Consider the following 57,671-nt stretch of genomic DNA (forward strand, 5'->3'; position numbering starts at 1 on the left):
CGTCAAATAGCAGCAATAGATCAAAACTGTCGATCGCGGTCAAGATGGTGCCGTGGTTTTTATGAAAAACTGATCGCCAGATCACGCTATTTAAATTCTGGAATTAGCTGCGGAATGACGGTTATATATCAATAAATTATTAATATATTAAATGTGGCACATTTGCTGCCTTTACATATTCGTCTCCAGACTAAGTTGTTCAAATACAGATTAATGTGAATAACTAATTAACTAATAAAAGATGAAATAATGAGGCGAATATGACACATATTAAAAACGCAACAGATATCTCTAGACGTCATTTCCTTAAATTTTCTGGCGCGGCGACAGCAACGTCCGGATTACTATTGGCAGGACTGAGTACTGAAGCAGCTGCACAGAATGTCAGTGTGCCAAAACACTGGGACGAAACCTTTGACGTAGTAGTTATTGGCAGTGGCTTTGCAGGTCTGTCTGCCGCCATCGAAGCCAGAAAGGCTGGTGCTAACGTTATCGTCCTGGAAAAAATGCCTGTTCCGGGGGGAAATTCCACCATCAATGGCGGTGGTATGGCCGCAGTGGGCAGTGACGTACAAAAGGCTCATGGCGTTAAAGATTCTGTAGATCTGATGGTCGCCGATATGTACAAAGCGGGTCTGGGGCTTAACTATCCGCAACAGGCGCGGATGGTGGCGGAGAAAAGTAATGAAGCATTTGAATGGTGCCGCGATTATCTGGGTGTGAAATTCAAAGATACGCTGGCACATTTTGGGGGACATGCGGTTCCCCGCACACATACCACGACTATTCAATCCGGTTCCGGCATCGTGCAGCCAATGCTCCAAAAATGCGATGAACTGGGCGTACAACTGCAGAAAAAAGTCTATGTAAAACGGCTGATTGTGGACGGCGAACGGGTCGTTGGCTTGGAAGTGATCCCTAACTACCGTCAGGGAAAAGAAGATGCCAGTAACACCAAGTTCATCAAAGCCAACAAAGGGGTGGTGATGGCCGCCGGTGGTTTTGCTGCGGACGTGCTTTATCGCACCACGCAGGATCCACGTCTGACCGCCGAACTGGATACGACTAACCATAAGGGCGCCACTGCCGAATGTCTTAAGGAATTGATCCGTGTTGGTGGTAATCCTGTTCAGCTTTCCTGGATCCAATTAGGCCCGTGGGCATCACCAGATGAAAAGGGCTTTGGTCTGGCACCTATTTTTGCAGGTTACGCGGCCTACCCCAATGGCATCATGGTGGATCCACAAACCGGCAAGCGTTTTGTTAACGAACTTGCAGATCGTAAGATCCGCGCCGATGCCATCATTAAGACCGGGCATCCGGCCATTGGTATTTGCGATGAAGTGGGGATGCAGCCTGCCAAGCATGTAATGGACAAGTTGCTGGAGCGTGGGGTAGTACATAAATTCGATACCCTTAACGAGCTGGCGGCATTCTACAAGATCCCCGAAGCCGAACTGTTAGCTCAGGCGGAGCGCTACAACCGCTTTGTGGCACAGGGCAAAGACAGTGAATTCTCCAAACCATTCGATATGGGACAAAAGACGCTGGGCCAAGCACCTTTCTACGGTGTGCGTTTCTGGCCTAAAGCGCATCACACCATGGGCGGTATTGAGATCGATACCCAGGCGCGTGTGGTCAACATTGAAACCCGCAAACCTATTCCTGGCCTTTACGCCGCTGGCGAAATCACCGGAGGCACTCATGGGGCCTGTCGTTTAGGCACGGTTGCAATACCGGATTGCATTGTTTTTGGTCGTATCGCCGGACAGCAGGTTGTCAAGGCGTAAGGCATTTTGCCCGGTGCTCGCGCCGGGCACTCTTCTGGATTTGGGGAATTTACAAATGAAAACAACTATCGCTAATTTACGTGTAAAGACTGTTGCCGCCGCCATCAGCGCGACTATGTTACTTGCCTGTAGCAGCGCCAGTGCTGTGGATTTTGATGTCAATGGCACTAAGCTCACCTTTGGTGGCTATGCCAAAATGATGGTGATTTATGATACTGACGGTACAGTAAGTGCGCCTTATAACGGTGATCTTTACAGCGTTTACTCAACACCGATTGATGGTACCGCTAATGCGGACAAGACCGATCTGGACATGACCGCCAGAGAAAGCCGACTGTTTGTAAAAACGGCAACAGAAACGGAATACGGTACTCTGACTTCACATATCGAGGGCGATTTCTTTGCGGATATCGACGCCGATGGTCCTACCTGGTCTAACAGCAATGGTTTCCGTATTCGTCATGCCTATATGAAGCTACAAAACGGTAAACAGTCCATTTTAGCTGGGCAGACTTGGTCCAACTTTATGGATTTTGCCGGCATTATGCCATCGATGGACTTTTCATCAGACGCAGGTAACCCCTTTGTCCGTCAGCCACAGGTGCGTTACCAATACGATTTTGCGCCAGGAAACTACGCGTCCGTCAGTTTGGAAAACCCATCATTAGGTTTCTGTAACGCCGGACCGGCAGTGTTTGTTAATAGTGGATCTTCGGAAGATAAACTGCCAGACATGGTTGTGAAATACTTTTACGGCAATAAGACCTTTACCGTGTCGCCTCGAGCCGTGTTAAGACGATTCGAGATAGATGGTCAATCTGCATTTGGCTATGGTTTGGCCTTGAATACCAGCGTGAAATTCGGCGCTGGCCACAAAGCGGTACTTGGCATGATGTATGGCGATGGTATCGGCCGTTATGCGGGACTGGGTTTTAATGCTGGGGCTGGATTAACCACCGCAAATGATATTGAAACCTTGAAATTCAAAAGCATCATGGGTGGGGTGATCCTGGCGCTGAGCGACGACGTCAGTTGGACCGTTGGTGCGGGTTATTCAAAACAGGATGAAGAAGGATATGACATCGGTGCGTTGACCGCTATCGCCAATAAGACCGCGTTTTCCTGGCACAGCAATCTTTATTGGGATATTACCAAACAGCTGCAATACGCTGTTGGGGTGATGTCCGGTAAAGTGGAAAACATGGCTGGGGATGAAGGCGATATGACGCGCTTCCAGACCTATATCAAGTATTCATTTTAATACCATCGCTGCTTTAGACGGGTAATTAACCATGTGTAAATTGATCTTGAAAGCGGCGTTGGTCATGACTGCGATTGTGGGAATCCAGGCATTTGCAGCCAATACCATGAAACCGCATCATCAAGCCGCTGGGTTGAAATGTAATAGTTGTCATGCGACGACACCATTTCAAGCAGTATCGACGGATCAGTGTGTGCAATGCCATCAGTTGCCCCAGAAAAAGACGGATTATCATGGGGCACCCGATAAGCACGATTCGCCACACTATGGCCCAACGTTGGATTGCGATAACTGCCACCACGAACACGAGGCGTCGGAAAACTATTGCAACAACTGTCATGACTTTGATTTTAAAGTGCCATAACCCCTGAACAGGGTGTCGTCAATATTCCCGCCTGTTGCTCCCGGGCGGGAATATTTTTAACACAGTATTAATTGAAGACAGTCACGGCGTTTTTTGGGCGGCTGACATATATTGGCAATACACCATCCGTATGTGGAAATAAGCATGAATACCTCAGAACTTGATCTAAGGGAGTTGTTGTCTTTTAAACCCAGGGGTGGTGCCATCAGTTTTCTTGGGCAGCGCATGTATCTGACGGATCTGTTTTCCCATGGTTTGCAGCAGATGGAGCTATGTCGCACGCTGGGACCGGAAATCACGCAATCAATCATCGTTCGTGCTGGTTTTTCTAAAGGATGGTTGGTTGCCGAACGCATAAAACGGCAGATGCCCGACGCATGGGCGGAAGCCCGTAAAGGCAAACTCGGGCCATTGCTCTGCTCTATGTATGGTTTTGGTGAAGTGTTGAGCAGTCAGCGCCGAGATGGTATTCAAGCTACCCCGTTGGTGGAAACCTATTTTATCAGCCTATACGAAGCAGAACAGCACTTACGCATGCATGGTTTGAGCAACGTCCCTGTATGTTGGGAGCAGATAGGATTTGCCAGTGGTTATGTTTCCAATCTTGAAGGCCGAACGGTGTACTTTATTGAGGATGAATGTCAGGCCAAAGGCGACAGTTATTGTCATCTACGGGGAAATTATCTGGAACAGTGGGGGGAGGAAATTACGCCCTATCTGCCAGTATACAGTGGTATCTGTAATGAAACCGTGGCGACCCAACTAGCCGACGTGTTGCGATCGGATGAGGCATTGCCGCGCAATATGCAAGACAAGATCAACCTGTCATTAAAACTGACATCTATTGAGGACGGTTATCCGGTTTCCAACAGCTATGCCATGCGTAGCTTACTGGAGATGGCGATAAATGTTGCCAAAGTGCCCACTTCTGTTCTTATCACCGGTGAAAGCGGCGTGGGCAAAGAGAAGCTGGTGCAATATATCCACAAAAATTCACCGAGAAGTGATAAGCCTTTAGTGGCAATAAACTGTGGAGCGCTGAATGAAACACTGCTTGAAAATGAGTTGTTTGGCCATGTGCGCGGCGCATTTACCGGGGCCGATTGCAGTAAGAGTGGTTTGATAGAAGCCGCTGACGGCGGTACTTTATTTCTGGACGAAGTGGCTGAGCTGTCTCCCGCCACTCAAGTGAAATTACTGCGGGTGCTGCAGGAAAAAGAAGTACGCAGACTCGGAGATACCGAGACTAACCATGTCGATGTGCGGATCATCTCCGCTACTAATAAAAGTTTGGAAGCGGCAGTAGAAGCCGGCGAGTTCCGACAGGATCTATACTATCGTCTGAAGGTGATCGAGCTCAATATTCCGCCGTTACGTGAGCGAACGGAAGATATTTTACCTCTGAGCCGCTACTTCCTGATGAAATTCAATCAAGAGCTAGGTAAGAGCCATACTGGATTTCATTATAAGACCGCTGACTTATTGCTGAGCCATAACTGGCCGGGAAATGTTCGAGAACTGGTGAATGCTATCGAGCGCGCCGTGGTTCTCAGTGCCGGGCCACAGATAATGCCGGAAGACCTGCCTCACGAAATTCGTGACACTTTATGCCTGCCGTCAGTTGCTGGTGATATCCGGGCGCTACATGAAGTGGAGAAAGATTACATCTTGGCGGTGCTGGAAAAACTCGATAACAACAAGACGCAAGCCGCTGAAAAACTGGGAATGAGCCTGGCAACGCTGTATCGCAAACTTAAAGAATACGGGGCGCTGCAAATCGCGATCTGTTCGTGGCTTTACTCCATCGCCGCCATTTTACCGGGAGTTTAATCAGCTAAATGGGCTGAACAGTGTTGTTAATAAGACTTCCGTTCAGTCATCAACGTGAGCGTCAACGCAGCTCGCAACACGTGAATTGCAAGTCCATCTGATCATAGGATTTGGAGTAGCCACGGCCGTTGCTCAGTGCTTTAATCTGCTGTGGTTGACGCAGATCATCCATTCAGCGGCGCGTTGTGCTAGCCTGCGCATCATGGCTGTTTCCGGCCAGCAGAGAACATCCTCTTTCCCTAAGGTAAAAATAACATGTCTAATCATAAGCCTTCGCTGATAGGCAGGCTCTGGAGCCGTTGGCAACGTCTGCCGTTATGGCTGCAGATCCTGGCAGGGATGTCGCTGGGTATTGTTGTCGGTCAGTTATTGGGTGAACGCGCTGACTACCTCAAACCTATCGGCACCCTGTTTGTAAACACCATTAAAATGCTGATTGTGCCCTTGGTATTCTGCTCGCTGATCGTCGGAGTCACCTCGATGCAAGATACCAGCAAGATGGGGCGTATTGGCTTTAAATCGTTTGCGTTTTATCTGGCGACAACCTCCATAGCTATCTCATTAGGCTTATTGGTGGGGGCCTTAATGGCTCCCGGCGAAGGTCTGCCATTAGCTGCACATGCAGTCGCGGCTGACAGTAAACCCGTTCCTTCGATTATGGAAACCCTGATCAATATCGTACCAACCAACCCGGTGGCGGCACTGGCCGATGGGCAAATACTGCAAGTGATTGTTTTTGCGGTGGCATTGGGCGTGGCGTTAGTACTGATTGGTGAGCATGGTAAACCCGCCATTCGGGTGTTTGAGAGCCTAGCCGAAGCCATGTACAAACTGACGGATATGGTGATGAAACTGGCTCCCTACGGTGTGTTTGGCTTGATGGCGTGGGTTTCTGGGAAATATGGTATGCAGATGTTGCTGCCATTGCTGAAAGTGATCGTTGCAGTATATCTGGGTTGCATCTTGCACGTATTGGGTTTTTACAGCATCGTGCTGAGTGTCTTTGCCCGTCTCAACCCGTTACAGTTTTTCAAAGGTGTCAGCAATGCGCTGGCAGTGGCTTTTACCACATCCAGTTCTGCCGGTACTTTGCCCGTCAGCATGAAGTGCGCCAGCGAATATCTTGGGGTGAATAAAAAGATCTCCAGTTTTGTATTACCACTGGGGGCAACCATTAACATGGATGGAACTGCCTTGTACCAAGGGGTGACGGCGCTGTTTGTCGCACAGGCATTTGGCGTGGATCTAACCTGGGTTGACTATGCCACCATTGTATTGACCGCAACCTTAGCGTCTATTGGCACCGCAGGTGTTCCTGGTGCCGGTCTGGTGATGTTGACGCTGGTACTTAATTCGGTGGGGTTACCGCTGGAAGGGGTGGCGTTGATTGCGGGTATTGACCGAATTCTTGATATGGCACGGACGGTCGTGAATGTGGCTGGCGATCTAGTGGCAACGACGGTGATTGCCAAATCTGAAGATGAACTGGATCTGGCACATTACAATGCGGATTTACAGCAAAGTGCGCGCATTGCAGAACAGAATGCCGCATCGGAGCAGCAGACAGACTAATACATAAATCAGCGGCGAGTTAGTTGCGCTTTAAGGTCAGTAGTGAGTTGTCATGACTATCCACAAGCAACAGTTTGCCGTTTTTAATGACGGCTTTAGTAACCAGGGGTAGCAGTTGCATGACTTGCTGCTCTTGTTGCATCAGTTCATCGACACAGGCTTTCATGGTGCTGGTAGCCGGGCTGATGTGCAGCTGTTGCCCATTGAGCTGATAACTGCCAGAGAAATAGTTACAGCTGTTATTGCCACTAAGCTGATTTTTGGCGTTAAAGGTGAGCTGCGCTGGGCTAAAATCGACCACTGGCCGCTCTTGCAGCCGTTCTATGTGCCAGCGGCCCAATAGGGATGCGCTAGTGACTGGTATCGCTGTCATTGACTGACATGCACTAAGCGACAGCAGCCCCAGTGCTAACAAGGTGGGTTTTCGCATTCAACGGTTCCATCAGAGTATTGACACGGAAGTGTGACAATTTTTGCGGGAGAAATGAAGTTCAGCCTGCTGTTAACCGTATATAGGTTACGGGATATCGGGCGATGTTAGCTTGGCGTGAACATCGCCCACAAAAATGTTAATCGTCGTGATGGGGCTGGGATGAGCGTAATCCGGACTTGGCTTCGTCTACCATGGCTACCAGCTTGGCTGTTGAATCTGGGGTGAAAAAGCGATAGCTGTAATCCAGTGACATAGGTAGCGGCGATTGGTTGAAGATTCGCTCCACCCGTCGCACGATATGTTCCAAATCCCGTTCTAGATCCACAAATACCAGCAACACAAATTTAGTGTCATCATAATGTGCGGCAATATCCGCCGCTCTCAGGGTGGAAAGCAGCAAATTGGCTAACTCCTGATGGCTGCGTTTTAACACTTCATCATTGATATCACCTGTTGGTTCCAGCTCAAAGAAAATCACCCCACAGTGAGCGCCAAAGCGACGGCCGAGATTGAGTTGCCGTGGGGCCATCATAATAAAACCGTAATGATTGAGCATGCCGGTATTGGCATCTCGCATCGACAGCGCTTCAATGCGGTGATTTTGACAGAATAACGCCAGATCCTGCTGCAGTAGGATCTGAAAGGGTTCTAACATCAGTGGGCTGACATGCTGGTTCTCGTTGGCACGAGCATTCAGCACGCATAAACATCCAAAGACTGAACCATCCGGCCAATGTACTGGGCGAGACAGGATACACAGGATACTGCGAAACTCATCTGGATATTCATCCGCAGTGCCTTGTGTCAGATCCAGATTCAGGCCGTCGGGGCTACTGTAGGCCATGCGCTGCAATAGCGAAGTATCGGCATCAAAGATTTTGCCTGGCGCCAACTGCATGCTGTTGTCAGCGGCGCTGACAATCACTTCATAACCCGCATCTATTTTTTGCAGTACAAACACTTTGTCAGCCTGATAATAGTGTTTCATCAGCTCACACTGGTGCATCCAACGCACCAGATTCAGGCCATGATTGTCATTTTCCAGCAAACTAATTCCCGGTTTAACCGATTCAGGCAGCATGGCCTTATCCTTTGTGAGGGCGATAGGCATTAAGTGTGGAGTTGTTATAGTTATTTTGCAACTTTGAGTAGGTGATGTTCCACTTATTGTCAATGTCAGTGCAACAACCGTAGCTATCAAAGGGAATATTTGTACTCTGAATCTATGTAAAATGTGGATTATCAGTCGTAGTGCGATGATTGTTAAAGTTAATATACAAATATCTCCTGGTGCTGTTGATGTACCTTGTTGGAAAATTTCTGGTTGTAGCAACGGACTTATATGCGGATGACACAGGATTTGCTAGCCTTAAAGCATCATCAACTGTGTGAGTAAGAACACGATGGAAACTCAGAAATTACATACACAGGAGTCGTTACTGAGGCTCAGCAAAACCTTGAGATTATCTTCTTTTGATATGGCCCGTTGGCTGGTGTCATTGCTGACATTACAGCAGCAGAAATGCCGGGTAGTTGAGGCGAGTGTTCAGGGTAAGGAAGGGCAGCGCTTTCTGGTGTTTGCGCTAGACAGCATTTTTGATTGTGGTCGCAGCAATAATTACCACAGCCAACTGACGCTGGTGACCGAAGAATCACAGGTGAAAGCGGCAGAAACGGTAACTGTGACGCCATTACCTCCGCAGCAATTAGCGTTTATGTGTATGGAAAGTGCTCATTTCGATCATTGTTACTAAGACGCAGATGTAAAAAAACCGCCAACTGGCGGTTTTTTTAGAGCCAACGACTTATAACCCGGCGTCGTCGCGCAGCGCGTCAGCCTTGTTGGTCTGTTCCCAAGGGAATTCATTACGACCAAAGTGACCATAAGCTGCTGTTGCCTGGTAGATCGGACGGGCCAGATCCAACATTTCGGTTAACCCATATGGGCGCAGGTCAAAGTGACGACGCACCAGCGCGATCAGCTTGTCTTCCGGTAATCTGCCAGTACCAAAGGTTTCCACACTGATAGAAGTCGGCTCTGCTACCCCAATGGCATAAGAAACCTGGATCTCACAACGATCTGCTAACCCGGCAGCGACAATGTTCTTGGCGACATAACGAGCCGCGTAAGCAGCGCTACGATCTACTTTGGATGGATCTTTACCGGAGAATGCACCACCACCGTGACGCGCCATACCACCGTATGTGTCGACGATAATTTTGCGGCCAGTGAGACCACAGTCACCCATAGGACCACCAATCACAAAACGACCGGTTGGGTTGATAAAGAATTTGGTGTCTTTGGTCAGCCACTGCTGAGGTAATACTGGCTTGATGATGGTTTCCATCACGCCTTCTTGCAATTCTTTCAGGCTGATTGCATCGCTATGCTGAGTTGACAGCACCACAGCATCAATACCCACGATCTGATCATTATCGTAAACAAAAGTCACTTGCGATTTCGCATCGGGACGCAGCCAAGGCAACAGTCCCTGCTTACGTACTTGTGACTGGCGTTTCACCAAAGCATGTGCGTAAGTGATGGGGGCAGGCATCAGCACGTCGGTTTCGTTACTGGCGTATCCGAACATCAACCCTTGATCACCGGCGCCCTGTTCTTTGGGATCCTTACGGTCAACCCCTTGATTGATATCGGGTGACTGCTTACCAATGGCGCTGAGTACCGCGCAGGAGTTAGCATCAAAGCCCATATCGGAACTGGTATAACCGATTTCACGTACGGTGTTACGGGTCAGTTCTTCAATATCCACCCAAGCAGAAGTGGTAATCTCACCACCTACCATCACCATGCCGGTTTTGACATAGGTTTCACAGGCAACACGGGCCTTAGGGTCTTGGGTGAGAATGGCGTCGAGCACCGCATCAGAAATCTGATCGGCGATTTTATCAGGATGTCCTTCTGACACAGATTCAGAAGTAAAGAGGTGTCTTGCCATAGTCTGGAAAATCTCGTGATTAATAGAAAAACCTTTAGCTGCAACTATATCCGTATAGAAGCATCTACATCTAGACGTCTATTTTAATTTAATTTGGGTATTATAAAACCCCTTTTGCTGATATTTGTGCAGTACGCCCCATCGCTGTTGCCAATGTCCAGTAATTTCTTTATTGATATCAGCAGCTTTTAACCATCTGATAGTAAGTACTCGTTAGCTTTTTGTCTTGTCAGCTTTACACCTCGGTTTGATGAGTCTGTAACACATGAAGGTTTTTATACTAAGTTATGGCCATTCGTGCTGACTTTGCTCGTCGGATCTAAATAGCTGTTCCTAATTGCGTTTCACTCGAGGAATAGTGGCTATTCCGATAAGTCGACCCTCCGTGTCAGGGATGACGCGGTGGAGTCCCATGGATGGGGTTATGTGTGTCGACGTTGGGAATGGCCTCTGTGATCTGGTATTAAGAACACTTATCTAGGTCGCAAAGCCGGAAATATATTTGCGTCAACTGCCCCTCTGCGGGAAAATAACCGCCAATTTCCGCCCGACAAATCTCAAGACCCACTACGCAGGAGAAAGCATGTCTTCCCGTAAAGAACTCGCTAACGCTATTCGTGTGTTAAGTATGGATGCTGTGCAAAAAGCTAAATCCGGCCATCCAGGTGCCCCAATGGGCATGGCAGATATTGCAGAAGTCCTTTGGCGCGGGCATCTGCGGCATAATCCACTTAATCCACAATGGGCTAACCGCGACCGTTTCGTGCTATCCAACGGCCATGGTTCTATGCTGCTTTATTCGCTGCTGCATCTGTCTGGCTATGATCTGAGCATTGATGATCTGAAGCAATTTCGCCAGTTGCACTCGCGTACTCCCGGTCATCCAGAATACGGCTATGCGCCAGGGGTAGAAACTACTACCGGGCCGTTGGGGCAGGGCATCACCAATGCCGTGGGGATGGCGATTGCTGAAAAAGTATTAGCGGCACAATTCAATCGTGCAGGACATGAGATTGTGGATCACCACACTTATGTATTCATGGGTGATGGCTGCATGATGGAAGGTATCTCGCACGAAGCTTGTTCACTGGCGGGGACGCTGGGCTTAGGCAAGCTGATTGCTTTCTGGGATGACAACGGTATTTCAATTGACGGTCATGTAGACGGCTGGTTCAGTGACGACACTGCAAAACGCTTTGAAGCTTATGGCTGGCAGGTGATCCCGGCGGTGGATGGTCATAATGCTGAAGCGATTAACGCGGCTATCGAGCAAGCTAAAGCCGATCCACGACCATCACTGATCTGCTGTAAAACCATCATTGGTTATGGCTCACCTAACAAATCCGGCTCCCATGATTGTCACGGCTCACCACTGGGTGATGCTGAAGTGGCAGCTTCTCGCGAATTTTTGGGCTGGCCGTATGCACCGTTTGAAATTCCAGCCGAGATTTATAGCGCGTGGGACGCAAAGGCCGCAGGTAGTGCCGCGGAAGCGGACTGGGAAACTCAGTTGGCTGCATACGCCGCTGCTTATCCCGAATTGGCAGCTGAATTGAAACGCCGTGTCAGCGGCCAGTTGCCAGCGGATTTTGCGGCAGGCGCGCAGGCGTATATCGAACAGTTGCAGGCTAATCCTGCCAATATCGCCTCACGCAAGGCATCGCAAAATGCATTGGAAGCCTTCGGTAAATTACTGCCAGAATTTCTCGGTGGCAGTGCTGACTTAGCGCCTTCTAATCTGACCATGTATTCCGCTTCCAAGTCCATTAGCCGCGATGATGCATCCGGTAACTATCTGCACTACGGGGTGCGTGAGTTCGGTATGTCGGCGATGATGAACGGTATCGCACTGCATGGTGGCTTTGTGCCTTACGGCGCGACCTTCCTGATGTTTATGGAATATGCGCGTAATGCACTGCGTATGGCCGCGCTGATGAAACAGCGGGTAATTTTTGTATATACCCACGACTCTATTGGTCTGGGTGAAGACGGCCCAACTCATCAACCAGTGGAGCAAACGGCTACGTTGCGTTTGATGCCTAATATGAGTACTTGGCGCCCATGCGATCAGGTGGAATCCGCTATCGCCTGGAAATATGCCATTGAACGCCAGGATGGGCCAACCTCGTTAATTTTCTCCCGCCAGAATCTAACACAGATGCCACGTACTGCGGTGCAGTTGGCCGATGTGGCAAAAGGCGGTTACGTGCTGGTGGATTGTGACGGTACACCTGAACTGATCTTTATCGCCACGGGTTCTGAAGTGGAACTGGCAGTAAAAGCCCAAGCTGAATTGACCGCTGCTGGTCATAAGGTGCGGGTAGTTTCTATGCCAGCCACTGACGTGTTCGACAAGCAGGATGCCGCTTATAAAGAAGCGGTATTACCCGCCGCGGTCAGCAAACGTGTGGCGGTGGAAGCGGGCATTGCCGATTATTGGTACAAGTACGTCGGTCTTAACGGCAAGATTGTTGGTATGACAACTTTTGGTGAGTCAGCGCCAGCGGGTGAGCTGTTTGCAGAGTTCGGCTTTACCGTCGATAACGTAGTGGCAACGGCGAAGTCATTGCTGGCATGAACCGTAACTGAACGAAAGGCCTGACAGGGCTTTGCTTTGCTCGCCATTCATAACGGCCTGTCTTATGATAGGCCGTTGTTTTATCGCCCTGAAATAGAGGGATATGAATTACCGATGATCAGAGTTGCTATCAATGGTTATGGCCGCATTGGCCGCTCCGTATTACGGGCATTGTATGAATCCGGCAAGCGCCAGCAGTTGCAAATTGTCGCGATTAACGAGTTGGCAAAACCTGAAGCCATGGTACATCTGACAAACTATGACACCACGCACGGCCGCTTCTCGCTCCGTGCCAGTCTGGAACAGGAGCTGATGCAGGTGGGTAATGACGCTATCACCCTGCTGCACCAAGCAGATGCCAGTAAGTTACCTTGGCAGCAACTGGATGTAGATCTGGTGTTGGAATGCACAGGGGCACTGCATGACCGCGCCGCCTGTGCCACGCATCTGCTGGCGGGTGCGCGCAAGGTATTGATAAGCCACCCGGCGTCGGCGGATGTCGATGCTACCATTGTGTATGGCGTTAACGATGAACTGTTGACCCCTGAACATACCGTGGTGTCTAACGCTTCATGCACCACCAACTGTGTGATCCCGGTGATTTCCGAACTGGATCGTCATTTTGGTATTCGCAGCGGCGCGATTACCACGATTCACGCCTCAATGAATGATCAGCAGGTGATCGATGCCTATCACGATGATTTGCGTCGTACCCGTGCGGCCAGTCAGTCGATTATTCCGGTCGATACCAAGTTGGCGCGTGGTATTGAGCGAATTTTGCCGCAGATGAAAGACAAGTTTGAAGCTATCTCGGTGCGAGTGCCAACCGTCAATGTCACCGCTATTGACGTGTCGCTGACCGTGGATAAACGGGTGAATATTGCCACTGTTAACCAAGTATTGCTTGAGGCCACCCGTGGCCGTCTTGATGGCATTCTGGGCTTTACCGATGAGCCTTTGGTATCATGCGACTTTAATCATGATCCGCGCTCCAGTGTGGTGGATGGTACCCAGACCCGTGTCAGTGACGGTCATCTGATCAAACTGTTACTGTGGTGTGATAACGAATGGGGTTTTGCCAATCGGATGTTGGACACGGCGCTGGCGATGTTTCCGCCAGAGGCATAACTTTTTGGGGTAGTGCTTGACCGCTACCAAGACAAGCGCAAATTTATAGTTACTACAGGAAGCATGAACATGGCGATTATCAAAATGTCAGATCTGGATCTGCAGGGAAAGCGCGTGCTTATCCGTGAAGATCTCAACGTGCCAGTTGCCGATGGGGTGGTGACCAGTGATGCACGTTTGCGTGCCTCTTTGCCCACTATCAAGCTGGCACTGGAAAAAGGTGCCGCGGTGATGGTGATGTCTCACTTAGGGCGGCCAACAGAAGGGGAATATAATGCAGAATTTTCGCTGCAGCCGGTAGTGGATTATCTTGCTAAAGCGCTGGATTGCCCGGTGCGCCTTGAGACCGATTACCTGGACGGTGTTGACGTTGCCGTGGGCGAAGTGGTGGTGTTTGAAAACGTCCGTTTTAACAAAGGTGAAAAGAAAAATGATGACGCGTTGTCGAAAAAAATGGCAGCGCTTTGTGATGTTTATGTGATGGATGCTTTTGGTACCGCCCATCGCGCGCAAGCATCTACCCACGGCGTGGGGATGTTTGCTCCTGTGGCCTGTGCTGGCCCACTGCTTGCGGCCGAACTGGAAGCGCTGGCTAAGGCGATGGATAACCCGAAACGGCCATTGGTCGCCATTGTCGGTGGCTCCAAAGTGTCTACCAAGCTGACGGTGCTGGAAAGCTTGTCCAAAATCGTTGATCAGTTAGTGGTGGGCGGCGGTATTGCCAACACCTTTATCGCCGCTGCCGGTCACAATGTCGGTAAATCGCTGTACGAAGCCGACTTACTTGATGAGGCCAAACGGCTGGTGGCCAATGCTCAGAGTCGTGGTGGCGATATTCCAGTGCCAACCGATGTGGTTGTGGGCAAAGAATTCAGCGCTGATGCGGTTGCCACGTTAAAAGACGTAACCGATGTCGCCGATGATGACATGATTTTCGATATTGGCCCCGACAGCGCTGAAGTGCTGTCTGACATTATTATGAATGCCGGTACTATCGTGTGGAATGGTCCGGTGGGCGTATTCGAATTTGATCAGTTTGGCGCTGGCACAAAGTGTATTGCCGAAGCAATTGCCGCATCTCCAGCATTTTCTATTGCCGGTGGTGGTGACACTCTGGCAGCGGTGGATAAATACGGCATTGCTGATCAGGTTTCTTACATTTCAACCGGTGGTGGTGCGTTCCTGGAGTTTTTGGAAGGGAAAGAGCTACCAGCGGTGGCGATGTTGCAGGCTCGTGGCAACTGACATAAAAAATTTATCATAAGCTGTCGGCCATGACCGGCAGCGCTATTTACAGCTTATAGACAATTGGACCCGGGCAATCACCATTGCCCATGAAAGGAGATAACAGATTATGGCCTTAATTTCCCTGCGTCAGTTGCTGGACCACGCTGCCGAACACGGTTATGGCGTGCCAGCGTTTAACGTGAATAACTTGGAACAGATGCGCGCTATTATGCAGGCGGCTGAAGCGACTGACAGTCCTGTCATCGTGCAAGCCTCTGCCGGTGCTCGTAAATATGCTCGCCCACAATTTCTGAAATATCTGATGACCGCCGCGCTGGAACAGTACCCCGATATCCCCGTGTGTATCCATCAGGACCACGGTACTCACCCAGACGTATGTCAGCGCTCTATCCAACTGGGTATGTCATCAGTGATGATGGATGGCTCACTGATGTCAGACGGCAAAACTCCGGCCACTTATGATTACAACGTGCATGTCACTCGCACAACTGTAGCCTTTGCCCACGCTTGTGGGGTGTCTGTAGAAGGTGAAATCGGCTGCCTTGGCAGTCTGGAAACCGGAACTGCGGGTGAAGAAGATGGCATTGGTGCTGAAGGTACCCTGAGCCATGATCAGATGTTGACCAGCCCAGATGAAGCCGCTCGTTTTGTGGCTGATACCCATGTGGATGCGTTGGCCATTGCTATTGGCACTAGCCACGGTGCTTACAAGTTCAGCCGTAAACCTACTGGTGATGTCCTGCGTATCGACCGCATCAAAGAGATCCACGCCCGTATTCCTAACACCCATCTGGTGATGCACGGTTCTTCATCGGTACCGCAAAAATGGTTGCAGATCATCAATCAGTACGGTGGTGATATGCCAGAAACTTATGGTGTTCCAGTCGAAGAGATTGTCGAAGGCATCAAACACGGCGTGCGCAAAGTGAATATTGATACCGACCTGCGTCTAGCATCAACTGGCGCGGTGCGTAAATTCCTGGCGGAAAATCCGCGGGAGTTTGACCCTCGCAAATTCCTTAAAGCTTCCATGGACGCTATGGCCGAAATCTGTGTGGAACGCTATGAAGCGTTCGGTTGCGCTGGCATGGGCTCCAAGATCAAGCCGCTGTCGCTGCAGGCTATGTATAAGCGTTATCAGACTGGGGAATTGGATCCTCAAGTTAACCGTTGATAACTCGGTAATGATCAAAGAAGCCCGCTAATGCGGGCTTCTTTTTATGGCACAGGCTAACGGTTTTAATCACTGCGCGGGCGCCACATAATGACAACAATGGAGACCAGCGCCAATACCATGCAATACCAAACATCGGAAACGGCCTGCAGTGGTGATATTTTGAAGTGAGAGGCGATTAACAAGGCTTGTGCGCCGTATGGAATTAGCCCTTGAATAATACAGGCAAAAATATCTAACAAGCTAGCGGCACGTTTGGCACTGACGGCATTCTGCCGCGCTAAATCCCGGGCAATATCACCATTGATCACGATGGACACGGTATTGTTGGCAACACAGGTGTTGGTGAGTGCTACCATTCCAGCCATCCCCAGTTCAGCGGCTCTGCTGGAGTTATCACCACGACTGTGAGAGAAGCGACGGATTAAGGCTTCGATGTGCCGACTGATATATGCCAGCCCGCCTTGTTGCTGCATCAATGCTGCCAGCCCGCCCACTAACATCGACAGTATAAAGATCTCCTGCATATTGCCAAAACCTTGGTAGATGTCGTTGCTAAAGGCGACCAGGCCATAATCACCGCTGTAGAGGCCCACGCCACCCGCAAATAAAATGCCTAATACCAGCACCACGAATACGTTCACGCCTGCCACCGCAAGCAGCAAAATACTGACGTAAGGTAGCACTTTCACCACGTCTATTGGTTGCGCGGGAATGCTGGCACTGCCAGTCGATGCTAGAACAAATAACACCAACGTGATGATGGCGGATGGAATGGCGAAAATCAGGTTTTCACGGAATTTGTCGCGCATATAGCACCCCTGAGTGCGGGTCGCGGCAATGGTGGTATCGGAAATAATCGACAGGTTGTCACCAAAGAGTGCGCCAGACATTACGGCCCCTGCCATGAGTGTTAGATCAATATTGGCTTCTTCGGCAATGCCTAGCGCTATCGGCGCTACAGCAGCGATGGTGCCCATAGAGGTGCCCATGGCGGTAGCAATAAAGGCGGCAATCACAAAAAAGCCGGGTAACAGCAATTGGGACGGTATAAACTGCAACCCCAGTGCCACGGTGGCATCCACACCACCGGTTGCTTTGGCAACCGAAGCAAAAGCACCTGCCAGCAGGTAGATCAAACACATCGCAATAATATTGCTGTGGCCAATCCCGGCCATAAAGGTATCCAGCGTTTGATTTAATTGCTGCTTGGACAGCAGCACGGCCAGCACAATTGCTGGCAAAATAGCGACTGGACTGGGCAATTGGTAAAACGCCATCGCTACGCCATTGGCTTGAAAATACAGTCCGGCGCCGATAAACAGCAGCAAAAACAATAATAGGGGTAACAGTGCTATTGCCGATGGTGCGACAGTGGCTTGGGTATTTGTTGTCAAAATCTTCTTCTCAGTATGTTCTGTCCGCGGTGCAAACGGCAGTTTGCTGACGGTGTAGCTGTGTGGCGACGACTGCACTTACTATTGCAGTTATTGGCGCAGCATAGGGGATCAGTCGGAAGCTGTCAATTTAGCCATCTAGATGTTTTTACTTCTATATATGGCGTTTTGTTTATGGTTCCACTTATCAACACCGCAGTTACACTGACATTCCCATCAGCAATGGGTAGAATAAGCGCCAGTTGTCACGCGCAGGAATGGCTTTATGCATATACATATTTTAGGGATTTGCGGCACCTTTATGGGGGGATTGGCCATACTGGCGCGCGCCATGGGCCACAAAGTGACGGGGGCCGACGCTAATGTATACCCGCCGATGAGTACCCAATTGGAGCAACAAGGCATCACCTTGATCCAGGGATTTGAAGCATCACAGCTGCAACCCGCACCGGATTTAGTGGTGATCGGCAATGCCATGAGCCGTGGTAATCCTTGCGTGGAGGCCGTGCTGGAGCAGGGGCTGAAATACACCTCAGGCCCACAGTTTTTGCACGATTACATTCTGCCAGGGCGCTGGGTGCTGGCGGTTTCCGGTACCCATGGCAAAACGTCTACCTCCAGCATGTTGGCGTGGATCTTAGAGTCTTGTGGTTACCAACCCGGTTTTCTCATCGGTGGCATACCGCGCAATTTTGGCGTATCGGCGCGTTTGGGGGATTCCCCTTTTTTTGTCGTAGAAGCCGATGAATATGACAGTGCTTTTTTTGATAAGCGTTCGAAGTTTGTGCATTACCAGCCGCGGACCTTGGTGATCAATAATCTGGAATATGATCATGCGGATATTTTTGAAGACTTGCATGCCATCCAGAAACAGTTTCATCATCTACTGCGCATTGTGCCGGGCAATGGGCGGGTGATCTGGCCGCAAGACAGTGATGCGGTGGCCGCAGTGTTAGCCCAAGGGTGTTGGAGCGAGCAGGAAACCATCAGTCACAGTGCTGGCAAGGGCGATTGGCAAGTGCAGCCCTTGGCCGAAGATGGACACCGTTTTGAGCTGCATCTTGCCGGGGAATCGCAAGGCGTGCTGGAATGGTCGTTACTCGGTAAACATAATATGGAAAATGCCTTGATGGCCGTGGCGGCGGCGCGGCATGTTGGCGTAAAACCTGCCGATGCCATTGCCGCACTAGCGGATTTTATTCCGCCTAAACGGCGACTGGAGCTGATAGGTAATATTCACGGGGTACAGGTTTTTGATGATTTTGCACATCATCCGACCGCCATTGCCACGACTCTGCAAGGCCTGCGCGCCAAAGTGGGCAAGGGGCATATCACAGTGGTGCTAGAGCCCCGTTCCAACACCATGAAGAGTGGCGTGCACAAAGCTACGCTGGCGGAGTCTATGCGTGATGCCGACAACGCTGTGCTGTATCAGGCCGATAACATCCATTGGGATATTGCGGCCGCGATGGGCAATGCCAGTATTCCAATCACTGTGATGTACAGTATTCATGATGTAGTGCTGAAAGTAGCGGCGGAAGCTAAACCCGGCGACACCATAGTGATCATGAGTAATGGCGGTTTTGGTGGCATTCATGGCAAGTTGCTGACGGCACTCGATGCCAAATTTAACGCGGAGGCCCAGCGATGAAAAGCATCAGCCTAGCGTGGACCGGAGCTTCTGGCGCACCTTATGGACTGAAGCTGCTGCAGTGTTTGCTGCAGGCGGAGTATCAGGTGTTTCTGATGATCTCCAGTGCTGCTAGAGTGGTGTTGGCTCAAGAATTGGACATTAAACTCAGCGCCGCGCCAGACAAAGCCACTGAGCAACTGCGAGCTATTATGCCAGCAACTGGTGTGTTGCGCGTACTGGGTAAGGATGAGTGGTTCTCGCCTCCAGCGTCAGGCTCGGCGGCACCGAAACAGATGGTGATCTGTCCTTGCTCCACTGGCACCTTGGCGGCAGTGGCAACTGGGATGAGCAACAATCTGTTGGAACGTGCGGCCGATGTGGTATTGAAAGAACATGGTCAGCTACTGCTGGTGCCCAGAGAAACGCCGTTCAACGCGATTCACTTGCAACATATGCTGAGTTTGACCCAGTTGGGCGCCGTTATTCTGCCTGCGGCTCCAGGGTTTTATCACCATCCCCAAACGGTTCAGGATCTGATAGACTTCGTCGTCGCCCGGATCCTCGACCATCTGGGTATTGCACATTCATTAACGCACCGCTGGGGTTATGACACACCAGATGGCGGTAGTATCGAAGACTGAGACGAGTATGAAACACACCATCGAAATGATGATCTCTGCTGAGGAGATAAATAGCAAACTGGATGAACTGGCTGCGCGCATTAACGCCCATTACCAGGATACCGATAAGCTGCTGATGGTGGGCTTGCTTAAAGGTTCTGTGGTGTTTATGGCGGACTTATGCCGTCGTATCAAGGGCCATGTGGAGATCGACTTTATGTCGGTGTCTAGCTATGGCAATACCATGACCAGTTCCCGCGATGTAAAAATTCTCAAAGATGTGCAGTCCGATATTGCCGGGCGCCATGTGTTGATTGTGGAAGACCTTATTGATTCGGGCAACACTCTCAATAAAGTGCGCGAAATGCTGCGGTTACGCGATCCTAAGAGCTTGGCACTGTGTACTTTGCTGGATAAGCCTGACCGTCGTGAAGTGGATGTGCCGGTTGATTTTGTCGGCTTTACCATTCCCGACGAATTTGTGGTAGGTTATGGCATCGACTATGCGGAGCAATACCGCAATCTCCCTTATATCGCCCGGGTTATCCCTCAGGAATAAAACTGCATTGAGCGGTTTTAGCAGGCGATCTGACTCCCGCAATAGCGGGAGTTTTGTTTTATCCAACAGAGGACTCAACAGATGACAGCAGGTGTGGCGCTGGCGCTGGAAAACCTTAGAAAAACCTACAAGGGCGGCGTCGAGGCCGTCAAAGGTATCAATCTCAAGGTAAAGCAAGGAGATTTCTTCGCCTTGCTGGGCCCCAACGGGGCAGGCAAATCTACCACCATCGGTATTATCAGTTCGTTGGTACATAAAACCAGTGGCAAGGTTGAGGTGTTTGGCCACGATCTGGATAAAGAACTGGAATTGGCCAAGCTGTGTATCGGTTTGGTGCCGCAGGAGTTTAATTTCAACCAGTTTGAAACCGTACTGCAGATTGTGGTGAATCAGGCGGGTTACTATGGTGTGCCGCGGGCAGAAGCTCATATTCGGGCAAAGAAGTATCTGACTCAACTGGATTTGTGGCAAAAACGCGATGCCAAAGCTCGGGAACTTTCAGGCGGCATGAAACGGCGACTCATGATTGCCAGAGCGCTGATGCATGAACCGCAACTGTTGATCCTTGATGAACCGACTGCAGGGGTGGATATTGAATTGCGGCGCTCCATGTGGGAGTTCCTGCAACGCATTAATCAGGAAGGTGTCACTATTATTCTGACCACTCATTATCTGGAAGAAGCTGAAATGCTTTGCCGCAACATCGGCATTATCGATAACGGGGTGCTGGTGGAATGCACCAGCATGAAAGCCTTGCTGGCGAAACTGGATATGGAAACCTTCGTGTTGGATCTTAAGCAGTCGCAGGCACAGCTACCTGCACTCACAGGTATTCAGGCACGGCTTATCGACCCTAATACGCTGGAGGTGGATGTCGCCAAGTCCAATAGCCTCAATAGCGTGTTTGCTGCACTAACCGCACAGGGCATTGATGTGTTGTCAATGCGTAACAAGACCAATCGGTTAGAGGAACTGTTTGTGGAATTGGTGGAACGGGACAAAGGAGCCAGCGCATGAGAGGCCTGTATTTTATCGCCTTCAAAAGCATTGTCATTAAAGAGATCACTCGCTTTAGCCGGATTTGGATCCAAACACTGCTGCCCCCAGCTATCACTATGACACTGTATTTTCTGATTTTTGGCAGCTTGGTCGGCAGCCGGATTGGCGAGATGGGTGGCGTATCCTATATGGAATTTATCGCCCCAGGGCTGATCATGATGTCAGTAATCACTAACTCCTATTCCAATGTGGCTTCGTCCTTTTTCAGTGCCAAGTTTCAGCGCAATCTGGAAGAACTGCTGGTAGCACCGGTGCCACATTATGTCATGATTGGCGGCTATGTGGCCGGTGGTGTAGCTCGCGGTTTGCTGGTGGGGCTGATTGTCACCTTAGTGGCCATGTTCTTTGTGGATCTGCATCTGCAGCATCCATTGCTGGTGGTGGTCACGGTGTTCCTAACCTCTGTGCTGTTTGCTCTAGGCGGTCTGATTAACGCAGTATTTGCCCGTAATTTTGATGACATCAGTATTATTCCCACCTTTGTACTGACACCGTTGACCTATTTAGGCGGCGTGTTTTATTCGCTGTCTTTGTTACCAGATTTTTGGCGTGGGGTGTCGGCGTTAAATCCGATAGTCTATATGATCAACGTATTCCGCTACGGCTTTCTTGGCTTTGCCGATATCAGTGTCGGGTTATCCATGCTAGTAATCGTCGGTTTCTGTGTTGGTCTATGGTTACTGGCATACTATCTGGTGTCGCGAGGCATTGGTTTGCGCACCTGATATACCTAGCTCAGGGATGAGCCTTATTCTGCCAACTGTAATTTGTATTCTTGTAACCGTGTTAGCTGTTGCTGGTTGCTTTGCTGCAAGCCATCGTAATGTTGGTTTATTTTACGCTGTTTCTGCAAAAACGCTGGTGCGGAGGCGGCAATATGTTCCCAGTAGCGTTCTCGATCTAACTTTTGTAACTCGCCTGTCCGCAACATTTCTAGGTAACTGTGTTCTTGCTGCAGCCGATAAATTTCTGTTTCTAGCCAACGTCGTAACTGCGCCTCAGTGAGATTTTTCTGCGCTAGGAGCCTTAACAGTGGGTCATCTGCTGGATTTTGCGTGGCAGTCTCGGTGGCAAGGCCATAATGGTATTCGAGCTGATGTTGAGTGTAGTCAGATGGACACGGTTGCTGGCTGAAAATTACCTGATCCTGAGCCGTGCATTTATAGATGAGCTTGCTGTCCTCGGCCGAGGCACTCGTGCCAGCGAGCAGTAATATCCCCAACAAACAGCATCGATTAGTTGATAACATTGCACTGTCAGCCAGATTTACAATGTTAATTATCATGGCCCAATTTGTTACGTGAGGCCAGTTTTTTGGCTGAGACAGTAATTTGGCAACGACTGCTTGAGAGGTGCCACCAGTTGCGGTTTTAATATGGCAACTGGTGGCTGGGCGTTAACGACTAAACACCAGATTGTCGATCAGACGGGCTTTACCGAGATATGCTGCAGCAAGCAGCACTAACTCTTTATCTTTATCTGTCGCTGGTGCCAGCGTCTGTGCCTGGCGAAGCTCAATATAATCTGGCGTTAATCCGGCCGCCTGCAATGCGGCTTTGGCGCTGTTGATGGCACTATCAACGGCGTTACCCGCTTTGATTGCCTCCGCCAGATCATCCAGCGTTCTTTTCAGCGCTGGCGCCTTGGCGCGTTCTTCTGCGGTGAGATAACCGTTACGGCTACTCAGTGCCAGCCCCGAAGATTCTCGCACGGTATCAACGCCCATCACTTCTACTGGCAGTGACAAGTCTTCAACCATGGTGCGGATAATCTGCAACTGCTGATAATCTTTACGGCCAAATAGGGCAATATCAGGCTGTACGATGTTGAACAGTTTGCAGACGATGGTGGCGGCACCGCGGAAATGACCGGGACGGGTGGCACCGCACAGCTGTTCTGAGATCCCAGGAACTTCAACAAACGTTTGTGCTGCCAGACCTCGGGGATAGATAATCTCTGGCGTTGGTAAAAACAGCAGTTCGCAGCCTGCTTCCACTAGTTTCTGCTGATCAGCTTCCAGTGTCCTTGGATAGCCAGCGAGATCTTCATTCGGCCCGAATTGCATCGGGTTGACGAAGATTGAGGCGACGACATGATCGGCGCGGCGTCTGCCTTCGGTGATCAGGCTGATATGGCCCGCGTGCAGATTACCCATTGTGGGAACAAAGGCAACACTTTCTCCCTTGTTTTTCCAGGTTTTAATCCGGGCGCGGATTTCCTCTATCTTAGCGGTTGTCAACATTTACGTAATGATCCAAAAGGTGTTCAGTTGAATGTATGCTCATCAGCGGGGAACAGTCCCTGCTGTACTTCCTCAATATAAGCGCTAATTGCTGCGCGGATATCACCGGTTTGCTTGAGGTAATTTTTGGAGAATTTAGGAATATAGCCGGAAGAGATGCCCAGCACATCGTGCATCACCAGAATTTGTCCATCGGTGTCTTTGCCAGCACCGATACCAATCACCGGAATGCGCACGGCTTCAGTGACTGCTTTAGCCAGCGCAGCAGGAATACATTCGAGTACCAGTAATTGTGCCCCAGCAGCTTCAAAGCCCTTTGCTTCATCGAGGATGCGTTTAGCGTTGTCTTCATCTCGTCCCTGAATCTTAAAGCCACCAAACACATGTACGGACTGCGGTGTCAGACCAATGTGAGCACATACTGGGATACCGCGTTCAGTGAGCATTTTGACGGTGGGCATTAGCCAGTGACCACCTTCCAGTTTTACCATAGCGGCACCTGACTGCATCACCTTGGCACAGTTGCTGAGGGCCTGTTCCGGCGTGGCGTATGCCATAAATGGCAGATCGGCAACCAGTAATGCCCGGCTGATACCGCGGCGAACACAACGGGTGTGGTAACACATGTCATCAAGGGTAACGGGCAGTGTATCGTCTTGCCCTTGCAGCACCATCCCCAGAGAGTCACCGACGAGCACGACATCAATACCTTGTTCATCGAAGGCTTTGGCAAAGCTGGCATCATAGGCGGTGAGCGAGGCGAATTTCTTGCCTTCCTGCTTGTATTTGAGCAGTGTGGCGATTGTGACTTTGGACATAAGCTTGTCTTCCAAACACGTGGGTGAACTGAGTTATATGCCATCCGCCAGCATCTGGCAATGGCTATCGACGTTGGCTCATGTAGAGGGTAACGGCTGTACAGCGCGTTGCATGTCAGCGTCGATCAAATCGCTGATTAATGTACCACAGGGTAGCCGTAAATGGGGCGAAAGTTCCGCTAACGGCACCAGTACGAATGCCCGTTGTTTCATGCCGTAGTGTGGTACCTTTAGTCGTGGCATATCGATGATCTGTGAGCCATACAGCAGCAGATCTAGGTCCAATGTGCGCGGTCCCCAACGCACTTCGCGGGTTCGTCCTTGTGCGGCTTCTATGGCTTGTAGTGCATCCAGCAGTGCCAGTGGTTCAAGGTCGGTGTCGAAACAGGCAACGGCATTGAGGTATTCCGGTTGTGGTACATCGCCCATAGGGGCACTGCGATAATAGGATGACAAACGCAGGCTGTTATTGCCTGCTAATTGCTTCAGTGCGGCTTTTGCCTGTTCCAGCTGCTGTTTGGGCTCAGCCAGATTGGCGCCTAGTGCCACATAAACCTGTGGCATCTTATTCGGCGGCCTCTGGCGTGTTTTCAGTTTTGCCACGGCGAGGTCGACGGCGACGCTGACTGGCGTTACGGTTGCGTTGATTGCCTTTGTTGCTGTCGCTTGCCAGTTCGCGGCGCTGCTCTTCATCAGCATCCACAAACTGCTGCCACCAGGCAGCCAGTTTTGCTAGATTGCCACCTTCAGCATTGGCGCGCATCAACAGTAAGTCATAGGCAGCACGGAATTTGGGGTGTTCCAGCAGCTTGAATGCTCTACCACCTTTAGACCGTTCAAAACGTAACTGCAATTGCCAAATATCGCGTGCGGGTGTGCTAAAGCGTCGCGGAATACTGATGGTCTGGCACTGTTGTTCCAGTACGTCGCCCATGGCGGCATAAAAGGCATCGTAATGACTCAGACCGCTTTCGGAGGCGATATCCTGCGCACGAGCTTGCAAGGGATACCATAACAGCGCAGCGAAGAAATAAGCCGGGGTGACCGGTTTGTCCTCGTTAATGCGCACATCAGTACTGTGCATCACTTCCGTTAGCATGCGCATGGCTGGCCCCTTGGGGTCATCGTGCAACTGTGCTTCCACTAACGGGAATAATGGCTCAAATAAATGATACTCACGCATTAGTCGCAGGTTCTGCCCGGCTTTACCGGCAAAAAACAGCTTCAATATCTCTTCATACATGCGTGCGGCCGGAATATCTTTCAGCAACCCTGCCAGCGCCTTAATGGGCGCGGCAGTATGCGCCTCAATCTGCATACCTAATTTGCCCGCAAAGCGCACGGCTCTAAGCATGCGCACCGGATCTTCACGGTAACGGGTTTCTGGATCGCCAATCAGTCTTAGCGTACGATTTTGCAGATCTTGCAAGCCGCCGCCATAGCTGCGGATACTGTAGTCTTCAATGCTGTAATACAGGGCGTTGACGGTGAAGTCTCGCCGCTCTGCGTCCTGATCGATATCGCCGTAAACATTGTCTCGCAGTAGTCGCCCTGCCGCATTGACCTTAGAAATCGTCTCGCTGTTTTCGCCATGATGACCGCGGAACGTTGCCACTTCGATTACATCTCGTCCAAATACAATATGTGCTAGGCGGAAACGACGTCCCACTAATCGGCAATTGCGAAACAGCTTTTTGATGTCTTCCGGGGTGGCATTGGTGACCACGTCAAAATCTTTCGGCTCCAATCCCAGCAGCAAGTCACGCACACCGCCGCCTACCAGATAGGCCTGATAGCCAGATTTATGCAGGCGATATAACACTTTCAGCGCGTTATCGCTGATCTGCTTGCGGGAGATACTATGACCATCGCGGGGAATGATCTCTAGACTGAGTGCTGTGTCTGTATAGGCTTCTTCGGGAAGTTTGGCAGCTGGGCCATCGTCAAACAACTGCTTACAGAACTGTGTGATACGGCGAAAAATAGGGCACCTCTAAGTGTGATCACAAAGTTTGGGAACAAAACTGGCGGCTATCATATACCAATTAGCGAGGGATGAGTATATTCAGCTGCCGATGAGGATCTCGGTTTGTTTGGGGATCCGCTGCAGATCAAACTGTGCGACCGCTTGCGCCAGCATGCGCTCGGGCATATCAACAGTGACGGGAGGTTGTCCGAGAAAGGCTAATGCCTGTTGTAGCGCAATATGGGGCCGTTTTTTATCCAGCGCTTCAGCATGGTTCTGCTTGGAAAGTTTAAAACCGGGTTTGAGCACTGCCAGCGGCAGATGTAAAAATTGTGGTAACGGCAAGCCGAGTTGCCGATATAAGCTCAACTGGCGGCAGCTGGCTTCTAGTAAATCGGCTCCGCGCACTATCTCTGTCACCTCCTGGTAAGCATCATCCAGCACTACTGCCAGTTGGTACGCATACAAGCCATCGCTGCGCTGAATGATAAAATCTTCACTGGCAAAGTCACTGGTGACCTGGATTTTGCCAAGTAACAGATCATCAAAACTGGCGACCTGTTGCTGGTTATATATTCGCACTGCGCCTTCTGGCAGTGCCAACTGACGACAGTGACCGTTGTAGAGTCCGTGCATCTGTTCCTGAATGGTCTTGCGACTGCATTGACAGAAGTAAGCCTCTCCCTGCGCCAATAATTGATCGATACACGCTTGATAAGCGTTGAAGCGCTGGCTCTGATACAACACTTTGTCGTCCCAATGCAATCCATAGAGCTCCAGCGTGCGGCGAATATCGTCTGCTGCCCCTTCTATTTCTCTTGGTGGGTCAATATCTTCAATACGTAGCAGCCACTTGCCGCCACAGGATCGGGCACGCAAAAAGCTACCGAGAGCGGCAATAAGCGAACCAAAATGCAGGGAACCGGATGGAGATGGCGCAAAGCGTCCGACGTAGGCCGGGCTGGTGGTGATATTCATATCCTGAGCAACGGCAACATCAACGCGGGGTAGTGTGCCCCGCGGTTGTTGGGGCAGGAATTAACCTGCCATCTGTTTTTCTTTGATCTCAGCGAGCGTCTTGCAGTCGATACACAGATCTGCCGTAGGACGAGCTTCCAAACGACGGATACCTATTTCAACCCCACAAGATTCGCAAAAGCCGAAATCATCGTCTTCAATCTTTTTCAGTGTTTTCTCAATTTTCTTGATCAGCTTACGCTCACGGTCACGAGCCCGCAGTTCGAGACTGAACTCTTCTTCCTGCGCAGCTCTATCTACTGGATCAGGAAAGTTAGCCGCTTCGTCCTGCATGTGCGTTACGGTACGATCAACTTCGTGACGCAGCTGTTTACGCCAGGCTTCCAGAATGGCTCTGAAGTGAGCCAACTGTTGAGGGTTCATGTATTCCTCACCAGGTTGTTCCTGATAAGGACTCAGACCAGCGATAGCGAGTACACCAAGTGTTTTAGTGCCTTCAGGCATAACGCATCTCCTGTTTCAATTTGCGTCATAGGGCGTTTTTGCGAACGGCCGCTATCTATAGCAGAATCTATTTACCTAGGCAAACATTTCCAAAAATCGGTGATCATATCTTTGAATATGTCTGCTAATTTCCTTTTGAGCAAATTTTTACGTTATTATTCCCGGTTTCCTTCCAGGAAGGGTAAGCGCTTTTCCACCTGAAAAGCTTCAGGGCTCAGGGACGTGGCGTAAACCAGTACCTCAACACCGTGCGCTACCGCCTGTACAAGTAAATCCGCATAATCTGGGTCAATATGCCGAGCTGCAGCCACCTTTTTTATGCCTGTGTGCTGGACGAGGAACATTAACACTCCCCGTTGACCTTTTTCCACTACTGCCATCAATTCTCGCAGATGTTTTTGCCCGCGAGTGGTGACTGCGTCTGGAAAATAACCACAATCGCCTTCCAGCAAGGTGGTGTTCTTGACTTCCACGTAACAGTCAGGGCGAACACCATTGCTCAAAAATATGTCAATACGACTATTTTCTTCGCCATATTGCACTTCCCGGCGCAAGGATTGATAACCTTGTAACTCAGCAATGATGCCGTTGCTGATAGCTTCCGCCACCAATTCGTTAGCCCGGCCAGTATTAACGCCTATCAATTGTCCTTGTGGATTTTGCATCAGCTCCCAGGTGCCTGGATATTTACGCTTAGTATTGTCCGACACTGAGTACCACACGGGTTGCCCAGGAAACTGACAATTCTTCATGGAACCGGTGTTCGGGCAATGCAGCGTTGTTTCACTGCCATCTGGCAACTGAACATCGGCTAAAAACCGCTTATAGCGCTTCAACAATACTGCCTGTTGCAATGGCGAAGTGAATTTCATGCCGCTAAATCTCTATTTTTACCACAAGCCTAAATATAGAAACGCCACAGCCTAGCAGGGTTTACGCTTTCTCACAAATATCACGCTCTGGATAACTTTAGCAGCTCGGTGCAATGCTATACACTTGCTGCCAAAGGGTATCTGCAGTGGTACCCACAGTGAGAAGGATAAATCATGGATCAAGTAATGAAGGTAGTGCTGACCGATCAGGCTGCAGCCGCCGTATGGGGTAAGACCGAACTGAGTTTCACCGGTGATGGCGCGTTGATCCACCTGCCGGAAGAAATGCCGTTACGGAGTGTGCAGAAAGCCGCCCGTAAACTGCGCACTCAGGGGGTGAGCCAGGTTAAACTGGAAGGGCAATTGTGGGATATCGATAGCCAATGGGCCTTTCATCAGGGGTTTGTCACCGCCAAAGGCGGCCACGTTATACACTGGAGTGGCAGCGACAAAGCACAGCAGGAACTGCAACTTCGTGCGGCTTGCAGTCAGTTTGCACGGCAGTTGATTAACGAAACGCCAGAAAATTTGTCTCCAGTAAAACTGGCGCTAGCGGCGGCGGCTTGGTTGCAACAATTGGGTGGTGCCCGTATCAGCTATCGCATTATAGAAGGTGAAGAGCTACTGGCACAGCAGTGGGCGGGAATTTATGCCGTAGGGCGTGGCAGTGAGCGCGCTCCGGCAATGCTGGAGCTGGATTACAATCCAGCTGGCGTGGATGCGCCGGTAGCGGTTGCGTTGGTCGGTAAGGGGATCACGTTTGATTCTGGTGGCTATAGTCTTAAAAGCTCTCAAGGAATGCTGGGCATGAAGGCCGACATGGGCGGTGCCGCGACTGTTGCCGCAGCGTTGGGGCTGGCCATTCAGCGTGGTCTCAACAAACGGGTAAAACTTTACCTGTGCTGTGCTGAAAATCTGGTGAGTGGTCGTGCCTATAAGCTCGGCGACATTATCACCTATAAAAATGGGACAACCGTTGAAGTCGTCAACACTGACGCTGAAGGTCGACTGGTGCTGGCAGATGGTCTACAGGCGGCTACTGAAGCCCAAGCCGGACTGATTATTGATGCCGCCACATTAACCGGTGCGGCGGTGATGGCGGTCAGCAGCAATTACAATGCGATTTTTTCACCACAGAAAGCCATGTTGCAGTTTGCTGAAGAGAAAGCGCAAAGCGTTGCGGAACATGTCTGGCCTTTGCCGTTAGAACCTTGGCATAAAGAGATGTGTCCTTCGGCCTATGCTGACACCGCCAACAGTCGGCCGGTAAAAGGCGGTGGGGCCGGTGGTGCTTCCAACGCTGCCGCATTTCTGTGGCGTTTTGTGGGTAAGGATATCCCGTGGCTGCACATCGATCTGGCCGCAGCATTTGAAGATGATGCAGGCTCAATGTGGGCTGCCGGTGCGACCACTCACGGTATGCTGACTATCGCTGAAATACTGATGGATTGAGTTCGTAGCGGTAACATAGGCCGCCACGATGGCGGCCTTTTTTTATCACGTTAATGACAAAAGGAGATAGCAGATGCTGATCCGAGCCGCTACTGCGCATGATGCTGAATCTCTGTGGGAATTGCGGCATCAAGCGATTGTCACCGGTTGTCGGGGCCATTATTCACCGGCCGTGTTATCACGCTGGACGGAAGACCCAATGCCGGTTGGTTTTGAAGATCTGGTGTCCGCCGGTTTTTATGTGCTGGAACTACAACATGAGATCTTGGCATGTGGCCAACTGGATCAACCCAACTGCAAACTTGAGGCCTTATTTGTCCAGCCCAAGGTTATGGGCAAAGGGTATGGGCGCTTGATGCTGCAATATTTGGAACGGCAGGCGAAGGCTTGTAATATCCACCACTTGTCGCTGGAATCCTCGCTGAATGCGGCGCCTTTTTACCAGCATTGTGGTTGGCAGTCGCTCGGCCATAGTCGCTATCACTCGCCTAAAGGGATGGCTTTGGACTGCATATTGATGGAGAAAAACTTGTAGTGGTGGTTGTCATAGCAACGGCCAACGATGGAGAACCCGATACTCTACCCCTGATGTGCTGCTGAGCGAGTGATAAAGATTTAAGGTCGTCGGTGCTAATTGCAGCGCTGTAGGCGGCAGAGATGAGGGCTGATGCTTGGCTTTTCTCAACAAAGTGATATGTGGCCGGTAACTGTACTCTTTGGGGGCCAAACCGAGTTGTTCAGATAAATTGGCCGCCGCATTTGCCAGCGTTAGCAGCGGTTCATCTGCCTCACCTGTCAGACATAAAATCTGAGGTTTAGGCCACAGCACTATTTGGTCCAGCGTGACTGTAAAGCGCCGTAGCGGTAATTGTGGCACCTGCTGCAATAACTGCTGCTTGGTTGCCGCGGGTGTCTGACCAAGAAATACCAGTGTCATATGCAGATTTTTGGCTGCCACCATCCGTGCGCCGGGACAGGCCGCAACACAGCGTTGCTGCAGCGCATTGACCTCTTGTTGTTGTGTTTCAAGCGCAAATCCGAGAAATAAACGCTGGGTATTTTCCTCCAAGATGGCTCCTTTGTGCTATGGATAAGGCTCATCATAACCTCCAGTTCGCAGGTTATGGGCTGCGGTTAGCCAGTCGCGCTGAAAATCGGTACACTGTCGCCAGTTTTTTTGTGGTCAGACAGGTCAATTTGAACGCGTTACCCATCACCCAGTTGTTGCCGGCGTTGCAGCAGGCACTGACAACCGCTAATCAGTTGATTCTACAAGCACCGACCGGTGCTGGTAAGTCTACGGCATTGCCGTTGGCACTGCTCGACTGGCCGGAAATTAACGGTCGCATATTGATGCTGGAACCGCGGCGCGTCGCTGCCCGCAGTATTGCCGCCTATCTGGCACGTTGTCGGCAGCAACCTCTAGGCCAGACAATAGGCTATCGGGTTCGCGGTGAAACACAAGTGAGCCGCAATACTAGGTTGGAAATCATCACCGAAGGTATTTTGACGCGGATGATCCAGCAAGATCCCACGCTTGACGGTGTGGCAATGGTGATTTTTGATGAGATCCATGAACGCCATCTCACCACCGATTTGGGGCTGGCTTTGGCGCTTGAAGTGCAAACATCCGTCAGAGATGATCTTAAAATCTTGGCGATGTCGGCCACCCTGCAGGGGCTGCCGCTGGTGCAACTGATGCCGGATGCCATCACATTAAGCAGCGAGGGTCGCAGTTTCCCGGTCAGCATTGCTTATCGCGCAGTGCCTGCTAACGTGCAAGCGCGCAGTGCGCTACCTTCTTGGCTTAGCCATATGGGCAAATCTATTGTCGCTATGTTCGCTGGCTCCGATGATCTACCTGAATTGACGACTATGCAGCGCCAGGGCGCTATGTTGGCTTTTCTGCCGGGACGGGCGGAAATTATCAAATTGCAGGAGTATCTCACAGGCCGGTTACCCGATGATGTGCAGATTTACCTTATGTATGGCGATTTACCCGCCGAATTGCAGGATGCGGCAATCGCGCCCCCCATAACAGGAAAGCGCAAGCTGGTGCTGTCTACTAATGTTGCCGAATCCAGTCTCACCATTGAAGGTATTACTATGGTGGTAGATTGCGGTTATCGGCGCCAAGCAAGTTTTAATCCACGCACTGGGGTGACTCGATTGGGGTTGAAGCGGATCAGTCAGGCATCAGCGCAGCAGCGTGCTGGGCGTGCCGGACGTTTAGCCGCAGGTTTTTGTCTGCGATTGTGGTCGCAGGAAGAACAAGGCCGCTTAGCCGCTGCTGATGAACCGGAAATTCAGTGCGGTGAGTTGTTGCCCGTCGTATTGGAAGCCGCAAACTGGGGTGTGAAATCATTATCCCATCTGCCGTTATTGACCCCAGCAAACGCTGCGAACGAGGCTGTCGCTTGGGAACTGTTGCAGACATTGGAATTGGTGGATAGGCAGCACAAATTGACCGCACATGGCCGTGCGGCCTATCAGTTCGGCGCCGCTTCACCACGGCTAGCACATATGTTGGTCAAAGCACAGACGCGGGTCGCTGAGAGTAGTGACAAGCAGTTATTAGGGCTGGCCTGTTTACTAGCGGCGTTGCTAGAAGCCCGCAGCCGAGGTGCCGGATGTGATGTGCTGGATAAACTGCCACAGTTATTGCGCGGGCCTGAAGCTAAACAGGCAAAATTATGGTTACGCCGATGCCAGTTACCCGAAGAGCCTGCGCGTTATCTGCATTCCGCCAATAATCAGGACGTGGCATGGTTGCTGGCGCTGGCATTTCCAGACCGGATAGCTAGAGCCCGAGGTGCGGCAGGTTTTGTGCTAGCAAATGGCACCGGCGTGGTTTTGGAGCACGATGATGCCCTGGCTAGTGCCGAGTGGCTGGTCATCGCCGATTTTCAGGGGCAGGAAGGCCGCAGCAGTGGTCGGGCTTACCTAGCGGCAATGCTACCTGCTGGGCTGCTGGATAATGAACTGGCATTTCTCACGGAGTGGCGTGAAGACGCTGCTTGGGATGACAATAAAGGGCGTTTTTTGGCAGAGCGACAACTTTGCTTAGGTAAACTGGTGCTGAAACGTGAGCCGTTGCCTCAACCCGACAATGCACTTAAACGCAAAGCGCTGCTGACACTGATAAGGCAACGAGGTCTTAGCCTGTTGAACATGGACGATAGTGTTAGACAGTTACAGTTCAGGTTACGACTCGCACAATCTGTAGATCCCATACAGTTTCCAGATGTCAGTGACGCTGCGCTGCTAGCATCATTGGAGCAGTGGCTAGCGCCTTATTTGGATGATGTATCGCAACTCAAGCAATTGGCAACCTTGGACATTTACTCACTGCTACTCAACCGTTTGCCTTGGCAGGCTCGGCAACAACTTGATGAATGGTTACCAACACATTGGCCTATGGTCACCGGCACTCGGGCACCCATTCGTTATGATGAGAATGGTCGCGCGTTATTAAGTGTGCGACTACAAGAGGCGTTGGGCATGTCTGACAGTCCGCGGTTGCTGCAAGGTAAACTGGTGATCACCATGGAACTGTTGTCGCCGGCGCACAGACCTTTGGCATTGACGGCGGATCTTGGCAGTTTCTGGCAAGGGCCGTACACCGACGTTAAAAAAGAGATGCGTGGTCGTTATCCCAAACATCTGTGGCCGGATGATCCAGCCAATACCCTGCCAACGAAATACACCAAGAAGAAAACTGAGGCAAAGCTGTCCTGACGTGGAATTATCATGGTAACTGCGAAGAATAACCGGAAAAATAGCGCTAAAAGTAGTAAAACCACCTCGAAATCAACGGGTGGTTTATGGCGTCAGTTGTGGTCCTTTGGCTGGAAATTGACGCTGGTTATCGTGGCGGTGCTGGCGATCTACTGTATTTATTTAGATCAGATCATCGCTCGTAAATTTGAAGGTCAAAAGTGGTATCTGCCAGCACAGATCTTCAGCCGTTCGATGCCTCTTTATCCCAGCGCCCCGGTGAGTCACTCGCAGTTTATTGATGAACTCAAGCTGCTGGGGTATCGCAAAGTGGCTAACCCTCGCCAAATTGGCGAGTTTTCTGCGTCATCTACCCGGGTAGAGCTGTGGCGCAGACCTTTTTTACATCCAGAAGGTCCGCAGCCTGCACAACAGGTGATGGTGAGTTTTGACAGCAATGGCGTGGCTTCGGTTGAGCGTTTAAGCGATCACCGGCAACTGGCCGTGTTTCATCTGGAACCTGTGTTACTGGATCGCATTGTTACCGGCGATGGAGAAGATCGATTGTTTGTGCCAACCACGGAGATCCCCAAATCTGTGGTCGATGGTTTATTGCTCACGGAAGATCGCAGCTTTTATGAACATTACGGGATTAATCCGCTGGCGATCGTGCGGGCGGCTATGGTCAATCTCAGTGCCGGGCGCACAGTACAGGGCGGCTCCACCCTGACCCAACAGTTAGCCAAGAATTTCTTTCTTACCAGTGAGCGTTCTCTCATCCGTAAGATCCGCGAAGCGCTGATGGCAATCATTATTGATGCGCGCTACAGCAAAGAGGAGATCCTCGAAGCGTACCTGAATGAAGTGTATATGGGGCAGGATCATAATCGGGCGATCCACGGTATGGGGCTAGCCTCACAGTTTTATTTTGGTCGCCCCATTGGCGAACTGACGTTGGCGCAGCAGGCACTGCTGGTGGCGGAGATCAAAGGCCCATCCTATTACAATCCTTGGCGTTATCCGCAGCGGGCGCAGGAACGACGTGATCTGGTTCTGCGGCTGATGATGGAAGGTAACAAAATCAGCGTTGAACAGTATAAAGTGGCAGCAGCCTCCCCGTTGGGATTACGTAATGCTGCCCGCCCTGTACACCAGAAATTGCCAGCGTTTTTCGCACGGGTGAAGCAGGAACTGCGCGACCGTTACGGTGATGCTCTGCTCAAGCAATCCGGTATTAAGGTGTATACCACCCTGGATCCGCTGGCGCAGGAGGCGGCAGAGAAAGCCGTCAGCGCCACTATTTCCGCCCTGGACAGTAAAAATAGCGGATTACAGGCTGGCATGGTGGTCACTGAACGTTATACCTATGGCATTGCGGCGATGGTTGGTGATCGTAATCCAGGATATGACGGTTACGATCGTGCTGAAGAGATCCGTCGGCCTATCGGTTCGCTGGTGAAACCCTTTGTCTATGCTACTGCCTTAGCACAGGGTAACAACTACAATCTGTTGACGCCCTTGAAAGATCAACCGATCACTCTGAAAAACGAACAGGGGCAGACTTGGTCACCAAAAAATGATGATCGGCAGTTTAGTGGTCAGGTTTCCTTGCTGGCGGCACTGACAAACTCCATGAATGTGCCTACGGTGAATCTGGGGATGGCCGTTGGCCTAGAGGCCGTCGCGACGACCTTGCAGCAAGCCGGTTGGAATGAGCCTGTTGCTGCCTATCCGTCAATGTTATTGGGGGCTGTCAACGGTTCACCGCTGATGGTGGCGCAGGTATACCAGACGCTGGCAAACAACGGCCGTTATCGGCAATTGTATGCAGTAACGGCTGTGCTGGATAAAGACAATCAGCCACTGCCTGTCAGCCATTTGCCACAAACGGAAGCCATCGATCCTGCCGTAAATTATCTGGTGCAGTATGCGTTGACTCAGGTGGTGCAAACCGGTACTGCTGCCAGGCTCGGGGCCGCGTTCCCCGGTGTTAAGCTGGCAGGTAAAACCGGTACCAGTAACGATCAACGCGACTCCTGGTTTGCTGGATTTGATGAACGTAATGTGGCCGCAATCTGGGTTGGCAGGGACGATAACGGTAAAACCGGTTTGTATGGTAGCAGTGGCGCTATGGCAATTTACCGTAGCTTCCTGAATAGTCGTGCCCCGCTGTCATTGCGTTTACCACCGGTGAATGGTGTGGTTCAGGGCTATTTTGATCGTGATACCGGGGTGGCAAAACAACCCGATTGCAGTGATGTCGTGGCGGCACCGGCCTTGGCAGACAGTTATCATCCTGCGGCTAATTGTGGCGAGTCGCGACCTTGGTGGCAGCGGATGTTTGGTGGGTAACCAAACATCGACGTCTGAATGTAGAAAAGGGCCATGGCGGCCCTTTTCTTTATGTCTGTCTTACAGAAATCACGCAATGCGACGACGTGTCAGTGCTGCCAAGCCGCACAGGGCAATAAATAACCAGCCGATGCTGCCGCCTGATTTTTTCGCATCCTTTTCGGTCGCCAGATAGTTAATAATATCTACTAGGTCTTTGACACTATGCATTTCTGAAAGATTAATCATGTACTTATCATTAACGATAAAGGTCGGTACGCTGTCGATACGGAAATCATTTTGTTGTTTGCGCCATAGCTTGATGGTGTCGTTGACGGCACTGCTGTCTGCAACTTCATCATACTTCGCTGCAGCAACGCCTGCTTTGGCAAAAATGGCTTTAATGTCGTCTCGGCTGTTGATGGTCGACTGATGCTGGTGACCTGCCTGGCTATGATCTGCATCGCCTTGAATTGCCGCGAACATCTCATGAGCCAGCTGTTTTTCTAGCCCGAGTTGCTCCATGACCGCGAGAGACTTCATGACTTCGGTTCCCAAGTCACTGTTCATAAAGTCCACGTGTTTGCTTTCAAACGCCACTCCTGGTTTCAGGTTGGCTTTGATGAAAGGCAAATACTTTTGTGACATCTGGTAACAGTGTGGGCAATAGAACGAGAAAAATTCGCTTACGTTGGGAGTCGCACTGCCTTTATCGGCAATCTGGGTATAGTGTTTACCTTCAATAAAATCCGCTGCCTGAGCGGAGAGAGATGCAACGGAAATGACCACTGCGACCAGAATGGGCTTGAGCAAAATAGACTCCTTATTCGCTGTTGAATATCGTCAGAACTGCAGGTGCCGAGCTTAGGTTGGCACGCTTAATTATCACTTAATTTACTGATGCAGCGTGTAAACTGACCGCTAAGATGTGAGATAACTCATGCTAAACTGCCACGTAACACCTGCCATGCTTCACATACTTCACGAAACCTTGCCGCATCACCATTGGGCCGATCTGGATGCCAGCGCAACGCCAGTTTTCGCCATTGGCGGCGGATGTCGCGCTCACTAGCATCGCCTTCCAGCTCCATGACCTGTAACGCTTCCAGATAAGCGAGCCGTTCCGGTACCGCACCAATATACTGCTGATACGAGTGCCAGAATGACGCTAGCATCTCTTTGACGACATTGGCACACGTGTCGTAATTGCGCCAGTCCAGATAATAATCCCGCAATGCCTGATCCTGGCGTTGCAACATGCGTGGGTTGGCGGGGGCGATTCGGTACAGTTTAATATCCATCGATTGCACTTGCAGCCATTGCTGCGGCAACAGCATTTCCTGCAATTCATAGAGCGCATTCATCAATAGAAAGTTACGTTTAAACAGGTCTTTTTCGGGATTGTCATCAAGTTGGCTCATTAGCCCTCGCTGCTGCAATTCGGCAGCAAGGTGATGCACTTTCCAGCTGTGTACCGAGGCTTTTAACAGCGTCATTAGCGGCCATATTAACGGATTGTCCTCATGATGGCGGCAGATATCCGAAGCCTCATTGGCAGAGTGGGGGATAGCGGTTCTGGCAAGCAGCATAGCGTCATTCTTCCTGAACTGGCGATAAAACCTACTATGCCACAGCTCGCTAGCGGAGCAAGTTAAAAGTGCCCAGAAATAGCAGGGAACAGCCGTATGCTGTTCCCTTAACTTACTTAAATTTCGTTGATGATCTCATGCTGTGGTAAGCGAGACTTAGGCAGCTTGGCATTAAAATCCGTGGCATCACTGTAACCGAGTGCCACAATAACACTGGCGTTAAGTCCTTGCTCACGCAGTCCCAGTACTGCATTGAGGGTTGTCGCGTCAAATCCTTCTATCGGTGTAGCGCCAATCTCTAAGACACTAGCACCCAGCAGCAACGTCCCCAGTGCCAGATAGGTCTGTTTTTCCATCCAGTGTTGTAGATCTTTCAGCTCATAACGATGCATATTGACGAAAAATTTGCGGCCATTTTGCAGTGCTTGTTTGGCGGCTTCATCAGAAATTCTGCCATCTTGTTGTTCCTGGTCAGCCAGATGCTCCAAGTATTCATCGGTGATGTAATTACGGGTACACAACACTACTACATGGGAGGCGTTTAGGATTTTCGGGGTGTTAAACGCATAGTTGACAGTGGCTTCGGCAACTTTGGCTTTACCTTCAGCAGTCGCCGCAATAACAAAATGCCAAGGCTGGGAGTTGACCGATGATGGTGCAAACTGCAACAGGGTTTTTAGCTGATCAATCTTTTCCTGGGGGATCTTTTGGTTAGGATCCAGCGCCTTGCTGGTATAGCGGCGCTTAACAATTGTTGTTAAATCAGTCATTTTCTATTCCTGTATGACACTAAACAGCGATCATGCATTCTACGATGTCGCCACTGTTTTACAATGCTTAAAGTGAACAGCAGGTGAGGCTTAAGCTGATGGTTGGTTTTTTTACAGATACTTTTGCTGCATTTCACAAAAGCAGCTGCATAAAACAAGGCAGCAGCAGCTAAATTGATATAAAATGCGCGCCCAAACCGTAGACCGTCTTTTCAATACACCTCGGGTGACAGATAACTGTTGTTTCGCACAGTTGGGGCGGCTGGGAATTGGCATGTTACATGATGGGGTCGTTGCAATGATCGAAAAACGCTATATCACCGCTCAGGAATTACTGGAAGATTCATTCCGCCTAGCCGCTCAGGTTTATAACAGTGGCTTTCGCCCACAGTTTATTGTGGGGATCTGGCGCGGTGGTGCTCCAATCGGTATTGCTGTACAGGAATATTTTGATTTCAAAAAAGTCGAAACTGACCATATCGCCGTGCGCACCTCGTCTTATTATGGCATTGGCAACGATAAACAGAGTAAAGAGATCAAGGTACACGGCCTTCACTATATTGTTGAAAATGCTGGGGCTGATGACAGGTTGTTGATCGTTGACGACGTGTTTGATTCAGGTCGTAGCGTGTTTGCGTTGAAAGAAAAGCTGTCACAAATGATGCGGTTAAACTTGCCGCGGGATATTCGTATTGCGTGCCCGTATTACAAGCCCAAAAATACTATGGTGCCGATGAAACCAGATTACTATATCCATTCTTCCGATGAATGGTTGGTGTTTCCGCATGAAGTTTCTGGTCTGACGCCGGAAGAACTCAGTGAAGGTAAAAGCGATCTGCACAATATTCGAGATCTGTTTGTCTAAGTTTGTCGGTCACAAAAAGGGCACTGACGAGTGCCCTTTTTGTGGGGGATTACAGATCGCGGAATTTCTGCCGCAGTGCTTCATCCCTCTCCACCACTATGGCTTCCAGCGTGACCACGCGCTGTTTCAGATCCGCCACTTCCTGCTGTAACGCTTCGAGTTGACGTGAGTCCTGTTGTTGTCGTCCGTTATAATCCTTAACCAGGCTGACAATGAAGTAGCCAACAACAATGATGGCAATCAGGGAAATTAAGCTCATTGTGGCCTCCTTTAGCCCAAAGAACATGGCCGTCCTAGGTGGATACGGCCATCGCTTAGTTAGCGGGTGATTTTCTCAGAAACTACCACGCAACGTTGTTCCTCTTGTAGCAGTTCTTTCAGTGTTCGCATCGTGATGACTGACAGTGTTGGATTGTCTTTCACCGCCTGCTGCAACCGGTTGACGGAACTGTGGTTACACTCGGTTGGGATCAGGGTCGGGGCGTAGCTACGCATAAATACCGGGCCTTTACTCTGATCCATCTGTGCTAGGGTATCGAGCCTTTCTTCCGCAGTCGCGGAGTTCAATAATTGCTGTTCTGCCGGATATAGGTTAGCCATGGCAATACGCAATTTCGGAAAGGCTTCTCCACTCTGATGCTGGATGCGACCAAGCCATTCACGCTTGATTTCGGCTTCGGGACGGATAACGGTCGCGGCAATCGCTGCCTTGATGCCAGTATCGCTGTTATCTTTGGCAGCTTCCTGTTTTAGTAATGCTTTACTGCCTGGATAATCATAACGATTTAACTGTCGCACAATATGCCAACGAGTGTCTTGATCCAAAATGATGCCATCCAGTTTAGCTTTGCCATCCAGCAGCTCATTGAGGTGTGCCAAAGACTCAGCGTCACTGGCAAAGTCAATGTAGGCATCAAACCAGCGGCGTTGCAGATCGCTATTACCAGCGGTTTCCATTGTCAGTCGCAGACTCATCTGTGCCAGCGCGCGAGCCACCTGATCACGATAATCGGCATGTAGTGGTGCCATCTGTGCCAACCAGTGTTGACTGGTATGCAACGTCCGTAGAATTTGCCCGATTAGCGTATAGTCATGTTCTTTCGGCAGGTTGACAAACACGGTGTCGAGATAGTGATTCAATGGCAGATTGCCAGCCATGACGCTATCCCACAGACTTTGCCATAACATAGAACGCAACAATGGATCGGTTACGCTAGCCAACTGGTTACGAGCGGTTGCAAATGATCTATCGTCCAGTTTTACTTTGACAAATCCCCAATCGTCGTAGTTGGGATATACCAGATCTGGGCATTGTTCACCTATCAGTGCAGGCACTTGGGTGCTGGCACCTTGGTAGGTTACGGCGACCGTCTTAGTCAGTGCTAACTGTTGGCGGTGTTTGCGTAATAGCGCGATCTGTACTTTCTGCTCGCGTAAGACGGGTTGTCCAGTAACGGCTGCTGTCTGGATAAGTGTAAAGCTGCTGATGGCACCATTACTGCACTGGAAATTGGCTTCCAAAGTATTGACGCCAGCGGTATACAGCCAGTCCTGAGTCCATTGGCTTAAATCGCGGTTAGCTGCCTTGGCTAAGCTGCCGATGAAATCAATTAATGTGGCATTTTGCCAAGCATAGGTATGCAGATATTCACTAACACCTTTGCGGAATACCTCTTCGCCTAACAGATGGCGCAGTTGTTTTAGGACGGATGCCCCCTTGGAATAGGTGATGGCATCGATGTTATCAAATGCGTTGCCTGTGGTTGGAACCGGCACTTCAATCGGGTGCGTTGTAACGCGACTGTCCTTGTCATAGGCGCCTTGTTTACCTCCGGCGTAAAAGCTGCGCCACGCATAGTCAAATTCGGTGGCGTTAGCGGTGGCTAGCGTTCCCATAAAAGACGCGAAACTTTCGTTCAGCCATAAGCCGTTCCACCACTTCATGGTCACCAGATCACCAAACCACTGGTGTGCCATTTCATGCAGGATCACTCCAGCTAACATCTGTTGCTGATCCTTGGTCATTTTGGCTTTATAAAGGAAACGGCCCTCGGCAAAGGTAATGGCTCCGGCGTTTTCCATGGCACCATACAGGAAGTCAGGTACTAGCACCTGATCGTACTTTTTGAAGGGGTATTTTACGCCAAAATAGTTTTCAAAAAATTTAAGTCCCGCAGCGGTATAGCGGAACCAATCCTGTGGGTAAACCTGCGATGCCACTGATTGGCGGGCAAACAAGCGCATGGGGTAAGGACCGCTCTTGTCGTCCTGCCACATATGGTACGGACCTGCATGTAGTGAGAAGTTATAGGGACTTAGCTTAGGGCTGACTGGAAAATGCCAGACCCGGAAGTCACCGTCATTGACGATGTTGTCTTCTCTGGTGGCGCTGATCACCTGCCAGTCTGCGGGGGCACGAACAGTAAGCTTGTAGGTGGCTTTGATATCCGGTTGGTCAAATACCGCAAACATCTGTTGGGCGGCAGCTGGCTCAAAATGGGAGTACAGATAAACTTTGCCATCAACGGGATCGACAAAGCGATGCAGTCCTTCACCATTGGTGGAATGTTTGCGGGTGAAGCTGACTTTGACTAGGTTATCACCGTTGAGCAGTAGTTTGGGATTTAGACTTAGATACAGGCCATTGTAATTCGGATATAGCACATGACCGTTGATCTCTAGCCGTTGGATATTGGCTTTATTCAGATCCAGTGTCAGCGTGCTGCTGTTATCACTTAACGTGAAACGAATCGTGGTCTGGTTGGCAAAGCTATCACTGCCATCAAGTTTAAAATCTAGATCGTAACTGACATTACTCACTCTGGCGGAGCGCGCCATCGCCTGTGCCTGTGTCAGATAGGGAGAGTCATCCCGCGAGGTAATTTGGGTATTGTTGGAGCTGCAGGCACTGAGGGCGGCGGTGGCCAGCACTATGATGCCAAACTGCTTGATCCGCATAAGCGACTTCACTGTTGATTCCTTGCTGTTTTGTTGTGATTGTGTTGAAGGTGGCCATTTGGCTCTGGGTTATAAGTTACGTCAAACGCCGTTAAATACCAAAACAGAAATGTTACAAAAAAGCCGCCAGTTTGGCGGCTCCTGTGTCAGTTTTAGGTTACATCCCGAGGAACGATTTGCTGCGGGTTTTGCGGATCTCTTTCTCGTCTGACCATTCGATCAGTCCGGTTTCCAGATCCATCAGGCGCATGGTCATCTTGTAGTAGACATCTTTGGTACTGCCATCCTGTTTCACGATGCTGGACAAGTTGCCGTATAGCATATATTGCGCACCGATCTGGCGACCAAACTTGATAGCAGTTGAAGGGTCAACCATTCCCGCATTGTTCTGGTAATCCAGCTGTTTACGGACTGAATCAACCTTGGTCATATCGATGAAGCGGAACTTACCGGAACGCAACAATTTGTTGCTGATAGAATCAGTGACAGATTCAGTATCGATATGCTCTGAGGTTTTATTTTTGATGGAGTCAACGAAGATAATCGGTCGGCTGTTAGCTGTCAGCGCCACCACCGACGGGAAGGTCATCATGCTATCGACCATCTTGTCAGTAATCGCTTGCAGATCGGTAGAGCCGAAATTCTCATTGACGGTTTCCACTTCGGTGGCATCGCCATATTCCACCTTGGATTGGCAGGCGGTGAGCCCAATGGCCATTGCCATCAGCATAAGCAGCTTAAAGTGTTTCATAGTCCGTTCCATTTCCATGTTGTCAAATCAATCTAGTATAAAACCGCGTTACATTGCCAGTATCTATTACCCAAACCAACGTAGTTTTACCACGCTGAACCTGAATCTCTGTAGTACCATGCAGCAGATTTATCTGATAATTGCCTGCATTTACATAACTGTGGGCAATCTGCGCCTCAGCTGGCAGGGTTAACCAACTACGACGATCTGCTTGTTCAGTTACCACATTAAAAATCTGCATCAACACACTACCAACTGTCTGGCCGTCGCGGCCTTCTGCCTGACGTGCCATCTCAGATTTGGCGTACACTCGTGCCACTTGTCGCGCCAGTATCCAGGGTAGTTGTTCTTTCAATGCGGTAATGGCTAACGCGCCAATATTGACTACAGGTGCGGTTACTAAGGGGGTGCCTAGCCCGTTAATCGTATCGCCACCGGGCGTTAGGTAATTTTCTCGATAAGTCGGCAGGGCAATAGTTTGCCAGTTACCATTGATGGTAAACGGCACGCCAAAACTGTCTTTGTAAGGTACAAATCCCTGCTCAACAATAAACACCACTTTCCCTTGGTTGGCACCCGGCTGTGGTGCATCCCCCCACCGCTGGCGGAAGTCATCATATTGTGGCATCTGTAATGCCTTCGCGAGTCTGACCAAGTCCTGCTGTATATAGGGGTTGTCAGGTGCCAACTGCGCCGCTTTACGATAGTCGATAAAGGCATCGTTGGCTTCACCCAGCAGTTCGTGTAATAGGCCGGTCATATAGTAGCTGTAAGCGCTTAGAAATGAGTTGGTCAGATTACCTGAGGCCTGACTGAGACGATCCATTTCGGCGCTGACGGTGCCGTTTTCCATCTGTTGCACCGTTTTACTTGATGATTCATAACGTTGCTGTTCGATTTGTTGCAGTTCATTACTGCGGCGCACTTCTACCAAGGCACCCGTCATGTCACCGCTGAACAGGTAATTGAGCGCCTGATACTGATGTAGCAAGATACGTTCATAGCCAGGGCCGCGATAAGGAATGACATTATCGTTTACTAGCAGACTGCTGCCTTTGGCTCCTACGTCAGACAGACTAATCACTGCCTTATCGTCAAATTTTTCATAATCTTGCACTGCACTCTGGTAAAAATCCTTGCTGGCTACAAAATCCCCAGCTATTTGAGCCACACGGCCAGCCTCTTCGGCATAAAGCAGGCCGTCACGGCTGTTGATGCCGTCCGCCAGCTTATCGATAGTCGCTTTAGGTTCCGCAGAGTTCAGCGCCTTTTTGGTGTCGGCGAGTTGGGTTGGATAGGCAATCAGTACGCTGTTATAGGCACAGCCCTGCAACAATACCAGCAACAACACCAACGGCCCGCAGCGAAAACGGCGTAATTTCACTGTTGAGTCTCCTGTTGCAACGCCAGTCTTTCCCTGAGCGTGATGCCGTTGAGATGATCATATTCATGCTGAAAGATGCGCGCGATAAATCCCGTTAGTTGTTCCTGACACCACTCTCCAGTCAAATCCTGATAGCGCACTTCCAGTGACTGGTGACGTCGAATACTGCAACGCTCTCCCGGCAATGATAGGCAGCCTTCATCGCCGTCCACCATTTTCGCTGAACAGTGCAGCACTTGCGGGTTAATCACCACTTGAGGCGGCATTACTGGCGCATCCGGGTAGCGGGGATTGGGATGTGAGGCCATGATAAATAACTGCAGACTACGATTAACCTGCGGTGCTGCAATACCAACACCATTAGCCGCCTTCATGGCTTGCAGCATCTCCTCAGCCAATGTGCGCAACGAGTCATCAAATACTGTCACAGGTGCCGCAGTTTGCAGCAATACGGCTTGTCCGTGGGTTACTATAGTCAGCATCCGTTATCCCTCAGTTTGTGGTGAAAGCCACTGCCGACATCAGTAATGTGGCGGTGGTGTTTCCTCCCCTTGACTGGCGATGTTGCTTGGCTCAATAGCTTTCAGTTTCGAGGTGATCAATTGTAACTGGAATTGCTGTTCAGCCACGACCTTATTCAGGGCAATCACTTCCTGATTCAGTTCTTCCACCGTGATTTCCTGAAACGCCAGTTTGGTTTCTAGCTCTTCAATCCTGTTCACCATTTGTTGCATTTTCTACCTCTGCTCCGGTATTTGCCAGCGCTCCAGCAGACTGATGCTGCTGAGGCTCTGTACACTATTCCCTTGCCATTGTGACACAGAGTAAACCACTGCGCTCTGTGGCAGTGGTTTGTCTGGCAAAGAAACCTGCCAACTGGCGATTTTTTTGCCGGTTGCAGTTTGCCATAACTGCAGTTCCCGTGCAGGTGTTCCGGTAAGCAAGCGCGTGTTGTTTTGGATAAAGCGGGCGCTGGAAAAGTTCATCTGCCGGGTGGTAATTTTCAATTCGCTGATGATGTTGCCGCTTTGGCTATCGCGGATCCAGGCATTACCTGTACTGTCTGACATGAATAACAAGCGACTATCGGTACTCATGGTCACATTCAGCGCGCGAGATTGTAGTTGCCACTGTTGTTGTATCTGCGCGCTGTCTGTGCGCCATAACAACACCTTGGCGGCATTGTCTGCAGTTAATGCCAAACTGCCGTCGGCGGAGATAGCAACACTATTGACCTTTTCGTTATGGCCTAGAAATTTTATCAATACTTGATGCTGCGGATTGAGAGCCATGACACTGCCATCTGCCAAGCCCACCAGAAACTGACCGTTATTAGCAACAGCAACACATTGCGCGGTTACCGGTAATGACCACCAGCCAAGGGCGGCGCCGTCGGTCGTGCGCCATAGTGCTACCGAATCATTGCTCAGCGTTATGGCATATTGATTGTTGGGTGAGATGTCGGTGGCAATCACATCATTGTTACGACTACCTTGGATCCAGTGATAACGCGCTTGTGGCTGATTAACATCCCAGAAGAAAATACCATCTTTATTGCTGATCAGTGCGTACTGACCATCCTGTGACAAACTGGCGCTATAACTGGGTTCTGCCAGTAGAGCCTTGCTGCTTAGAGGTGAGGGTGTACAGCTCGTCAGTATCATCCCTGAAAACAGTACTGAACAAAATTGCAACAAACGGTAAAAATCCATGAACTTGTCCCGCCGTTAATGGTCTGTTTTCCGTAAACTATGCATCGTTGCCACAATCATGCAGCTGCCGTTATGCACGCTTTGTAAGTTATCGGCAACTGGTATAAAGTGAGTCGCTCTAACTATTTTAGGTTAATTGTAACCAACTGAAGATCCTGAGGAAGCTTTTCATGAAACCATTTTACAAATTTTCATTGGTAGCGCTGGCGGTGCTTGGGCTAGCGGCTTGTAACCAGGAACAGAAAACCGCTGCAAGTGATACCAATGTGCAACTGAACACTGACACTCAGAAAGAGGCATACAGTGTTGGGGCTTCCATCGGACGTTACATGGCTGGTCATATCAAGGAACAGGAAGAATTGGGGATCCCGGTTGATCGTGATTTGATTATTGCCGGCTTTAAACAGGGTCTGGATGGCAAAATCCAACTCAAGGATGATGAAATGCAGAAGATCCTTGAAGCGCTGGATAAAAAAGTGAATGACAAACGCCAGACTAAAGCCAAAGAGGTGTCAGAAAAGAATCTGAAAGACGGTCAGAGCTATCTGGAGCAGAACAAAAACAAAGCTGGGGTGAAAACCACTGAGTCAGGTTTACAGTATGAAGTGCTGCAAGAAGGCACTGGTGCTAAGCCAAAAGCAGAAGACACTGTAAAAGTGAAATACAAAGGGATGCTGATCGACGGTACTGAATTTGACAGTACAGAAAAGCACGGCGGCGAACCTATCGAATTTCCGCTCAATCGCGTGATTCCTGGTTGGACTGAAGGGGTGCAGTTGATGTCCGTTGGGGCTAAGTACCGCTTTGTGATCCCAGCAGAACTGGCTTACGGTGACCGCGATATGGGAACTATTCCTGCCAACTCTACTCTGATTTTTGAAGTGGAATTGCTGGGCATCACGCCTGCTGCTGAGGCCGAAAAACCTGCGGCTGATGCGAGCAAATAACTGCGAATGCAAAATCCAATAAAAAAGGGACGCTTGCCGTCCCTTTTCTGTATGACGGTATTAAAGCCTTATAACCAACGAAAGCGGTAAAACAGCCACAGCTGAAACCCCACCAATAGCAGTAGAAAACCGCAAAAGGCGGCAAATGCCCAATGGCTGTCGGCTCCAGGGATCCCGGCGATATTGACGCCTAATAACCCGGTGAGAAAACCCAATGGCAGGAAAATAGCGCTGATCAACGCCAGAAAATACAAGCGCTGATTTAGTGCCTCGGTCTGTCGATTTTGCAGCTCTTCCTGTGCCACCGTGGCGCGTTCACGGATGGAGTCTAGGTCTTCAATGCCCCGTATGAGCGTGTCACTGATTTCACCAAAGCGCCGTTTCTGACTGTCATCAAACAGACTCGCTGAGTCGTTGAGCAACTTAATATAAGCTTCCCGTTGCGGTGCTAGATAACGGCGTAATACGACGGTTTGGCGCCTGAGTTCCGCCACATCGACTCTTAACTCTCGTCCCTCACCGGATACCAGCAGCTCTTCCATATCGGCCAGTTTGTCTTCCAACTGATCGATGAAATCGATTTTCCTATCCGTGAGTTTGTCACACAGCGACAGCAAAAAATCACCGCTGCTTTGCGGTCCGCTACCGTCACTGATGGCCTGCTGTAGTTCTTTAACGGCTAATAATTGGCGACTGCAGGTACTGATGATCCGTTGCTGATCGATATACAGCCGAATTGACACCATGTCTTCTGGATCGGCACCGGGGTTTAGGTTAATTCCGCGCAGCGCCAGTAACAGACCGTTGCCTGCACGGACAATGCGAGGCCGGGTATCCTGCACCAGCAGTGCTTCGGTTTCCAGTGGCGGAAGTTTGCAGATGTTTTTCAGCCAGTTGCGGGTTTTTTTGTGTTTGTAGTCAAAATGCAGCCATAACAGGCCGTCCTGAGGCTGCCAGTTCCCCGCTTGTTCGTGCGTGAGGTGTTGACCGGCGTTAGTACCGTTAAGCAGTAAACTGCTGATGAGTCCTTCAGGCATGGAAGCTCCTAATCACGTTTGATAGCCAAAAACTAACGCAGTCAGGCCAGAAAAAGAAGTGTTGGTGTAAGGATTGAACAGCATTCCTGCTGTGGCTGAGTTAAAATTAACACTGACGAATTTATTTGCGTGAGAAAATCCATGGACTACGAATTTCGGCGCAATCCTATTACCGGTCTGCCGTTGGCCATTTTCAGTATGGAACATGAAGTTCTTGGGCGCTGGTTTTCAGAGGAATTGGCGGAAGATCAGACGCTGTGCGAGCAGTTACATACGGCAATCGTGGCGCTGCAGCAGGGGAAACTTCAGGAATGGCGTTGGGTTGGGCATGATCTGACGCTGGAGATGGACAGCGAACAGGTGCGGGTGTTTGCCAACATATTGGGTGACGAAAATCCCGTAGAAACTGCAGAAGAAGGCCTGTCGCTTTATGATGCGGAATCTGCCGCAGATTGTGGCTTGGAAGATTTTCAGACGGCACTTAACAGTTGGTGTGACTATCTTGCTGGGCACTGACGTGTCCATCGTTAACAAGCCAGCATGTGGACGCTGGCCTGGTTTATTGGGGACTGATTAACGGTTCAGATAACGTACCGCCATTTCTGTGCGGGACTTGGCGTTGGCTTTACGTAGTAGATTTTTGACGTGAACTTTTACCGTGCCTTCGCTGATATGCAGTACTTCAGATAACATGCGGTTGCTCAGCCCTTCGGCCAAATGTTGCAGCAGTTGCAGTTCCCGTGGTGTCAGGGCATCAACCCAGTCTTCTTCACCGGTGCCGTTCATCTCCAGCATAAATTCAGCGACTTCACTACTTACCACCCGTTGCCCGGACATGGCTTTTTTCAACTGTTCTAATAACAGGTCTGGCTCAGTATCTTTGAGCAGATAGCCATCGGCACCAGCTTTCAACAATCTCACGACATCCTGTTTGGCATCGGAAACTGTCAAAATCACAATGCGTGAGGTTACGCCTTCTTGTCTGAGTGCGTTGAGAGTATCCAGCCCTGACATGCCTTTCATATTGAGATCGAGCAAGACAATATCAGGTTCATCCTCGGCGGTTGCTGACAGTGCATCAATACCGCTACCGGCTTCGCCAAACAGGGAAAAGTCGCCGTCGGACTCCAGCAGTTGGCAGATGCCTCGACGCAACAACGGGTGATCATCGACCACTAGCACAGAATAGGGTTTAACCATTGTCAGACTCCGTTTGGGGCGGAAATATCAGCGTGACCGAAGTACCACCAGCTTCGTTGCTGGAAAAACTCACTTCCCCCGCAAGGCGGCTGGCACGTTCATGCATAATCCCTATGCCAAAATGCTGATCTCTTTCCTTGAGATGACTGAGACCAATACCATCGTCACAGATGGTAATCTGCACCATATTATCAGCATTTCTTTCGCACGAAACTTTGATTTGATTGGCATTTGCGTGTTTGATGGCGTTTAGCGTGGCTTCTCTTGTCAGTTGCAGAATATGAATATGCTGATGTGCAGCGAGCAAGTGCGAGGGGAGTTTGTAGTCCAAGACAATCTGTGTGGTTGTTTGTGAGCGTAACTGCTCTAACATCGCTTCCAAGGCGTTGCGCAGGTTGGGTTCCTTAACCGTCAGCCGAAAAGTTGATAGCAGTTCGCGCAACTGCACATAGGCGGTGCTGACGCCGTCATTGAGTTCATTCAGTTGTTTATCGACCTTATCGGTGCGGCAACTGGCATCGAGACTTTTGCGCAACAGGCTGATCTGGATCTTCAAAAATGACAACAGTTGTCCGAGTGAGTCATGAAGTTCGCGGGCGATGACTGCACGTTCTTCAAGCAATGCCAATTGCTGCCGCTCTTCACTGGCGTTATGGATAATGATGGAACGTGCCAGCATGATGGCAAAATTCTCAAACAGCGCCGTGTTTAACGCTCTTGGCGATACCACTTCCAGATAACCCAACTGCTTGCCTTCAAACTTCACTTCAAAGCGGGTGGCGGGTTTGTCTTGTGGCCATTCATCATCCGCTGAGATGATGTCCATATCTTCATCATCTTGTTGAATAATCAGGCGTAAATGACAGAGTTGTTCATAGTTTCTCAACTTAATGAGTGATTTTCGCATCAGCTCTATATTGAGCTTACCTGAGTTCAACATAATCAGGTTGTCGTAGAGAAATGTCAGTTCATTGTTGGCTTTGGTCAGTGCCAGCGTTTTTTCCTGCACCTGTGATTCTAATCCTCCGTACAGGGCAGCCAACTCCTTCACGGTATAATGCAGCGCCTCCGATAAGGCACTTAGCTCAATGTATTCAGTCTCCGGCAGCGTGACATTAAAATCTCCTTTGGCAATGGTGTTGGCAGATTCCATCATCTGTCGCAACGGTGTTGCCACTTTACGACGCATAAAACGCACAGTGATAAATGCAATCACCAGCATCAGACCAAGGCCGATAACTTGGCTGATCACCAGCAGGCGCAGTTTGAATGCGGCGTGGTGCTCCATCTCAGAAACCAGCATGTCGATGGTGTCGACAAAATCTTTCACTGACGCGGCATAGTCCCGGGAGTTTTCTTGCTGCACATAAGCTTTCATCACCTGCCACTTACGGATCACCAATTGGTATTGCTGTTTTAACGCCTTGGGAGATGACCAGTCCATGGAACGCTTGAGTGCATCGGAATAAAGCGTTGCTTCAAATTCGCGGATTTTTGCATCAGCCTGCTCACTGCCAGAATTGGCATAGAACAGCAAACGGTAACTTTGCATGCGCAAGGAACCTGAGGCGTTTATAGCTTTAGCATCCCCCAGACTGTAACTCAGATTAATAATGGCAAATGTTGCAAGACCGCTGGACAGCAGAATCAACAGCAACATCAGACCGAAGATGGAGGTGGTAAGGCTACCGCGTTTCATCAGGTTCACTCCAACATCAGCTGATTACGTAAAAAATATAAGCGTTTCAGCAACTACGAATGGCAAAAGCTTAACAGAGCAATTTGGTAAATCCATAAAAAGAGTGCTACATAACATGTGGCTATTTTAGCGTTTAATAAAGTTACTTAACAAAAGCTTAAAAATGTGACCAACATCGCCTTCACATTTTGATCTGGCGCATATTTGCTCCCCAATATCCCCTTAGAGGTATTTTGAAGGAAGCTTTTTGTGGCTAATTTCACCCTGTAAATGTCGTAGTTTTAGCCCATACAATAAAATGACTCGGAGATGAGATGGTGAACAATTTCAGCAAAAAAGCTGTTGCACTCGGTGTACTGGTTGCTGCTTCTGCCATGGCTGCAGGCGCTTTCGCCAGTGATAAAACTGAGCCACGCAGCGATATCTACAAAGATAAATTCAGTAAGCAATACAATAGCTGGCATGATACCGCCAAGAGCACTGAAAACACCGATTTGCTGGCAGCAGATCCTAATCTGGTGATCTTATGGGCAGGTTACGGTTTTGCCAAAGATTACAATGCGCCACGGGGGCATATGTATGCTGTTACTGACGTGCGCAACACCTTGCGTACTGGTGCGCCTCGCAGTGCCGATGACGGCCCGATGCCAATGGCCTGTTGGAGCTGTAAAAGTCCAGACGTTCCCAGAATGATCGAAGAGCAGGGCGAATCTGGTTACTTTACTGGAAAATGGTTTAAAGGTGGGGCAGAGATTACTAACACTATTGGCTGTTCAGACTGTCACGAAAAAGGGTCACCAAAACTGCGGGTGAGCCGCCCATTTGCTGAGCGCGCTTTCGAGACAATCGGCAAGCCATTCGATAAAGCCTCGCATGCCGACAAGCAATCTATGGTGTGTGGTCAGTGTCATGTGGAATATTACTTTGAGAAAGTTGACGGACGTAAAGGGTTTGTTAAGTTTCCGTGGGATGATGGCGTGACCGTTGAAAAGATGGAAGCCTATTATGACAAGCTGGATTTTGCCGACTGGACTAACAAAATATCTAAAACCCCGATGCTGAAAGCGCAGCACCCAGGTTATGAAACTTGGTCTCTGAGTGTTCACGGCCAAAACAATGTCACCTGTGTAGATTGCCATATGCCGAAAGTGACCAATGCTGAAGGCAAACGCTTTACTGATCATAAAGTCGGCAATCCATTTGATCGTTTTGAAGAAACTTGTGCTCGTTGCCATAGTGCCAGCAAAGAAACCATGCTGGGGCAATACGAAGCAGGTAAGCAAAAAGTGAAAGAGCTGAAAGCGAGAGCCGAAGAGCAGTTGGTGCATGCTCACTTTGAAGCCGGTGCCGCTTGGGCAGCAGGCGCTTCTGCCGATGAGATGAAACCGATCCTGACCGATATCCGCCATGCACAGTGGCGTTGGGATTATGCCATTGCATCTCATGGTGTATATGCGCACAACCCAACTGAAGCATTGCGTATTCTCGGGTCTGCCGTCGAAATCGCCGGTAATGCTCGTATCAAACTAGCACAGTTGTTATCGGCTAAAGGGGTTAAACAACCAGTTGCGATCCCAGATATTTCAACCAAAGCCAAAGCCCAAGCTGCCGTTGGCTTGGATATGACTAAGCTGGTGTCTGAGAAAGAAGCATTTAAGAAAGAAGTGTTACCTGTATGGGATGCCGAAGCGAAAAAACGCGAAGCGACTTACAAGTAAGAGCTTAAGGTGAAGTCAAAGTCCCTGCGGTTGCGGGGACTTTTTTATGCCGTTACTTGATCAGTGACAGCAATTGCCGGAAACGCTCGCCAGAGGCCTGCTGTTGCAGTTCAAACAATAACGACTCTGTTTGTGTTAGCCAAGCGCCGCGTTGCTGCATCATCTGCAGCCCAAGTACACGATTTTCCTGATGACGTGAGTCTACTGCGTCGGCGATAACGTGCACCTCTACCCCTTCATTCAGCAAATCACAACAAGTCTGATAGACGCAGATATGTGTTTCGATCCCCGCCAGCAACACTTGACGACGGCCACTTGCCTGCAACTGCTGCCGAAAACTATCACACTGCCAGCCACTGAAATGCTGTTTAGCAATCGGCTGCGTGTACGCTTGCAAAAGCGTTGCTAGTTCAGGACTGGTGGGTCCAAGCTTGTCCGGTAGTTGCTCTAGCCATAAAACTGGAATATCGAACAGCGGCATGGCTTGCGCCAAGACCTGCAAACGCTGGTGTAGCTGTTCTGTCTGCGACATGATGCGCGCAAGCTTACCCTGCACATCCACAATCACCAGAATGGTTTCTGTGCTTTGCAACATAACTCCCTCCATCGCGAATAATCCCTGACAAATTAACCTGTTCTAGGAGTGTTACCAATAAGGCCAAAGTCGACTCTGGCGCTTCAAAATTGTGCAGGCATGGAACCATTGAACCATTTTGGTGCATTTCACCGTGCAATAACGCAACGTTTTTTAGTTAAGTTATTATAAAACAAAAATTTAACATCTTGGCCTAATGATTGAATTGTACCAAGCAACATCACACACATATAACGGCGATTTGGGAGGTCTGGATGAAATTAGTCAGCGCAATCATCAAGCCATTTAAGCTTGATGATGTCCGCGAGGCGATTGCGGGCATTGGCATCGAAGGTATGACTGTCACTGAAGTGAAAGGGTTTGGTCGTCAGAAAGGTCATACAGAGCTTTATCGTGGAGCGGAGTATCAGGTGGACTTTTTACCAAAAGTGAAACTGGAAATTGCCACCAAGGACGAGAATCTTGACCACCTGCTTGAGGCCATTACCAATGCGGCTCACACCGGTAAGATTGGTGACGGTAAGATCTTTGTCACTGATTTGGAACAGGTTATCCGTATCCGTACTGGCGAAACTGATAACGAAGCGCTTTAAGGGGGAAAATAATGGAAGAATTAACCAAGTTGGGGACTTCTGTATCAGAGTTGCGCTTTGCACTGGATACGTTTTATCTGCTGATTTCCGGTGCACTGGTGATGTGGATGGCCGCGGGGTTTGCGATGCTTGAAGCTGGTCTAGTCAGAGCAAAAAATACCACAGAAATTCTGACTAAGAACGTTGTGCTGTATGCCATTTCCTGTGTGACTTATCTACTGGTGGGTTACTACATTATGTACGTTGATAATAGCGAAGGTGGCTGGTTACCTAGTTTCGGTGGACTGATTGGTACTCAAGCTGCTGATGCATCGCACTCGCTTGAATCCGATTTCTTTTTCCAGGTCGTGTTTGTGGCAACTGCCATGTCTATTGTCTCTGGAGCCGTTGCTGAACGTATGAAACTGTGGGCATTTCTGGCTTTCAGTGTAGTGATGACGGCGTTTATCTATCCTGTTGAAGGCTACTGGACCTGGGGTGGTGGCTTCCTTAAAGCCGCTGGCTTCTCTGACTTTGCTGGTTCCGGTATTGTGCATTTAGCCGGGGCTTCCGCGGCATTAGCAGGGGTATTACTGTTAGGTGCTCGCAAAGGAAAATTTGCTGCAGATGGTTCGGTTACACCCATTCCTGGATGTAACCTGCCGTTAGCGACCTTAGGTACTATCATTCTGTGGATGGGATGGTTTGGATTTAACGGTGGCTCACAATTGGCAATATCCAGCATGGCGGATGCCAGCGCCGTAGGTAAGGTGTTTGTGAACACTAACTCAGCAGCAGCATTTGGGGCCGTTGCCGCATTGATCGTCTGTAAGATGGTGTGGGGCAAGGCCGATCTGACCATGATCCTCAACGGTGCTTTAGCTGGCCTAGTGGCGATTACAGCTGATCCGCTCAGCCCATCATTAGTCATGGCCGGTATCATAGGTTTGGTTGCTGGTGCACTGGTCGTGTTCTCTATCGTGTTCTTCGATCGTATCAAGATAGACGACCCAGTAGGTGCTACTTCAGTCCATGGTGTATGTGGCTTGTTTGGGGTCATGATGGTGCCGGTATCCAACGCTGATGCGACCTTCGGTGCCCAGGCTCTGGGGGCCGTTTGTATCTTCGGTTGGGTATTCGTCACGTCTCTAGTGGTTTGGGTGATTCTGAAGGCCACTATGGGTATCCGTGTGAGTGAAGAAGAAGAATACAACGGTGTGGATGCCGTAGATTGTGGCGTAGATGCCTACCCAGAGTTTGTGACTGTCAAAAACGCCTAATAACTTGGGTGTATAATGAAACAGGGTCAGTTTTGACCCTGTTTTTTTATGGGCGGAGGTAACAATGAAATGGTATGTACTGATGGCATTCCTCTGGTCTGTAAGTGTTAACGCCGGACAAGTAATGGTCAGAGATGCAAGCGAATCTTTTGATGCTTTTGCAGTAAGAGCTGAATTAATGCGGCAGCATGAGTGGCAGGAACAACTTCGTAACCAACAACAGCTTCAGATCTTGCAAGTACTTCCCTTAGGTTGTTTGCAACTGACTACGCCTTACGTGCATTTTCACTGTGGGGCTTCGTGGTATCGGCCCTATTCATATCAGGGACAACAAATTTATATTGCTATTCCAAGTCCATCACGGTGATTTCCCTCAGCCGCAGGCAATGCAGTAAAAGCTGATATAAGCTTATATAAACCTCTTTGGAGGGGAGCAACTGCATGTCGGTGGCCGTACAGCGTTTTACCATGGTTATCATGCTGGTGGGTATTTGTGCCTGCACAGTGGTTCCTAAACCCTCAGCCGATATCTCTTCACTGTGGCAAGATCAGTATTTCCAATCAGTGCCAGTGCTTGACCCCGCTGCAATTTTTGCACTTCCGGTAGAGGTCGTGCGCGAGGTCAGACTCGATTTCCAACAACACTTAGCACAGCAATTATCGCCTCAGATGTGGTTAGCCCAATATCTCAGTGCTGCAGATGGCGGGTTCCGGTATCAGGATAATGATACTCGTGTTGCGGCAGATACCTTCTATCAGCGCCACGGTAACTGTATGTCGCTGGTGGTTCTGACCGCAGCGTTGGCAAAAGTGTTGGATGTGAAGGTGGTTTTTCAGAGTGTTCAGGTACCTCCTGTTTGGGATCATCAGGGCAACTTCAACTTGTTGAATGGCCATATTAATGTCAGGCTAAAAGTGGCAGAAGAAGGTAACGTTTATCATGCGTTGGCCACAGATCTATTGGTGGATTTTGTGCCAACGGAAACGCTCAGAGCTTACCGAACAGAGCGCATTGATGAAGCTACGGTGCTGGCAATGTTTTTTAATAATCTTGCTGCCGAGGCGATGGTCACTCACCAGTGGGATCGGGCCTACGCATTGTTGAAGGTCAGTTTATCGCAACAACCGCAATTTATCGCGGCGCTGAATAATTTGGCGATACTCTACCGTAATAACCACCAGTTAGTGATGGCAGAACGGGTATATCGATTTGCCTTACAGCTACAGCCGCAAAATCTGACAACGCTTTATAACTTTGCGGTACTGTTAGACAGCGAAGGGCGCTTGGACGAATGGATTGAAGTCAATCGGATCTTAGAACTGGAACGTATTCGTAATCCTTATTATTACTATGGTATAGCGCAACAAGCTTATCGTGAACAACGTTTTGCGGAAGCCATTCATTGGTACCGTTTAGCCATTGAAAAGGCGGATTATCGGCATGAGTTTTATTTTGGACTAGCTCGCAGTTACTGGGCTTTAGGGGAGCGTAAGCAGGCTGCCAGCAGTCTGAAAAAAGCGTTGCAGTTGAGTCGTGATGATAGCTGGACGCACAGGTATCAGGCAAAACTCAATGCACTGGAGCGGCATTAAACTGAGGGGCCTTACGTATCAAAATTCAAGGCAAAAGCTCATTGCATCAGGCAGGTATACAGGCTAGATTTGTCCCTTGCCCCTAAAAAACCAATGAGCTGGAGTTACAGAAAGATTATGTCGTACCAGAATGATGATGTCAGGATTAAAGAGGTTAAACAGTTACTGCCCCCAATCGCAATTCTGGAACGATTTCCCGTAACCGATAATGCCTCTGCCACCGTGTTTAATGCCAGACACTGTATTCATCAGATGTTGCGGGCCGAAGACGATCGCTTGTTGGTCATTATAGGTCCCTGTTCAATCCATGATCCTGAGGCTGCAATCGACTATGGTCAACGCCTGCTGGCACTCAGAGCGCGTTATAAAGATCAGTTAGAAGTGGTCATGCGAGTGTATTTTGAGAAGCCTAGGACAACCGTTGGCTGGAAAGGTTTGATCAACGATCCCTATATGGATAAAAGTTTCCAGCTCAACGATGGCTTACGCAAGGCGCGCAAGCTGTTACTGGATCTGAA

Annotated in this window: 55 protein-coding genes (1 of these 55 running past the window's edge); 28 read left to right on the plus strand and 27 right to left on the minus strand. The window is 49.9% G+C overall.

What is annotated here, in order from left to right; all coding sequences use genetic code 11:
• The first annotated feature begins 260 nt into the window (after positions 1-260).
• The 5 genes from J3L11_RS09220 to J3L11_RS09240 all read left to right on the plus strand — a co-directional run bounded on the left by J3L11_RS09220 (position 261) and on the right by J3L11_RS09240 (position 6,817).
• On the plus strand, positions 261-1,790 hold the full coding sequence (locus J3L11_RS09220; RefSeq protein WP_207570811.1) for a flavocytochrome c: 1,530 nt from the start codon (positions 261-263) through the stop codon (positions 1,788-1,790).
• Positions 1,791-1,845: 55 nt separating this feature from the next.
• Positions 1,846-3,051: a DcaP family trimeric outer membrane transporter gene (locus J3L11_RS09225; RefSeq protein WP_207570812.1), complete on the plus strand. Its 1,206-nt coding sequence runs from the start codon at positions 1,846-1,848 to the stop codon at positions 3,049-3,051.
• Between the two features lie 31 nt (positions 3,052-3,082).
• A complete protein-coding gene (locus J3L11_RS09230) occupies positions 3,083-3,415 on the plus strand; it encodes a cytochrome c3 family protein (protein WP_133039834.1) in 333 nt (110 codons plus the stop codon).
• A 144-nt stretch (positions 3,416-3,559) separates the two neighbouring features.
• Positions 3,560-5,245, plus strand: a complete 1,686-nt coding sequence (locus J3L11_RS09235) for a sigma-54-dependent Fis family transcriptional regulator (protein ID WP_189617012.1) — start codon at positions 3,560-3,562, stop codon at positions 5,243-5,245.
• A gap of 255 nt (positions 5,246-5,500) precedes the next feature.
• The gene (locus J3L11_RS09240; protein ID WP_207570813.1) at positions 5,501-6,817 is read left to right on the plus strand and encodes a dicarboxylate/amino acid:cation symporter; all 1,317 of its coding nucleotides are present in this window, start codon (positions 5,501-5,503) and stop codon (positions 6,815-6,817) included.
• Between the two features lie 19 nt (positions 6,818-6,836).
• On the opposite strand, the gene J3L11_RS09245 is transcribed toward J3L11_RS09240, so the two are convergent.
• Both J3L11_RS09245 and J3L11_RS09250 read right to left on the minus strand, forming a co-directional pair.
• Positions 6,837-7,247 (minus strand): META domain-containing protein, encoded by a 411-nt coding sequence (locus tag J3L11_RS09245; protein ID WP_207570814.1) that lies wholly within the window; start codon positions 7,245-7,247, stop codon positions 6,837-6,839.
• A 139-nt stretch (positions 7,248-7,386) separates the two neighbouring features.
• Complete coding sequence (locus J3L11_RS09250; RefSeq protein WP_133039830.1) at positions 7,387-8,331, minus strand: GGDEF domain-containing protein; 945 nt, start codon at positions 8,329-8,331, stop codon at positions 7,387-7,389.
• A 322-nt stretch (positions 8,332-8,653) separates the two neighbouring features.
• Here J3L11_RS09250 and J3L11_RS09255 point away from each other — a divergent pair, with 322 nt between their 5' ends.
• Positions 8,654-9,004, plus strand: a complete 351-nt coding sequence (locus J3L11_RS09255; protein ID WP_207570815.1) for a hypothetical protein — start codon at positions 8,654-8,656, stop codon at positions 9,002-9,004.
• A 51-nt stretch (positions 9,005-9,055) separates the two neighbouring features.
• Here the strand turns inward: J3L11_RS09255 and metK are convergent, their stop codons facing one another.
• Complete coding sequence (gene metK / locus J3L11_RS09260) at positions 9,056-10,207, minus strand: methionine adenosyltransferase (RefSeq protein ID WP_133039828.1); 1,152 nt, start codon at positions 10,205-10,207, stop codon at positions 9,056-9,058.
• Between the two features lie 583 nt (positions 10,208-10,790).
• Between metK and tkt the strand changes: the two genes are divergently transcribed.
• The 4 genes from tkt (at position 10,791) to fba (ending at position 16,335) form a co-directional block, all read left to right on the plus strand.
• A complete protein-coding gene (tkt, locus tag J3L11_RS09265) occupies positions 10,791-12,785 on the plus strand; it encodes a transketolase (RefSeq protein WP_207570816.1) in 1,995 nt (664 codons plus the stop codon).
• Positions 12,786-12,899: 114 nt separating this feature from the next.
• Positions 12,900-13,913: an erythrose-4-phosphate dehydrogenase gene (epd, locus tag J3L11_RS09270; protein WP_207570817.1), complete on the plus strand. Its 1,014-nt coding sequence runs from the start codon at positions 12,900-12,902 to the stop codon at positions 13,911-13,913.
• A gap of 69 nt (positions 13,914-13,982) precedes the next feature.
• The gene (locus tag J3L11_RS09275) at positions 13,983-15,158 is read left to right on the plus strand and encodes a phosphoglycerate kinase (protein ID WP_189617018.1); all 1,176 of its coding nucleotides are present in this window, start codon (positions 13,983-13,985) and stop codon (positions 15,156-15,158) included.
• A 109-nt stretch (positions 15,159-15,267) separates the two neighbouring features.
• A complete protein-coding gene (gene fba / locus J3L11_RS09280) occupies positions 15,268-16,335 on the plus strand; it encodes a class II fructose-bisphosphate aldolase (protein ID WP_133039824.1) in 1,068 nt (355 codons plus the stop codon).
• Positions 16,336-16,400: 65 nt separating this feature from the next.
• Here fba and J3L11_RS09285 read toward each other — a convergent pair whose 3' ends face one another.
• A complete protein-coding gene (locus J3L11_RS09285) occupies positions 16,401-17,732 on the minus strand; it encodes a Na+/H+ antiporter NhaC family protein (RefSeq protein ID WP_189617019.1) in 1,332 nt (443 codons plus the stop codon).
• Positions 17,733-17,997: 265 nt separating this feature from the next.
• Between J3L11_RS09285 and mpl the strand changes: the two genes are divergently transcribed.
• The 5 genes from mpl (at position 17,998) to J3L11_RS09310 (ending at position 22,328) form a co-directional block, all read left to right on the plus strand.
• Positions 17,998-19,383, plus strand: a complete 1,386-nt coding sequence (gene mpl / locus J3L11_RS09290) for a UDP-N-acetylmuramate:L-alanyl-gamma-D-glutamyl-meso-diaminopimelate ligase (protein ID WP_207570818.1) — start codon at positions 17,998-18,000, stop codon at positions 19,381-19,383.
• Positions 19,380-20,006 carry a flavin prenyltransferase UbiX gene (locus J3L11_RS09295; RefSeq protein ID WP_189617021.1) on the plus strand — a complete coding sequence of 209 codons (627 nt, stop codon included), beginning with the start codon at positions 19,380-19,382 and terminating at the stop codon, positions 20,004-20,006. The genes mpl and J3L11_RS09295 overlap by 4 nt, the downstream gene beginning before the upstream one ends.
• A gap of 7 nt (positions 20,007-20,013) precedes the next feature.
• Positions 20,014-20,544: a hypoxanthine phosphoribosyltransferase gene (hpt, locus tag J3L11_RS09300; protein ID WP_189617022.1), complete on the plus strand. Its 531-nt coding sequence runs from the start codon at positions 20,014-20,016 to the stop codon at positions 20,542-20,544.
• 81 nt (positions 20,545-20,625) lie between these two features.
• Complete coding sequence (locus J3L11_RS09305) at positions 20,626-21,561, plus strand: ABC transporter ATP-binding protein (protein WP_189617023.1); 936 nt, start codon at positions 20,626-20,628, stop codon at positions 21,559-21,561.
• The gene (locus J3L11_RS09310; RefSeq protein WP_133039818.1) at positions 21,558-22,328 is read left to right on the plus strand and encodes an ABC transporter permease; all 771 of its coding nucleotides are present in this window, start codon (positions 21,558-21,560) and stop codon (positions 22,326-22,328) included. The genes J3L11_RS09305 and J3L11_RS09310 overlap by 4 nt, the downstream gene beginning before the upstream one ends.
• Positions 22,329-22,351: 23 nt before the next feature.
• Here the strand turns inward: J3L11_RS09310 and J3L11_RS09315 are convergent, their stop codons facing one another.
• The 8 genes from J3L11_RS09315 to sfsA all read right to left on the minus strand — a co-directional run bounded on the left by J3L11_RS09315 (position 22,352) and on the right by sfsA (position 28,983).
• The gene (locus J3L11_RS09315) at positions 22,352-22,852 is read right to left on the minus strand and encodes a DUF4124 domain-containing protein (RefSeq protein WP_207570819.1); all 501 of its coding nucleotides are present in this window, start codon (positions 22,850-22,852) and stop codon (positions 22,352-22,354) included.
• Between the two features lie 147 nt (positions 22,853-22,999).
• Complete coding sequence (gene panC, locus J3L11_RS09320) at positions 23,000-23,845, minus strand: pantoate--beta-alanine ligase (RefSeq protein ID WP_207570820.1); 846 nt, start codon at positions 23,843-23,845, stop codon at positions 23,000-23,002.
• A 23-nt stretch (positions 23,846-23,868) separates the two neighbouring features.
• Positions 23,869-24,663: a 3-methyl-2-oxobutanoate hydroxymethyltransferase gene (panB, locus tag J3L11_RS09325; protein WP_207570821.1), complete on the minus strand. Its 795-nt coding sequence runs from the start codon at positions 24,661-24,663 to the stop codon at positions 23,869-23,871.
• Positions 24,664-24,741: 78 nt separating this feature from the next.
• Positions 24,742-25,227: a 2-amino-4-hydroxy-6-hydroxymethyldihydropteridine diphosphokinase gene (folK, locus tag J3L11_RS09330; RefSeq protein ID WP_207570822.1), complete on the minus strand. Its 486-nt coding sequence runs from the start codon at positions 25,225-25,227 to the stop codon at positions 24,742-24,744.
• Position 25,228: 1 nt separating this feature from the next.
• Positions 25,229-26,542, minus strand: coding sequence for a polynucleotide adenylyltransferase PcnB (gene pcnB, locus J3L11_RS09335; RefSeq protein WP_189617059.1), 1,314 nt, complete (start codon positions 26,540-26,542; stop codon positions 25,229-25,231).
• A gap of 186 nt (positions 26,543-26,728) precedes the next feature.
• Positions 26,729-27,607, minus strand: a complete 879-nt coding sequence (gene gluQRS, locus J3L11_RS09340; RefSeq protein ID WP_189617027.1) for a tRNA glutamyl-Q(34) synthetase GluQRS — start codon at positions 27,605-27,607, stop codon at positions 26,729-26,731.
• A gap of 60 nt (positions 27,608-27,667) precedes the next feature.
• Positions 27,668-28,111: an RNA polymerase-binding protein DksA gene (gene dksA, locus J3L11_RS09345; RefSeq protein WP_133039812.1), complete on the minus strand. Its 444-nt coding sequence runs from the start codon at positions 28,109-28,111 to the stop codon at positions 27,668-27,670.
• A gap of 155 nt (positions 28,112-28,266) precedes the next feature.
• Positions 28,267-28,983 carry a DNA/RNA nuclease SfsA gene (sfsA, locus tag J3L11_RS09350; protein WP_207570823.1) on the minus strand — a complete coding sequence of 239 codons (717 nt, stop codon included), beginning with the start codon at positions 28,981-28,983 and terminating at the stop codon, positions 28,267-28,269.
• A gap of 174 nt (positions 28,984-29,157) precedes the next feature.
• Here sfsA and pepB point away from each other — a divergent pair, with 174 nt between their 5' ends.
• Together pepB and J3L11_RS09360 are read left to right on the plus strand one after the other, a co-directional pair.
• Positions 29,158-30,435, plus strand: a complete 1,278-nt coding sequence (pepB, locus tag J3L11_RS09355; protein ID WP_189617029.1) for an aminopeptidase PepB — start codon at positions 29,158-29,160, stop codon at positions 30,433-30,435.
• Between the two features lie 73 nt (positions 30,436-30,508).
• The gene (locus tag J3L11_RS09360) at positions 30,509-30,970 is read left to right on the plus strand and encodes a GNAT family N-acetyltransferase (RefSeq protein ID WP_207570824.1); all 462 of its coding nucleotides are present in this window, start codon (positions 30,509-30,511) and stop codon (positions 30,968-30,970) included.
• 9 nt (positions 30,971-30,979) lie between these two features.
• Here the strand turns inward: J3L11_RS09360 and thpR are convergent, their stop codons facing one another.
• The gene (thpR, locus tag J3L11_RS09365; RefSeq protein WP_207570825.1) at positions 30,980-31,504 is read right to left on the minus strand and encodes an RNA 2',3'-cyclic phosphodiesterase; all 525 of its coding nucleotides are present in this window, start codon (positions 31,502-31,504) and stop codon (positions 30,980-30,982) included.
• A gap of 17 nt (positions 31,505-31,521) precedes the next feature.
• Here thpR and hrpB point away from each other — a divergent pair, with 17 nt between their 5' ends.
• Positions 31,522-34,173: an ATP-dependent helicase HrpB gene (gene hrpB / locus J3L11_RS09370; RefSeq protein WP_207570826.1), complete on the plus strand. Its 2,652-nt coding sequence runs from the start codon at positions 31,522-31,524 to the stop codon at positions 34,171-34,173.
• A gap of 12 nt (positions 34,174-34,185) precedes the next feature.
• Complete coding sequence (gene mrcB, locus J3L11_RS09375; protein ID WP_207570827.1) at positions 34,186-36,504, plus strand: penicillin-binding protein 1B; 2,319 nt, start codon at positions 34,186-34,188, stop codon at positions 36,502-36,504.
• 69 nt (positions 36,505-36,573) lie between these two features.
• Here mrcB and J3L11_RS09380 read toward each other — a convergent pair whose 3' ends face one another.
• The 3 genes from J3L11_RS09380 to nfsB form a co-directional block, all read right to left on the minus strand.
• Entirely contained in the window at positions 36,574-37,296 is a 723-nt protein-coding gene (locus J3L11_RS09380) for a DsbA family protein (RefSeq protein ID WP_189617033.1), read from the minus strand.
• 125 nt (positions 37,297-37,421) lie between these two features.
• Positions 37,422-38,072, minus strand: coding sequence for a DNA-J related domain-containing protein (locus tag J3L11_RS09385; RefSeq protein ID WP_189617034.1), 651 nt, complete (start codon positions 38,070-38,072; stop codon positions 37,422-37,424).
• Between the two features lie 116 nt (positions 38,073-38,188).
• On the minus strand, positions 38,189-38,842 hold the full coding sequence (gene nfsB, locus J3L11_RS09390; RefSeq protein ID WP_207570828.1) for an oxygen-insensitive NAD(P)H nitroreductase: 654 nt from the start codon (positions 38,840-38,842) through the stop codon (positions 38,189-38,191).
• Between the two features lie 298 nt (positions 38,843-39,140).
• Between nfsB and J3L11_RS09395 the strand changes: the two genes are divergently transcribed.
• Positions 39,141-39,707 carry a phosphoribosyltransferase family protein gene (locus J3L11_RS09395; protein ID WP_133039802.1) on the plus strand — a complete coding sequence of 189 codons (567 nt, stop codon included), beginning with the start codon at positions 39,141-39,143 and terminating at the stop codon, positions 39,705-39,707.
• Positions 39,708-39,756: 49 nt separating this feature from the next.
• Here the strand turns inward: J3L11_RS09395 and J3L11_RS09400 are convergent, their stop codons facing one another.
• The 7 genes from J3L11_RS09400 to J3L11_RS09430 form a co-directional block, all read right to left on the minus strand.
• Positions 39,757-39,966, minus strand: a complete 210-nt coding sequence (locus tag J3L11_RS09400) for a hypothetical protein (protein ID WP_133039801.1) — start codon at positions 39,964-39,966, stop codon at positions 39,757-39,759.
• Positions 39,967-40,025: 59 nt separating this feature from the next.
• Positions 40,026-42,665 carry an aminopeptidase N gene (pepN, locus tag J3L11_RS09405; RefSeq protein ID WP_207570843.1) on the minus strand — a complete coding sequence of 880 codons (2,640 nt, stop codon included), beginning with the start codon at positions 42,663-42,665 and terminating at the stop codon, positions 40,026-40,028.
• A 157-nt stretch (positions 42,666-42,822) separates the two neighbouring features.
• Positions 42,823-43,416 carry a penicillin-binding protein activator LpoB gene (gene lpoB / locus J3L11_RS09410; protein WP_133039800.1) on the minus strand — a complete coding sequence of 198 codons (594 nt, stop codon included), beginning with the start codon at positions 43,414-43,416 and terminating at the stop codon, positions 42,823-42,825.
• A 22-nt stretch (positions 43,417-43,438) separates the two neighbouring features.
• Complete coding sequence (locus J3L11_RS09415) at positions 43,439-44,800, minus strand: hypothetical protein (protein ID WP_207570829.1); 1,362 nt, start codon at positions 44,798-44,800, stop codon at positions 43,439-43,441.
• Positions 44,797-45,282, minus strand: coding sequence for a peptide deformylase (gene def / locus J3L11_RS09420; RefSeq protein WP_207570830.1), 486 nt, complete (start codon positions 45,280-45,282; stop codon positions 44,797-44,799). Before def ends, J3L11_RS09415 begins: the two co-directional genes overlap by 4 nt.
• Before the next feature lie 39 nt (positions 45,283-45,321).
• Positions 45,322-45,534 carry a SlyX family protein gene (locus J3L11_RS09425; protein ID WP_133039797.1) on the minus strand — a complete coding sequence of 71 codons (213 nt, stop codon included), beginning with the start codon at positions 45,532-45,534 and terminating at the stop codon, positions 45,322-45,324.
• Between the two features lie 3 nt (positions 45,535-45,537).
• On the minus strand, positions 45,538-46,512 hold the full coding sequence (locus J3L11_RS09430) for a hypothetical protein (protein WP_207570831.1): 975 nt from the start codon (positions 46,510-46,512) through the stop codon (positions 45,538-45,540).
• A gap of 170 nt (positions 46,513-46,682) precedes the next feature.
• On the opposite strand from J3L11_RS09430, the gene fkpA reads away from it, so the two are divergent.
• On the plus strand, positions 46,683-47,459 hold the full coding sequence (fkpA, locus tag J3L11_RS09435; RefSeq protein ID WP_207570832.1) for an FKBP-type peptidyl-prolyl cis-trans isomerase: 777 nt from the start codon (positions 46,683-46,685) through the stop codon (positions 47,457-47,459).
• Between the two features lie 68 nt (positions 47,460-47,527).
• Here fkpA and J3L11_RS09440 read toward each other — a convergent pair whose 3' ends face one another.
• Entirely contained in the window at positions 47,528-48,496 is a 969-nt protein-coding gene (locus J3L11_RS09440; protein ID WP_189617040.1) for a zinc transporter ZntB, read from the minus strand.
• 141 nt (positions 48,497-48,637) lie between these two features.
• Here J3L11_RS09440 and J3L11_RS09445 point away from each other — a divergent pair, with 141 nt between their 5' ends.
• Positions 48,638-49,012: a YacL family protein gene (locus J3L11_RS09445; RefSeq protein WP_207570833.1), complete on the plus strand. Its 375-nt coding sequence runs from the start codon at positions 48,638-48,640 to the stop codon at positions 49,010-49,012.
• Between the two features lie 57 nt (positions 49,013-49,069).
• Here the strand turns inward: J3L11_RS09445 and J3L11_RS09450 are convergent, their stop codons facing one another.
• Positions 49,070-49,696, minus strand: coding sequence for a response regulator (locus J3L11_RS09450; RefSeq protein WP_133039792.1), 627 nt, complete (start codon positions 49,694-49,696; stop codon positions 49,070-49,072).
• Positions 49,689-51,395, minus strand: a complete 1,707-nt coding sequence (narQ, locus tag J3L11_RS09455; protein ID WP_189617043.1) for a nitrate/nitrite two-component system sensor histidine kinase NarQ — start codon at positions 51,393-51,395, stop codon at positions 49,689-49,691. Before narQ ends, J3L11_RS09450 begins: the two co-directional genes overlap by 8 nt.
• A 314-nt stretch (positions 51,396-51,709) precedes the next feature.
• Here narQ and nrfA point away from each other — a divergent pair, with 314 nt between their 5' ends.
• A complete protein-coding gene (gene nrfA, locus J3L11_RS09460) occupies positions 51,710-53,113 on the plus strand; it encodes an ammonia-forming nitrite reductase cytochrome c552 subunit (protein ID WP_133039790.1) in 1,404 nt (467 codons plus the stop codon).
• Positions 53,114-53,165: 52 nt separating this feature from the next.
• Here nrfA and J3L11_RS09465 read toward each other — a convergent pair whose 3' ends face one another.
• Complete coding sequence (locus tag J3L11_RS09465; RefSeq protein WP_207570834.1) at positions 53,166-53,708, minus strand: hydrolase; 543 nt, start codon at positions 53,706-53,708, stop codon at positions 53,166-53,168.
• A gap of 254 nt (positions 53,709-53,962) precedes the next feature.
• Here J3L11_RS09465 and glnK point away from each other — a divergent pair, with 254 nt between their 5' ends.
• The 5 genes from glnK to aroG form a co-directional block, all read left to right on the plus strand.
• Positions 53,963-54,301 (plus strand): P-II family nitrogen regulator, encoded by a 339-nt coding sequence (gene glnK, locus J3L11_RS09470; RefSeq protein ID WP_133039788.1) that lies wholly within the window; start codon positions 53,963-53,965, stop codon positions 54,299-54,301.
• Positions 54,302-54,312: 11 nt separating this feature from the next.
• A complete protein-coding gene (locus J3L11_RS09475; protein WP_133039787.1) occupies positions 54,313-55,560 on the plus strand; it encodes an ammonium transporter in 1,248 nt (415 codons plus the stop codon).
• A gap of 64 nt (positions 55,561-55,624) precedes the next feature.
• Positions 55,625-55,927, plus strand: coding sequence for a hypothetical protein (locus J3L11_RS09480; RefSeq protein WP_207570835.1), 303 nt, complete (start codon positions 55,625-55,627; stop codon positions 55,925-55,927).
• Positions 55,928-56,001: 74 nt separating this feature from the next.
• Entirely contained in the window at positions 56,002-57,153 is a 1,152-nt protein-coding gene (locus tag J3L11_RS09485; protein WP_207570836.1) for a hypothetical protein, read from the plus strand.
• 117 nt (positions 57,154-57,270) lie between these two features.
• On the plus strand, positions 57,271-57,671 hold the start of the coding sequence (gene aroG / locus J3L11_RS09490) for a 3-deoxy-7-phosphoheptulonate synthase AroG (protein WP_133039784.1). The gene runs 658 nt beyond the window's last position; the window shows 401 of its 1,059 coding nt (coding positions 1-401); the start codon lies at positions 57,271-57,273; its stop codon lies beyond the right edge, outside the window.

Origin of the sequence: Shewanella sp. 4t3-1-2LB, assembly GCF_017368415.1 — a bacterium.
GTDB classification, from domain to species: Bacteria; Pseudomonadota; Gammaproteobacteria; order Enterobacterales; family Shewanellaceae; genus Shewanella; species Shewanella fodinae.

Excerpts from the sequence above, each read along its gene's own strand:
- J3L11_RS09220 (WP_207570811.1), top strand. The coding sequence starts at position 261 with ATGACACATATTAAAAACGCAACAGATATCTCTAGACGTCATTTCCTT.
- J3L11_RS09225 (WP_207570812.1), top strand. The coding sequence starts at position 1,846 with ATGAAAACAACTATCGCTAATTTACGTGTAAAGACTGTTGCCGCCGCC.
- J3L11_RS09230 (WP_133039834.1), top strand. The coding sequence starts at position 3,083 with ATGTGTAAATTGATCTTGAAAGCGGCGTTGGTCATGACTGCGATTGTG.
- J3L11_RS09235 (WP_189617012.1), top strand. The coding sequence starts at position 3,560 with ATGAATACCTCAGAACTTGATCTAAGGGAGTTGTTGTCTTTTAAACCC.
- J3L11_RS09240 (WP_207570813.1), top strand. The coding sequence starts at position 5,501 with ATGTCTAATCATAAGCCTTCGCTGATAGGCAGGCTCTGGAGCCGTTGG.
- J3L11_RS09245 (WP_207570814.1), bottom strand. The coding sequence starts at position 7,247 with ATGCGAAAACCCACCTTGTTAGCACTGGGGCTGCTGTCGCTTAGTGCA.
- J3L11_RS09250 (WP_133039830.1), bottom strand. The coding sequence starts at position 8,331 with ATGCTGCCTGAATCGGTTAAACCGGGAATTAGTTTGCTGGAAAATGAC.
- J3L11_RS09255 (WP_207570815.1), top strand. The coding sequence starts at position 8,654 with ATGGAAACTCAGAAATTACATACACAGGAGTCGTTACTGAGGCTCAGC.
- metK (WP_133039828.1), bottom strand. The coding sequence starts at position 10,207 with ATGGCAAGACACCTCTTTACTTCTGAATCTGTGTCAGAAGGACATCCT.
- tkt (WP_207570816.1), top strand. The coding sequence starts at position 10,791 with ATGTCTTCCCGTAAAGAACTCGCTAACGCTATTCGTGTGTTAAGTATG.
- epd (WP_207570817.1), top strand. The coding sequence starts at position 12,900 with ATGATCAGAGTTGCTATCAATGGTTATGGCCGCATTGGCCGCTCCGTA.
- J3L11_RS09275 (WP_189617018.1), top strand. The coding sequence starts at position 13,983 with ATGGCGATTATCAAAATGTCAGATCTGGATCTGCAGGGAAAGCGCGTG.
- fba (WP_133039824.1), top strand. The coding sequence starts at position 15,268 with ATGGCCTTAATTTCCCTGCGTCAGTTGCTGGACCACGCTGCCGAACAC.
- mpl (WP_207570818.1), top strand. The coding sequence starts at position 17,998 with ATGCATATACATATTTTAGGGATTTGCGGCACCTTTATGGGGGGATTG.
- J3L11_RS09295 (WP_189617021.1), top strand. The coding sequence starts at position 19,380 with ATGAAAAGCATCAGCCTAGCGTGGACCGGAGCTTCTGGCGCACCTTAT.
- hpt (WP_189617022.1), top strand. The coding sequence starts at position 20,014 with ATGAAACACACCATCGAAATGATGATCTCTGCTGAGGAGATAAATAGC.
- J3L11_RS09305 (WP_189617023.1), top strand. The coding sequence starts at position 20,626 with ATGACAGCAGGTGTGGCGCTGGCGCTGGAAAACCTTAGAAAAACCTAC.
- J3L11_RS09310 (WP_133039818.1), top strand. The coding sequence starts at position 21,558 with ATGAGAGGCCTGTATTTTATCGCCTTCAAAAGCATTGTCATTAAAGAG.
- J3L11_RS09315 (WP_207570819.1), bottom strand. The coding sequence starts at position 22,852 with ATGTTATCAACTAATCGATGCTGTTTGTTGGGGATATTACTGCTCGCT.
- panC (WP_207570820.1), bottom strand. The coding sequence starts at position 23,845 with ATGTTGACAACCGCTAAGATAGAGGAAATCCGCGCCCGGATTAAAACC.
- panB (WP_207570821.1), bottom strand. The coding sequence starts at position 24,663 with ATGTCCAAAGTCACAATCGCCACACTGCTCAAATACAAGCAGGAAGGC.
- folK (WP_207570822.1), bottom strand. The coding sequence starts at position 25,227 with ATGCCACAGGTTTATGTGGCACTAGGCGCCAATCTGGCTGAGCCCAAA.
- gluQRS (WP_189617027.1), bottom strand. The coding sequence starts at position 27,607 with ATGAATATCACCACCAGCCCGGCCTACGTCGGACGCTTTGCGCCATCT.
- dksA (WP_133039812.1), bottom strand. The coding sequence starts at position 28,111 with ATGCCTGAAGGCACTAAAACACTTGGTGTACTCGCTATCGCTGGTCTG.
- sfsA (WP_207570823.1), bottom strand. The coding sequence starts at position 28,983 with ATGAAATTCACTTCGCCATTGCAACAGGCAGTATTGTTGAAGCGCTAT.
- pepB (WP_189617029.1), top strand. The coding sequence starts at position 29,158 with ATGGATCAAGTAATGAAGGTAGTGCTGACCGATCAGGCTGCAGCCGCC.
- J3L11_RS09360 (WP_207570824.1), top strand. The coding sequence starts at position 30,509 with ATGCTGATCCGAGCCGCTACTGCGCATGATGCTGAATCTCTGTGGGAA.
- hrpB (WP_207570826.1), top strand. The coding sequence starts at position 31,522 with ATGGATAAGGCTCATCATAACCTCCAGTTCGCAGGTTATGGGCTGCGG.
- mrcB (WP_207570827.1), top strand. The coding sequence starts at position 34,186 with ATGGTAACTGCGAAGAATAACCGGAAAAATAGCGCTAAAAGTAGTAAA.
- J3L11_RS09385 (WP_189617034.1), bottom strand. The coding sequence starts at position 38,072 with ATGCTGCTTGCCAGAACCGCTATCCCCCACTCTGCCAATGAGGCTTCG.
- nfsB (WP_207570828.1), bottom strand. The coding sequence starts at position 38,842 with ATGACTGATTTAACAACAATTGTTAAGCGCCGCTATACCAGCAAGGCG.
- J3L11_RS09395 (WP_133039802.1), top strand. The coding sequence starts at position 39,141 with ATGATCGAAAAACGCTATATCACCGCTCAGGAATTACTGGAAGATTCA.
- J3L11_RS09400 (WP_133039801.1), bottom strand. The coding sequence starts at position 39,966 with ATGAGCTTAATTTCCCTGATTGCCATCATTGTTGTTGGCTACTTCATT.
- pepN (WP_207570843.1), bottom strand. The coding sequence starts at position 42,665 with ATGCGGATCAAGCAGTTTGGCATCATAGTGCTGGCCACCGCCGCCCTC.
- lpoB (WP_133039800.1), bottom strand. The coding sequence starts at position 43,416 with ATGAAACACTTTAAGCTGCTTATGCTGATGGCAATGGCCATTGGGCTC.
- def (WP_207570830.1), bottom strand. The coding sequence starts at position 45,282 with ATGCTGACTATAGTAACCCACGGACAAGCCGTATTGCTGCAAACTGCG.
- J3L11_RS09425 (WP_133039797.1), bottom strand. The coding sequence starts at position 45,534 with ATGCAACAAATGGTGAACAGGATTGAAGAGCTAGAAACCAAACTGGCG.
- J3L11_RS09430 (WP_207570831.1), bottom strand. The coding sequence starts at position 46,512 with ATGGATTTTTACCGTTTGTTGCAATTTTGTTCAGTACTGTTTTCAGGG.
- fkpA (WP_207570832.1), top strand. The coding sequence starts at position 46,683 with ATGAAACCATTTTACAAATTTTCATTGGTAGCGCTGGCGGTGCTTGGG.
- J3L11_RS09440 (WP_189617040.1), bottom strand. The coding sequence starts at position 48,496 with ATGCCTGAAGGACTCATCAGCAGTTTACTGCTTAACGGTACTAACGCC.
- J3L11_RS09445 (WP_207570833.1), top strand. The coding sequence starts at position 48,638 with ATGGACTACGAATTTCGGCGCAATCCTATTACCGGTCTGCCGTTGGCC.
- J3L11_RS09450 (WP_133039792.1), bottom strand. The coding sequence starts at position 49,696 with ATGGTTAAACCCTATTCTGTGCTAGTGGTCGATGATCACCCGTTGTTG.
- narQ (WP_189617043.1), bottom strand. The coding sequence starts at position 51,395 with ATGAAACGCGGTAGCCTTACCACCTCCATCTTCGGTCTGATGTTGCTG.
- nrfA (WP_133039790.1), top strand. The coding sequence starts at position 51,710 with ATGGTGAACAATTTCAGCAAAAAAGCTGTTGCACTCGGTGTACTGGTT.
- J3L11_RS09465 (WP_207570834.1), bottom strand. The coding sequence starts at position 53,708 with ATGTTGCAAAGCACAGAAACCATTCTGGTGATTGTGGATGTGCAGGGT.
- glnK (WP_133039788.1), top strand. The coding sequence starts at position 53,963 with ATGAAATTAGTCAGCGCAATCATCAAGCCATTTAAGCTTGATGATGTC.
- J3L11_RS09475 (WP_133039787.1), top strand. The coding sequence starts at position 54,313 with ATGGAAGAATTAACCAAGTTGGGGACTTCTGTATCAGAGTTGCGCTTT.
- J3L11_RS09480 (WP_207570835.1), top strand. The coding sequence starts at position 55,625 with ATGAAATGGTATGTACTGATGGCATTCCTCTGGTCTGTAAGTGTTAAC.
- J3L11_RS09485 (WP_207570836.1), top strand. The coding sequence starts at position 56,002 with ATGTCGGTGGCCGTACAGCGTTTTACCATGGTTATCATGCTGGTGGGT.